Source organism: Parapedobacter composti (genome assembly GCF_900112315.1).
Classification (GTDB): Bacteria; Bacteroidota; Bacteroidia; order Sphingobacteriales; family Sphingobacteriaceae; genus Parapedobacter; species Parapedobacter composti.
Map to the genome: position 1 here is coordinate 1 of NZ_FOLL01000021.1, position 57,671 is coordinate 57,671.

Sequence of the window (57,671 nt, forward strand, 5' to 3'; positions counted from 1 at the left end):
CTGACGCAGACCATACCGGGGCCAGCTAACCGTTGGCCGGGATGCACCAACCGGTTGACCGGTGGGCTGCTGCCCCTAATCGTCCGGCTGTCCGTGACCATACACAGACAAACTCCAGCGTAACCTATCCGCACGTGCGCCCCATGCAGTAGGCACCAGCCCCCTGTATGCTGCCGGCAAATCCTTAAACAGTGGCCGGAGGCCTTTTCGGCTCCCATTCATTATTCGGGCGAATGTCAAATAGGCCAGCAGGGGTTCGGTTTTTGCTTTACTCCGGCAGCACAGCCCAGATGGTATTAGCGGCATCGTCGGTCACCAACATATATCCCTGACGCGTAAAGGTTACGCCCACCGGGCGCCCGTATACCGTTCCCTCCGCTGCATCGGCGATGAAGCCGGCGAGGAAGTCTTCCGGCATGCCGGATGGCTGGCCATTTTCAAAGGGGACATACAATACCTTATAACCCACAAACGCGGAACGGTTCCAGGAACCATGCTGGCCGATATAGGCCCCCGGCCGGAATCCGTTATGCCGACTGAAAGCTAATCCGAGCGAAGCGGTATGCGACCCCAGCGCATAATCGGGAGTGATGCTGAGCTGAACCGAGTCCGGATGCTTGCCCGCCCAGTTTGGATCCGGCTTCGGCCCCCAATAGGCATACGGCCATCCGTAGAAACCGCCCTCCTGCACCGCTGTGATGTAATCGGGCACCAATGCGTCACCAAGCTCGTCACGTTCGTTCACAGCGGTCCATAGCTTGCCGGTTTCCGGTTCCCAGTCCATCCCCACCGGGTTACGCAAGCCGGAAGCAAATATCCGCTCGCCGGTTCCATCGGGATTGACTTCCAGGATGCAGGCGCGGCGCACTTCATGTTCCATGCCGTTTTCGCCGACATTGCTTCCGGACCCTACTGATATGTAAATCTTTGATCCGTCGGCGTTAGCAATGATGTTTCGCGTCCAGTGGTTGTTATACCCGCCGGCAGGCAGCTCAACCAGCTTCTCCCCTTCAGCGACTATGCTTTGTGCCTTGGGATCATAGGGGAACCGCCACAGCGCATCGGTATTGGCGACATAGAAGTAATCGCCCAGTACCAGCATGCCGAAGGGCTGGTTCAGGCCATCAAGGTATACCCGCTGTAATTCGGGTTTCCCGTCGCCGTCCGCATCCCGAAAGAGGATAATCTGATGTGAGCTTACCTCCAGGTTTTTGTTGCGTGACCGGGCCTTTCCGCTCATCAGTTTCTTGATACGCTCCGCACCGCGCTTTACCGTGCGGGCTTCGGAAACGAAGATGTCGCCGTTGGGTGCCACATACGCCCACCGCGGACTGTTCAGCCCCGCAGCAAACTTCACTACACGATAGCCCGGGGCCGCAACGGGCATCCGGCCTTCGGGCCATCCGATGACCTTGGAAAGCTTCGTGGCAGAGGGGGTAGCCATCGGTGCGGGCAAACGGACGTCCTTACCATATTCAACCACCTGTTGTGCATAAAGCTGCCCATACATAAGTTCCATGGCGATCAATGCAGCCGATAACCGGCAGAAACGGGAAATATCGATTGTCTTCATAATTATTCCATTACCAGGATAATTAACAACCGAAGGGGGGCAATGTTTCGGGCTAAAGCAACATCGCCTTGAATATGGACTGTGCGTATTCGCCCCAGTTCTTCAGACTGGCTTTCAGTTCGGTTATCAGCTCGCTGTAGTTCACGGCTTTGCCTTTTCGGGGAGCTTCCATTTCCTTGGCGGAGACCGGACGATCTTCTACCTTGGTGGCAAAATAGGTCGTATTCTCATACGGCAAGGCCACGCCGAGGATCATACCGGGTAGCCCACTGAACGATTCCGGACCGCCGGATACGGGTATCTGATCGGTATAGAATGCAACTACATAGATGGAGTCGAGCACCAGTGCATTGGCCCGGCGGCACAGGTAGCCCGCTATTTCACGGGTTTCATTCGTAAAACGCCATTGGATACGCCGGGTGCTGTCAGTAATCAGGTAGGTCTGTTCATAAATACGCTTCTGGCTGATACTTTGCTCCGCTGCCAAGTCGGTCAAGATGATATTTCCCATATCGATGGAAGGGTCATCACCAAGAAAACCGACCGGTGTACCGTCGGACTCCTGCGGCCAGAACCGTGTTTTCGTACGGTCGAACGCCAGGTTATATTTAAAGGATTTGAACTGGGGATTGCTTTTTTTGTATTGCTCGAATATCTGCTCGGCAAACGAACTGTTGGTGCCCATCCGGCTTTGAATCTTAGCATACATGTTGACGCGCTTTTCGTATTCCACAACGCCACGCTCTACAAAGCGTGCGTATTGTGCCCGGGCGGGGTGGAACATCAACGCCAACAGCAGCAAACTGGTCAATAAGGTTAAAATCTTTCTCTTCATAGTGTTATTTTTGCACAGATACGCCGCCCATTTTATTGAAATCCCAAGTCAGGGAGAACATCAGGAACCGGGTGATGGTCGTATAGCTGTTTTGGATAAACATATTATTGTTGGCCGAACGGCTGAAACCACGGTTCTGGTTCAGCAAATCATTTACACCGACGGTGAAGCGGAGCGTTTCATCTTTCAGGAACTTCTTGCTGACCGAGGCATCGATGATAAACCGCTCGAACGCCTCATCGAACAGTTGTGTGGGGGCGCTGTAGGTATATCGGCCCTCGGATGTGATTTGAAACTTCAAAGGCAGGTAGATATTAAAGCCATAGTTTCCGTTCACCCCCCAGCCGTTGTTGTTGCGATCCCGTTGCAGCGATGACTGCCCAAAGGTAAAGCTGGGACCTGCATTGATGTTAAAATCGTATTTCTCCCGGACATATTGCCTGATGGTCAGACTTACCCCGTAGGATGTATTCTGGGTACGGTTCAGCTCGCCGTTCGTCAGGTTATAGAATATATTCCCGTTCGTGTTCAGTCCGCCGCCCACATCGAGGTTCCACTTCCGGATGTTCTTGCTGAAACTGCTGTAAAAATTGTAATTCAGGGGCGTTCTATCGTCAAGGTTTGCATACTGAAAGGTGCTGCGCCCCACGGAATCCGTGTAGGTGTTGCTCACGATGGGGTTCATCGTATTCGAGAAGCCCCCGGAAAGGAAAATATATTGGTTACCAATTACCTTATACGAATTGTACGACGCATTGAACCGGTTGGTAAACGAAGGCTTAAGACCGGGATTGCCCAGCACGATGTTCATCGGGTCGTCATTCACCCGCACCGGTTGTATTTGGTTAATGGACGGCTGGGTGTTGTTTCCGTTATAGGAAACACGAAACGATTTCTGCTGGGAAAAGCGATACTGCCAGCTCACTTGCGGATTGTGGTTGGTGAAGCTCCGCTCAAAACGGTTATCGGCATATCGGTCTGTTTGATCGAACCGCACGCGACTGACCCGCGTGCCGAAATTGAGTGTGGATTTACCCTGCCTGAGATTAAAGACCGCCCCAAGCTGGTTAGCGAGCTGATTCAGCCTGAAGTCATTGCTGAAAAGGGAATCCAGTTCGGTATGCTCTCCGGAGGGGCCCGCGGGATTGAAAGACTGTCTTAGCGATGTGCCGTTGTTGGCCGTAAGCCGGTAATTGAACACCAGTGAAAGCGTTTTCGTGATTGGCTCTGTATAGGTGATGTTTGAGTTGAAAACAGCATTCCGGCTATCATTGATCTTTAGCTGATCGACCACCAATACGCTATCTATCTCGCCATCCTGATAAAATGAGTTCTCCGAGAACAGGAATCCGTTGGATTTGCCTTGGTTGATGGTCTCATTGATTTCCCACGACACGGTGCGCCCTTGCTTACGCAACTTCTTAGTCCATAAAGCGGTGAGGTATGCACTGAACCCCTCCGTGTTGTTGGTGGTGCGGCGCATGGATTGGTTGAGCATACCACCAACGGCGTCCGTACCAACAGACTCGCTGAACTCACTGGTTTCACCGTTGCGGAGTGTGCCATCGACGGTCACTTTCAGCGTCGACGTCGAATCAAACCGGTTCTCGAAAATTGCACCGCCCCGTTGCCTGAATATCCGCCTGTCAAACGATTGATCGGATGTGGTATTGATGGTACCTGTGGGCAGGTTATTCTGACTGATGGTGTTGTTGGTGCCATTGACGCTGAGTTCGCCGATTTTATAGCTGCCATTGATAGACTGCCGCCCTTCGTTCCACTTGTTGCCATAGAAGGCCCCGCCATTCAATGCCGAGGGAATACCGCGTCCGTCATACCGCCCGCCCCACGACTCGATGTCGTCGCCCCCGCCGGTTGTCATAATCATGATCCCCCCGTCTTCCACGGTGATGGAGGTGCTACTGGAAGGTGCGTAACGGTCTGCGTCCTGCCAGTCAAGTCCCGTGCGGCCGGTATTCCCGACGGTACCGAACGCCGAAAAACGCTCGCTGCCGTTAAACCGGTTGACCATGGCTTGTCCCTGGTACATTTCATTGGTGCCGGCACCGGCATCTACTTTCCCGAAGCACCCCTTCTTCTTATCCTCCTTCAACTTGATATTGATGGTTTTCATCCGTTCGCCATCGTCGATTCCCGTGAATTCCGCCTGATCGCTCCGCCTGTCGTACAGCTGCACCTTATCCACCATGTCCCCCCGCAGGTTGCGCGTCACCAGCGTAGGGTCATCCCCGAAAAACTCTTCGCCGTCTACCAACACTTTGTTAACCGTCTGCCCCTGCGCAGTGATTTTGCCATCCTGATCGACCTGAATGCCGGGCAGTTGCTTCAGCAGGTCCTCCACCTTGGAATTCGGCTGGATAACAAAGCTTGCCGCATCGTATTCTGTTGTATCTCCCCGGATGGTAATGGCCTGTCTGCGGTTTACCAGCACCTCTTCCAATAGCTTGGCACGCAGCACCAACCCGAGGTTGCCGAAGTCGATAGACCGGGTTGCGCTGTCCAACTGAAAACGTTCCACATAATCGGCATAATCGGGGTACGTCACGAAAAGAATGTAGTCACCGGTGTCCAGGCCGCTCATGTGGAAAGTGCCTGATTCATCCGCGCGTGAAAACCGATAAAGCATGGAATCCTTGGCGTGCACCAGTACGACAGATGCTTTGGCAAGTTTAAGGCTGGATGCCGTGTCAACGACGCCCCCTTTTATCGAATAGTCTTCTTGGGCGGCGGCCGACAACCAGCTGAAACACGCCATCACCAGCGCAACGGATATTTTTCTCATAATCGGTTTATGCTACGGTACATAGGGTAACTTTTGGTTACGAATATAAAACCGAAAAAATAGTTCCAAGAAAATTTTGCGTTTTTTAACAATATCGCTTACTATACGGACGGTGCTACGTCGGCCCACTAAACGTTCAAAACCGGATTACGGTTGCATATCAATACAACTTTAGCTAAGTTTGCGGCATACCCATCACATAGTTATGCAAGAAATCAAGGCTTATATCGAAGCAAACAGGCAACGCTTCCTTGACGAATTATTTGAATTACTTCGCTTCCCATCGGTCAGCGCCGATCCGGCTTATGCGGGCGACGTGCAAAAGACTGCCGAATATGTGGCGCAAAAGCTGCGGGATGCAGGAGCAGAACAGGTGGAAATATATCCTACAGCCGGACATCCCATTGTTTACGGCGAGAAAATTATCGGCAGTGATAAGCCGACGGTATTGGTATACGGCCACTACGATGTACAACCGCCCGATCCGCTGGAACTGTGGGAAACGCCCCCATTCGAGCCGACGGTTCGCGACGGCAAAATATTCGCCAGGGGTGCCTGCGACGACAAAGGTCAGTTTTACATGCATGTCAAAGCATTGGAATTGATGCAGGCCACAGGCACTTTAGCCTGCAACATCAAATTCATGATTGAAGGCGAGGAAGAAGTTGGATCGGATAACCTGCCCGCGTTCATAAAAGCTAACAAAGAACGATTGGCTGCCGATGTGGTGCTGATATCCGATACGGCCATGATCAGCTTGGACACCCCCTCCCTGGAAACCGGGTTGCGCGGACTCTCCTACCTCGAAGTGGAAGTAACGGGGCCGAACCGCGATTTGCATTCCGGCGTGTACGGCGGTGCCGTAGCCAATCCGATAACCACCCTGGCCAAGATGATTGCTTCGCTGCACGATGAGAACAACCGCATTACGATACCGGGATTTTATGATAATGTGGCGGAACTCAGCGATGCGGAACGCCAGGCACTGAACCAAGCGCCGTTTGATGAAGCGGAATACAAAGCCGACCTTGGCCTGAATGCCCTATGGGGGGAAAATGGTTACACCACCATTGAGCGCACAGGTATCCGGCCCACATTGGAACTTAACGGAATATGGGGCGGCTATACCGGAAAAGGGGCCAAAACCGTACTGCCGTCAAAAGCATACGCCAAAATTTCCATGCGGTTGGTTCCTAATCAGGACTCCGATGAGATCACCGCGCTTTTCAAAAAACATTTTGAAAGCATCGCCCCGGATTATGTAACGGTGAAAGTGACGCCACACCACGGCGGACAACCGGCCGTAACGCCTACGGACAGCCCGGCCTATCGGGCAGCAGAAAGGGCCATAGAAGACGCTTTTGGTAAAAAACCCGTCCCTACCCGCGGCGGAGGCAGCATCCCTATCGTTTCATTGTTCGAGCAGGAACTTGGACTGAAGACCGTACTCATGGGCTTCGGACTCGATAGCGACAACCTGCATTCGCCGAACGAAAAATACGATATCGCCAATTACTTCAAGGGTATCGAGACCATCCCCTTGTTCCATAAGCATTTTGCGGAGTTGAGCTAATCGGCGCATCATGGTACGTTTGTTGAGAAAATTGCACAGTTTCCTGTACTTGGGGTCTGTTCTGTTTTTCTTTATCCTTTTTTTTCCGGCGCTGGCTTTTTTCTCAACAAACCCCGAACGGCACTTCCACCGTATTGCCCGCTGCAGGCGGATCATCGGCTTCCTGAGTTCGGCTGCCGTGGGCGTGTTTTACCGTTTCCGGTTCGAGGTGCCGATCGATTGGTCACGGCCATACATCATCTGCCCCAACCATACGTCTAACCTGGACATTACGGCCATGGTGCTGCTCTGCCCAGCGGATTTTTCGTTTATGGGAAAGGTGGAACTGCTGGACAATCCCGTTACAGGGCTGTTTTTCCGGACCATCGACATCCCGGTAAACCGGAAAAGTAAGCTGTCTGCGTTCAAGGCTTTCAAACGGGCGCACCAGAACCTGTTGCAGGGGCGCAGTGTGCTTATCTTCCCAGAAGGGCAAATCGGCGACGAATACCCGCCGAAGCTCTATGACTTCAAGAACGGCCCATTCAGACTGGCCATTGAAACCGATGTACCCGTCCTTCCCGTGGTTATCCAGAATGCGTGGGAAGTTTACTGGGATGAGGCCAAGCAGCACGGCAGCCGGCCCGGCATCATTGATGTGGACGTACTGGCTCCCGTCGGGACGCATAATTTGGGGCAGGACGATGCCGATACACTTCGCGACGAGATACATGCCCGGATAAAAAAAAGGTGGAGCCATACCGGTGCGGTGTAACATCCGGCCGGCGCCAGCGTCATACTAAAAACAGCGACATATGTCACAACAGCCACTTATTCAACTCACGGATATCGGACGAAAATATGTCATCGGTGCGGAAACCATCCATGCTTTGAAATCGGTGACCCTTCAGATATATAAGGGTGAATTCGTAGCCCTGATGGGTCCGTCGGGTTCGGGCAAATCCACCCTGATGAATATTCTGGGGTGCCTGGACACCCCTACCCGTGGCGAATACATCCTCAACGGCATCAGTGTGAGTGACATGACAGACGATGAACTTGCCGACGTGCGCAACAAGGAAATCGGCTTTGTATTCCAGACGTTTAACCTGTTGCCGCGGTCAACGTCGCTGGACAACGTGGCGCTTCCGCTGATCTATGCGGGTATCGGAAGGAAACAACGGGAAGAAATGGCCCAGAAAGCACTGGAAAGCGTGGGCCTGGGTAACCGGGTAGACCATAAACCCAATGAACTTTCCGGTGGTCAGCGCCAGCGGGTGGCCGTGGCGAGAGCGTTGATCAACAACCCTTCGATCATATTGGCCGATGAACCTACCGGTAACCTTGACACGAAAACCTCCATCGAAATCATGGGGCTGCTTGAAGAAATCCACTCCCGTGGCAACACCATCATTCTGGTTACGCACGAAGAAGACATCGCACAGCACGCCCACCGCATCGTCCGTATGCGGGACGGGCTGATTGAAGATGACTATCCCAACAAAGACGTCAAGAGCGTATCGCCAAGGCTCGCGGCACTACGGGAAAAAGGCACTGATTTTGAAAATATTTAACACTTGGCCTGCTCGCAAAACGGCAAGCCTGTGCGGTCCATTGGGGGCTCCCCCAAGCGGAAAAATCTGGCGTTTTTCCAAGAAAAACGCCTAATAAAACATATCAAAAAACTAATAATCAATAAGTTATCATATAGTCAAAAAATATTGACAAAAAATTTAAAAATCATAATAGAAATATTATATTTTTGCGCAAAATTGAAACTTAAATTGATAGGTTATGTACTGGACATTAGAGTTAGCCTCACATTTGGAAGATGCACCCTGGCCGGCAACAAAGGACGAGCTGATCGACTATGCCATCCGCTCAGGTGCACCTGTTGAAGTGATTGAAAACTTACAGGCCTTGGAAGACGACGGTGAGCCTTATGAAAATATAGAAGAGATATGGCCGGATTATCCCACCAAGGATGATTTCTTCTTTAACGAAGATGAATATTAACACATAGCCGCCCCGCACGATGAGTCCGGGGCGGTTCTGTTTTTGAATGCATTGCATGTCTGTATGAAAAAATCCCTCATCAAGCTGCTGCCTGCGCTACCGCCACTGACAACATTATCCTAACGTGCTTACTCATCCGGCAAAACGGGGCGCCCATGAACCATACCCTGCCATAACTGAAACCAGCATCGTAGACGGAGTGTCCATAGCATGCACTTACTGCATCGGGATGATGATGGGATTGCGGCAAAGCCGACTAATCCACCACCTGGCGGCGGCCCCGCTTCTTTTTGCCCCCCTGTATACGTTTGGGGCGTGCTGTCATTTCGACGGGCAAGCCCAACAGGTCGCGGACGGCCACCGATGCGCATACGCCGCCGAATGCAGCGGGAAGATAGGAAATGGTGCCATATGCTGAACGTTTGAAGTTGCTGCCGTCAGTCATCACCAACGAATCCTTACGCACTTCTTCCGTCGAAAAAACGGCTTTTACGGCAGCCGCGTTGGCCAGCCGCTTCAACCGTTTGCGCACGTACTGGGCAAACACACACTGGTAGGTTTCAGGAAGCCAGGTTACGCGTAGCTTAGTAGGGTCGAGCTTGCCTCCCGCCCCCATCGAACTGACTATCGGCATTCCGGAGTTCAATGCCGTCGAGAGCAGCGTCAGCTTGGGTGTAATGCTGTCTATGCAATCCATAATGTAATCGTACCGCTTTTCCAACAACTCCCTGCACTTCTGTGGCGTGAGGAACTCCTCCACCACACGCAGCTTAAGTTGCGGGTTGATGGCCAGCAGCCGATCTTCCATGATACGTGCTTTGCTTACGCCGTGGTTAGTAGCCAGCGCCGGCAATTGCCGGTTCCGGTTGGACGGGTCCACCACATCGCCATCAACGATGGTCATTTCTCCGACACCCGCCCGGCAGATGAATTCCGCCGCGAAGGAGCCAACACCGCCGAGACCCACCACCAATACATGTTTTTGCTGCAATGCCGCAATCCCCTCATCGCCCACCAGCAGGGCGGAACGCGACAGCCAGTTGATATCTGCCATTTAAATCAGTTGTAACGTTTTCCAGCCGGCAAAAATAATAGCTTTCAGCTCATCTACCGTAATATTCCGTAAAAAGGCTGCCCGTTCGTAGATGCGTTGGATGCTGGTTGGATTATCGTCAGTCTCCAGGAAAAAGGGTGGTCCGGTTTGCTGGAGGGCGACGGCCGCATTGCTGCCTTCCTGCATGATGGCTGCTCCAAACGACAGCAGGAACCCGTGCCGCTGCAACTGGCGCGCCAGTTCGGGCGATTTATGGAAGCCATGGATAATCATCGGTACCTGGGAAGCGTATTTCCGGCCATAAGGCAACAGCTCATCGAATGCCCGTACACAATGGATAATCAGCGGCTTGGCGCAGGCGACGGCCAACTCGGCCTGCTGCCGGAAGGCGCTATGCTGTACAGCCATGGCCGGCCCCCGCAGCCGATCGAAGCCGCACTCGCCGATGAGCTTCACTGCACCGGTTCCGGCATGCCGCTCAACCGCCTCCAGTTGCGCGTCCTTGTTTTCGGCGGTGAGATACCACGGGTGCAGACCGATGGAGCTCCATGCGCCGACAGTACTGCCGGTAGCACCGGGCAGCACATTCAGAATCTGCACCGATCCATCAGACCGGCGGCTATGCGTATGGATATCGAAGTATTCCATGTTCGTTCGCGCTGCGAAGGTACGTAAAGGAGCTGCTGCAAAAAAAGGAAAACTGCGGCTCACTATTGCATCTTTCAAAACAAAAACCCATATTTGCCACACGCAAAAAAAATGATTTTTCAAACAGGGCATATTACTTGGTGGTGGCACAGCAACTGATGCTGTGGCAACCTCTTATTGTAAGTAATTGTTACTGAAACATATAGCGGCTTGCCATACAACGGCAAGCTTTTTTTATGGATACTAAACAGCTATGAAGGAGATATTAGCGCACCTATTTGAGTTCAAGACCTTCACCCGGGGTGAGGCCTACGAGATCCTGACCAACATTGCTTCGGGTAAATACAATAATTCCCAGATAGCGGCCTTCATGACCGCCTATGGGATGCGAAGCATCCGCGTGGAAGAGCTGGAGGGGTTTCGCGACGCCATGTTCGACCTGTGCCTGCAACTGGATTTTCGGGGCTATGAACTGATTGACCTCTGCGGTACAGGAGGTGATGGCAAAAACACATTTAATATCTCCACGTTAGCCTCATTTGTGGTGGCTGGTGCGGGATATCCTGTAGCCAAACATGGTAACTACGGCGTGTCGTCGGGGTGCGGTTCCTCCAACGTGATGGAACACTTGGGCTATCGGTTTACCAACGACCGGAAGACGCTCCTCCGGCAACTGGAAACCGCCAATATCTGTTTCCTGCATGCGCCGTTGTTCCATCCGGCGATGAAGACCGTGGCGCCCATCCGTCGTGAACTGGGCATCAAAACGTTTTTCAACATGATTGGCCCGTTGGTGAACCCCACCAATCCGCGTTACCAGTCTGTAGGGGTATTCAGCTTGGAACTGGCCCGCATTTATGGGTACCTGTACCAACAGAGCAGCAAACGGTATACTATCCTCCATGCGCTGGATGGTTATGACGAGATTTCGCTGACGGGCGATTTCAAGACCATCAGCAACCACGGCGAACGCATCTGTACCCTCGGGCAACTGGGCTTCTTGCCCCAGCCTGCGGCAAGCATCCATGGGGGTGAAACCGTAGAGGAAGCGGCCGGAATTTTCATTGCCGTGCTCCAGGGCAACGGTACTGCGGAGCAAAACAATGTCGTGCTGGCGAATGCGGCCATTGCTATACAGACCATCCATCCGGAAAAATCATTCGGCGATTGCTACTACGAAGCGGAAACTTCGCTGCTGGGAAAAAGGGCCCTGGATTGCTTCGGGAAGTTGGTTGGTGGTGGGTGACCGGTGGTCGGTGATGGGTGGTCGGTGGTCGGTGGTCGGTGGTCGGTGATACGGAAAGATATAAAATGAACCTTAAAATAAAGATATGCGGTTTAAAGCATCCGGGCAACATCCGGGATGTGGTGGCGTTGCAGCCGGACTACATTGGTTTCATTTTCCATCCGGATTCCAAGCGCTTCGTGGGTGGTTTGGATGGGGCATGGGTAAGGCGCTTGGATGGCACCAAAAAAACCGGTGTTTTTGTCAACGCGGATGCCGGACAGGTGAATGCTGCTATCCTGCAGTACGGGCTCGCGGCGGTGCAACTGCACGGCCAGGAAACGCCCGCATACTGCGCGGCACTGAAAGGGCTGGGCGTGGAAATCATTAAGGCGTTCGGTATCGATGCGCAATTTGACTGGGCCGTGGTAGCAGACTATGAGACGGTGGCTGACTATTACCTTTTTGACACGAAAAGCCCACGGCACGGCGGCACGGGCGTCCGCTTCGACTGGGGGCTGCTCAGCGGGTATGGGCTCAACACGCCGTTCTTCCTGAGCGGTGGCATCGGCGCGGAAAATATCCGGGAGGCGCTACATATAGCTGACGACCGCCTTTATGCGCTGGACCTCAATTCGCGGTTTGAAACCGAACCGGGGGTCAAAGACATTGGATTACTGAAACAAACGTTACAATCGATCAACGATGAGTGAATACCAAGTAAACGATAAAGGTTACTACGGCAACTTCGGCGGCGCCTATGTGCCCGAGATGCTGTACCCCAATGTGGAGGAATTGCAACAGCAATACCTGCAGATCATCCAACGCAGCGACTTCCGCGAGGAATTTGACCAGCTGCTCAGGGATTATGTGGGCCGCCCGTCGCCCCTGTACTTCGCCAAGCGGCTTTCCGAACGTTACAATGCCAACATTTTCCTGAAGCGTGAAGACCTTAACCATACGGGTGCACACAAGATTAACAATACCATCGGCCAGATTCTGCTGGCCGAGCGATTGGGCAAGAAACGCATCATTGCCGAAACAGGCGCCGGACAGCACGGCGTGGCCACCGCCACGGTATGTGCACTGAAAGGGCTGCAATGCGTGGTATACATGGGTGCCATTGACATTGAACGGCAAGCACCGAATGTGGCGCGCATGAAAATGATGGGCGCAGAAGTGATTGCAGCTACCTCCGGCAGCCGCACACTCAAAGACGCCACCAATGAGGCGTTGCGCGACTGGATAAATAACCCCGTGGATACCCATTACATCATCGGATCGGTCGTTGGCCCCCACCCTTACCCCGATATGGTGGCAAGGTTCCAATCGGTTATCTCCGCAGAAACCCGTAAACAGCTGTTGGAGAAAACCGGGCGGGAAACACCAGACTATGCTTTGGCTTGCGTGGGCGGGGGCAGCAATGCCGCGGGCATGTTTTACCATTTCCTGGATGAACCATCGGTCAGCTTAGTGGCCGTGGAGGCCGCCGGGAAAGGTGTTCATTCCGGCGAATCTGCCGCCACCACAGTATTGGGCCGTGAGGGGGTCTTGCACGGAAGCCGATCCATCGTTATGCAAACGGACGACGGGCAGGTCGTTGAACCGTACTCCATTTCAGCAGGACTGGATTACCCGGGCATCGGCCCGCAGCATGCATGGCTGCATAAGACAGGCCGCGCAACCTATGCTTGTATCACCGACGATGAAGCCATGCGGGCGGGACTGCTGCTTACCCGCTTGGAAGGCATCATCCCCGCCATCGAGAGCGCACACGCGCTGGCGCAGCTGGAAAAAATGGTTTTCAAAGGTGGCGAGAACGTTGTGGTATGCCTTTCGGGGCGCGGTGATAAGGACTTGGACAACTACATGAAGTACTTTGGGTTTTGAAAATGAACAGAATCAACGAATTATTTGCCAGCAATGGCGACAGACGCATACTTTCTATTTATTTTACCGCGGGATACCCAGCGCTTGACAGCACGTTGGCTATCGCCGAAACGCTGGAAAAGGCCGGAGCGGATTTCCTGGAGATCGGATTCCCGTATTCCGATCCCGTAGCTGATGGCCCCGTCATCCAGCACAGCTCTGAAGTCGCCCTTCGTAACGGCATGACCCTCCAGCGGCTTTTCGAGCAACTTAGCAATCTCCGTAAACACGTGTCTATACCTGTGCTGCTGATGGGCTATGTTAATCCGGTACTGCAGTACGGCGTGGAACGTTTCTGCCAATCGTGCAGCGATGTTGGCGTAGATGGTGTCATTGTACCGGATTTGCCGATGTATGAATACGAAGAGCTTTACCGGCCCGTATTCGAAACGAATGGATTAAGCAATATATTTCTCGTGACGCCGCAAACTTCGGAAGCACGTATCCGTAAAATTGACGAATTATCGAACGGATTCATTTACCTGCTGTCTTCGTCTGCAACCACGGGCAAAAACCTCTCGGTTTCGGAGCGTACCGAAGCTTATTTTTCGCGTATTCAGGCCATGCAACTGAAAAACCCTGTGGTCATCGGTTTCGGTATTTCCGACCGCGGTACATTCTTGCGGGCTACGGACTATGCAGATGGTGCCATTGTGGGCAGCGCATTTGTAAAATTGCTGGGCGAAGCGGACTACATGGAACGTATTCCGGAATTCATCCGTCAGTTGAAGGATTGAGCGGAAAGGACATCAGTCCGGCCGCTCTTTCCGGATTTTACCGTCCGGCTCGAATTCAACCTTCAAATCTCCGTTACGGCTCTCCAGCTCCACGGCATAGCTCACCCTGTCTCCTACGGTTACCCGCTTCGCCTCTTCGATGCGGTACCCGGCGAATTCGCTGTTTATCCGCTGCTTAACAGCGTCCGGCAGGGCGTAAGAGGCAATTTCTTCTTCGTAGCGCAACACTTTCCCCTCCTGGCTGATAAACGCCTTGTGGTCGCGCCCCAGCAAACCGGTATTGAATTCCGCCTCATAGTGGCCGTCCCGCTTGCGCTCCCATGCCACCTGCCGCGCTTTGGGAAATTGCTGCTGGAAAGCATTCAGCACAATCGCGGGCACCTCGCGCCAATGCATATCCTGGGCTGCCGCGGACATGCCTGCCATGCAGAAAACGGCCAGACCAAAAAGAATCTTTTTCATGAGTGTTCGATTTGTAACCACAAAATAAAAACTCAAAACCGGAAAAATTTGGGAAACCGGCCACCTGCCGGCGGTTTGCATCATGAAGTTTTTTACCTATCTTTGTATCGATGATGGCCAAGATATTCAGCATATTACTTACCATCGTGTACGGCTTGTCAGCTACCGGTGCCTCCGTGCACCTCCACTACTGCTGCGGCAAAGCCCAGCAATTAGTGATACAGCTCCAGCATGAAGCCGGCCACCATGACTGCCCGCTCTGCACCGAGCATCAGCAACCGGTGGAAGCGACGGCCGGATGCTGCGATGAACAAAGTTGCGGCGATGCTGAACACGACGGCCACTGCCAGGACGTCAAAGTGGAGGCCGCCACGACAACCAAGGAACACCTGCCGAGCAACGACAAGAACCTTTTCAGCATTTATCCGGCAGAACTGCTGGTTTTTACGCTTATCCGCTTTGCAAATCAGCCGTTAGCCATCCATCAAGCCCCGAAAACAACAGCCAACGTCGGCTCTCCTCCCGCTGTTCCGCTGTTCATCCGGCACTGCACTTACCTCATCTGATGTTTCTTTATTGAATGATCGCGTAAAACACCGCTGTGCGTTACGCGGAAGATGTACGGCTATTCCGTATCGCATCGCTATTTTTTAGTTCAATAAAGATTAAACATCCATCAATGATGAATCAGTTAATAATGTCAAGGTTATTTACCCTTATGGCGGTATTGTTGTCCATGCCTGCGCTCGCCCGCCATGTTCCGGCAGAAGTGCGGGCACCCCAAGGCGACAGCACGGTGATATTGACCGTGGCAGGGAATTGCGGCATGTGCAAAAACCGCATCGAACAAGCGGCTAAAGAAGCCGGCGCTAAATCCGCTGCCTGGGATGCCGAAAGCCAGCAGCTCAGGATAACCATAACCGCCCCTACCTCCTTGGCCGGTATACGGAAAAACATCGCCGCCACCGGCCATGATGTGGACGGGCTGCCTGCCGATGGCAATGCTTACCAGGCGCTGCCGGGATGCTGCCAGTACAGCCGCACCGCCGGACAGCTCACCCATGCCCCGGTAGCGGAAGGGGCAGACAGTACGGCCATCTTTGAGGTTGCTGGAGTCTGCGGCATGTGCAAATCGCGCATAGAACAAGCCGCACAGGCCAAAGGGCTCGAAACTGCCCGTTGGGACGCCGGTACCCAAATGCTTTCCCTCCTTTTTGACCCGGCCGTTTACGATGTTGAAGCTGCCAAAAAGCGCATCCTGGCTGTTGGCCACGACGTTGCAGGCCATACAGCCGATGCTAACGCTTACCGGAAGCTGCCCGCATGTTGCCACTACCATGATGAAAACAATGTGCACCGAAAAGCCGGGGGCCATGACCATGGTACTGATACCGAAAACCACGATCACGAGCACACCGTTACCGGGGTAATCATGCGCGAAAGCAACCGTGGCGAGTTAAGTCCCATTGAATCGGCCAACATCCACTGGTTGGAAGCCCCTTCGGTAAGTGCCCGGTCGGATGCATCGGGTGTTTTCCGGATTCCGCATGAAGAGGGCTATAAGCGGCTCGTCGTCACCCATGCCGGTCATCAGGCGGATACGATTACTGTTACTGATCCACATGAGGTTGTCGTAGTTTCCGCGAAGGGCAACGTCCTCAGCGAAGTTGCCGTATCGGCCAGGCGAAGTTCAAACTACATTGCTGCCCTCAGCCCTTCCCGCCTGGAAGTACTCACCGCGCAGGAACTCTTCAAGGCGGCTTGTTGCGACCTTAGTGAGAGTTTCGAAACCAATGCTTCGGTCGACGTGGTGAACAGTGATGCGGTAACAGGCAGCAAGCAGATACAGATGCTGGGCCTCAGCGGCATCTACACCCAGCTTAGCGTGGAAAACCTGCCGGGGCCGCGCGGACTGGCCACGCCGCTGGGCCTCAACAGCATCTCGGGCGCCTGGATTGAGTCTATCCAGATCGGAAAAGGTATCGGTTCGGTCGTGAATGGATTTGAAAATATCGCCGGACAGATCAACGTCGAACTGAAAAAACCGGAAACATCCGAACGGTTGTATTTCAACGCTTACACCAATAACGCAGGGCGATCCGATATAAACCTCAACCTTGCTCACCGTTTTAACGAACGATGGACAGGCGGCCTGCTGTTACACGACAACTTCATGTATAATAAAAACATGAATTTCAGCAACAACGGTTTCCGGGATATTCCCGTGGGCAACCTGTTCTCTGGCATCAACCGGTGGAAATATGAAAACGGAAAGGGTTTCATGCTCCAGTTCGGGGTAAAGTTCCTTAACGACAAACGCACGGGGGGCCAAGTTGATTTTGACCCCGCCACAGACAAGCTAACCGAAAACCGCTATGGGTTGGGCTTCGACATCGAGCGCTATGAGGCGTTCGCAAAAATAGGCTATGTATTCCCACAGAATACGCACCGAAGTGTCGGGCTGCAGTTGTCCGGCACGGCCTACAAGCAAGAATCATATTTCGGTTTGCGCACCTATGATGCCGAACAACGCAATGCATATGCCAACCTGATTTACCAGGACATCATCGGCACCGTGGTGCATAAATACCGTACAGGATTGAGCCTTCAATATGACCGGTACGACGAGCGTTATGCGGTGTACCAATCGCCGGCACAGCGGTTTGCACGTACGGAGGCCGTACCGGGCGGATTCTTTGAATATACCTACAGCCCTTCCGACAAGTTTGATGCCGTGCTGGGCATACGGGGCGACTACAACAGCCTTTACGGCTGGTTTGCTACCCCCCGCGCCCATGTGCGTTATCAGCCGGTACCGGGCACGACGTTCCGGTTAAGCAGCGGCCGGGGCCAACGCACCGCCAACATCCTTGCTGAAAACACCGCCGCCCTGGCCAGTGCCAGGATGGTGCGCATCGCAGCAGCAGATCCGGCGGAAAACGCCTACGGCCTTCGACCGGAAATCGCCTGGAATACGGGGTTGAGCTTCGATCAGTCGTTCCGCCTGTTTCACAGGGAAGCGTCATTCAGCGCTGAGTTCTTCCGGAACGATTTTGTCAATCAGGTGGTGGTGGACTATGAAAATCCGCGCGAACTGGTTTTTTACAACCTTGACGGTCAGTCGTATTCCAACAGCGTGCAGACCGAGTTCCGCTTCATGCCATTGCCTCACCTGGAGGCACGGCTGGCCTACCGCTTCTTTGACGTGAAGACCACCTATGGCGGCGAACTGCTGCAACGGCCCCTGGTGGCCCGGCACCGCGGATTCCTCAATCTCGGATACCGGACACACAGCGGCGGCTGGCACTTCGACTATACGCTGAACCTTACTGGCCAAAAACGGCTGCCTTCTACGGCGGTCAACCCCGAGGCCTACCAAATGCCGGAATACTCCAGGAGCTTTGCTGTCATGAATGCGCAGGTGAGCAAGACGTTCGGCAAGACGCGCCCTTTTGACGTGTATATCGGCGGGGAAAATCTGACCAACTTTTTCCAACCGAACCCGGTATTGGCCGCCGACCAGCCGTTCAGTGATTTTTTTGACACTTCCTTGCTGTGGGGACCCATAACCGGACGGATGTTTTATGCCGGAATACGGTTCGGCATCAGGTGATGGGCACACCGGTTTCCCAAAATAAGACTGCCGCTCCCAAATCCCGATGTTTTGTCGTATAATTGTGCCGCTCCGGACAACCGGAGCGGCATAACTTTCTGAATGACTGACGATGAAATTACTGTTCTGTAATCTGTTGACCGTGGCCGCCGTGAGCGGCGCTTATGCACAATCCATAGACAGTACCGAAACGAGCAACCATCAACAAGACAGCCTGTACATCTGGAAGGTAGAAGAACAACAGGAACCATTGAAAATCCTGCACGCGGAACCGCTGTACATTGACCTTATCCGTGATCTGGGGGCCAGAAAAGGCGAAAAAGAGTGGAACGTCGGACTCGGACTTACAGACAACTACTCGCATGACGAATATCTGGCACTGGTGGAATACGAATTTGCACCCGTTGACCGACTGGGCTTGGAAGTGGAGTTGCCTTTTACGTTCTATTCGAAAAGTAACGGCCAAGGCGCTTCACCCGGCAGCCGGCTGAACAGCCTCAAACTTGCGGGCCAATACACATTCCTGGTTTCGGGGCGCCTTAAGACGTCGCTGGCCTTGGGGTATATCCATGAGTTTGAAATTTCGCCGTTTGCCGATTACGGAAAGGGCCGCTTTTTCACTGGCAATCTTTATAATCCCTTCCTTATCGCAGCCAAGCGATGGGGGCAAAATTTCCATACGCTGATTTACACCGGACCGGTCATTGAACGTCATTTTGGCCACAGCACGGGGCACACGTTATGGCAAATCAATTCGAATATCCACTACATGATCACCGGGACGCGCAATTTTATCGGGGTTGAGCTCAACAAAGAAGCATCCAGAAACGATTTCGACACGACCATACGCCCGCAGATGCGTGTGGGGATTGCTGACAATCTGCTGGTTGGCATCGTAACCGGAATCCCCTTGCATCGGGAGAACCAGCGGTTCAGTTCGTTTCTGCGGCTTATCTACGAGCCGGGGCATAAAACCCATTGACACGGATATTGTCCTTCGGCGCACGGGTGCTGACGCGCCGTAGATTTACGCCCTACGCCCGCAGCAACACCCCGGCAATCCGTTGAAGCTCCTGATAGACCCGCGCCGTGGGCAGCCCTACCACATTGGTGTAAGAACCTGTGACGGTTTCAATGGCCGCCATGCCAATCCACTCCTGGATGCCATAGGCCCCTGCCTTGTCGAAAGGCCGGTAATTGGTAATGTAGTGTTCAATTTCCCAGGTCGCCAGCGCACGGAAACGTACTTCCGTGGTTTCATGAAACACGTGGATTTGACCCTGCCAGGAAAATGCCACAGCGGTAATGACCTCATGCGCACGCCCTGACAGCCTGTGCAACATCCCCCGGGCTGCTGCCGCATCGGCAGGCTTGCCCAGGATTTGTCCATCAATGGTAACGATGGTATCGGCCGTGATGACCAGCGCATCGGGCCAGTCGCCCGAAAACTCCCTGGCTTTACGCTCAGCAATATAGCGCGCCGCATCCGCAGGGTGGAGATGCGGAGGGAATGATTCATCCACATCCTTGGAAGCTACTTCGAATGATAATCCCAATTGTGAAAGCAGTTCGCGGCGGCGCGGCGATTGGGAGGCCAAAACGATGCGAAATTTACCGGGATTCAAGATATCGGTTATAACGTTTTCCATAAATCTCTACTTACGCGTTCTTTGCCGACAGCCGACCAGGATGTTCGTCTCCATTCCAGGTACCCTGAAGCCGCATCACTTTTTCGATGACATCGCGCAAGGCCCCGTTTCCGCCGCTGCAGAACGACACGTACGCCGCCGCGGCTTTGACATCTTCCACAGCATCTGCCGGGCAGGTGGCGAGGCCAGCTGATTGGAGGCGCGCCAAATCCGGAACGTCGTAGCCCATATACAAGACATCGGCGGCATCCAGTCCAACTTGCGACAGCCATTCGTAGCAAGCCGCGGCATTGCCGTCCGCACCGGCGTGCAAAAAGCTGACCCCTATTCCTTTCAACCATTCCGGCGCTGATGCTGACGCATCCTGCGTGACCGCCGCGAGGGGGTATCCCTTATTTACCGCCAGCTGCATCGCGTAGCAATCTTTGACATGGAAAGACCGCAACGCCCCCCCGGTAGCTCCAAACTGCACAACGCCGCCGGTCAGCACGCCGTCGGCGGCAAACATAAACCCCTTAACGCGCTTGAATTTATCGAATATCATGCAATGAAGGTTCTTTTGACAATTTCTTAACAGAAGCTTTATCCACAGCTGCAGAAATGATATTATTTTTGCAGTGTAAAAATTAAACCCCGGATAATTCCGGGATTCAAAAAATGTCTTTTCATAATTTAGGTTTATAATTGGTTAGTAACAAACCCCGGTGCCCATCACCGGGGTTTTGTTTTGTTAATTTTTATCTCCCTTACTGGGGCTGCTGCCGGGTTTGGCAATGGAACCCCGCATATCGGTATCTGCCTGGATGTTTTGCATACGGTAGTAATCCATAACGCCGAGATTACCGTTCCGGAACGCTTCAGCCATCGCCAAAGGCACCTGCGCCTCTGCTTCGATAACTTTCGCACGGGCTTCCTGCGCTTTGGCGCGCATTTCTTGCTCCTGGGCAACGGCCATGGCCCGGCGTTCCTCTGCCCGCGCATTGGCCACCTTCAGGTCGGCCTCGGCTTGGTCCTCTTGCAATTTGGCCCCTACGTTTTCACCGATATTGACATCGGCAATGTCTATGGACAAAATCTCGAACGCTGTACCGCTGTCCAATCCCTTGGATAGCACTGTTTTGGAAATCCGATCCGGGCTCTCCAGCACCTCTTTATGGTTTGCAGAAGAACCGATAGTGGAAACAATGCCCTCCCCTACACGGGCCAGAATGGTTTCCTCACCGGCACCGCCCACCAATTGGTTGATATTGGCCCGCACCGTTACCCGCGCGCTCGCAATAAGCTGGATGCCGTCTTTGGCTACAGCTGCCACCGGCGGTGTATTGATCACCCGCGGATTGACGGATAGCTGCACCGCGTCAAACACATCCCGGCCCGCCAGGTCGATGGCCGTTGCCAGTTTGAAGTCTAACGGAATGTTCGCTTTATCGGCAGAAATGAGGGCCTTGATAACGTTGTTCACGTTTCCCCCCGCCAAAAAATGGGTTTCGATATCGTTCGATGTGATGTTCAGGCCGGCTTTAGTGGACGTAATCATCGCGTTGGTAACCAATGCCGGCGGAACTTTCCGCAAACGCATCAGCAGTAAATTCAGCAGGTTGATTCGAACACCGGATAGTTGCGCGGTAAACCAAAGATTTACAGGAAGTAGATAAAGCAAAATAAAAAAGGCTACGATAGCGCCTACAATAATCAAAATCGGGGTGAAACTCGGATCCATAGATTGTTAATTAAGTTTACTGTTGTTCATGGCTTAAAGGTATGATTTTTTTGTTATAATCACTACTTTTGGCCGCGGATTTATAGTGACATGTACAGACCAAAGTCAGGCATTGCCCTTCTGTTTACCATCGCGTGCTGCTTTGCGACTACGTCGGCCGCATGGGCGCAGCTTTTGGAATGGAATGTTAACCTTCACGGATTTGCAGACAACCGGGAATTTGCCAAATCCGGGAATTTCTCGCAAACTATTTTTGGGCTCCGCTTTTCTCCCGAAGCGGGCCTGCTGGTTGACAGTACGCACCGGTTCAGGGTGGGTGTCAATTTCATTCAGGAATTCGGTGCCCGCCAGAACGATCGGCAGTTCGAACCGGTAGTGTATTACAATTACCAACGGCGCGGTTTCCGGTTTTACATGGGCATGTTCCCACGGTTCGGGCTGCTGGACGATTATCCCCGTGCAATATTAAACGACACCTTACTGTATTATCGCCCCAATGTAGAGGGCATGTTGCTGCGTTACACCGGAAAATCGGTGCAGCAGCAGGTCTGGATAGACTGGACAAGCCGCCAAACGGCGATGGATCGCGAACAGTTCCTCGTGGGATTATCCGGCAAAGTAAACGTTGCTTCTTTTTATTTCTCTCATTATGCGATGATGTGGCACAACGCAAAAGCTGCTCAAGGCAACGAAGAACAAGCCATCCGCGATAACGGCGCGGTCATGGCCTCTGTGGGCTACAGCGCTTCCCAGGCAACGGGCTTACTGGATTCCGTAGACATCAATGCCGGAGGCATTCTGGCCTTCGACCGCTTGCGGGGGCACTATGACTTCCGGTTCCCGAAGGGGTTTATCGCCAACGCCTATCTGGCCCGCCGGCGCTTCTTCGTACAACATACCTTTTATGCGGGGGAGCCATTAGACATCCCCTACGGCGATCGGTTCTACATGGCGCCGCTATACAACCGGTTGGGATTAGGGTGGATTCCCATCCGGCACCGGCGGCTCGAGGGGCGGTTTATAGCCACCTTCCACTTTACCCGCGGCGCCATAGACAACCAGCAGCAATTTCTGCTCCGGTATATCATTGGCCGCAAGCATCCCGTAAAGGGATTCTGATGCTGTATACACGATGATTTTTTTGCATAAACCGACCTAAACCCATATTTTTAACGCGACCGGGCATTTTATATTAGCTTAATTGAATGAAACCTGCATAAATTGCCATAGACAAAAAGGATGAATAATTTATGCAAACTTCATCGCCGCTAAAAAGCAAGTTATTCTGATGAAAATTATACCTGTACTCGACGCGAATACCGAACGGTTATTTTTAACCATGCCATTACCATTGTACCGCCATGATCCAAATTACATCAGGCCACTTGACCGGGATGTCCTGGCGGTATTCAACCCTGATAAAAACCCGCGCTTCCAGCATGGCGAATGCGCCCGCTGGCTGCTTATGGATCCTTCTGGCTCCCCTATCGGGCGCATTGCGGCCTTCCATGAGCGGAAAGTAGAGGAAGATGGCGAACTACCCGTCGGCGGATGCGGATTTTTCGAATGCATAGATGATCAGGAAGCAGCCAACATACTGTTTGATACCGCGAAAGCGTGGCTCGCTGAACGTGGATTGACAGCGATGGACGGCCCCATCAATTTCGGCAACCGGGAGCGCTGGTGGGGGCTGCTCGTGGACGGGTTTCACCCTCCCTGCTATTGCTGCAATTACAATCCGCCTTATTATCAGCGCCTTTTTGAAAATTACGGTTTTCAGGTATATTTCAAGCAATACACCTACCGCCGGGAAATAGCGACCAAACTGTCCAGCAGAGTTGGCGAAAAGGCCATGCATACCTTACAGGGTGCAGGTTACACGTTCAGTCATGTCGACCACCGCCGATTGGACAAGGCAGCGGAAGATTTCCGTATCGTCTATAATGATGCGTGGGCGAAGTACAACTGGGCAAGCCCCATAAGCCCCGAAAATGCCCGTCAGTTGATGCGAAGCCTGAAAGCCATAATCGATCCGAAAATCATCTGGTTTGCCTACCACGAAGGCCGTCCCATAGGCTTTTGGGTGAGTATTCCCGATGTAAACCAGCTTATCGTCAAATACGTGAACGGGGAGCTAACCCTGGCCGGTAAACTCCGTTTTCTCTGGAACCGGTGGCGGAAAAACTGCAAGACCATGTTCGGCATCATTTTCGGCGTAGTGCCCGAACACCAACGCAAAGGTGTCGAATCTGCCATGGTTATGGCAGCCGCTAAGGTGCTGCAGGATCGCAGCGAAGTGCGCTATGAAGATCTGCAGATGAACTGGATCGGTGATTTCAACCCGAAGATGATGAACGTTGCCCGGTATGTTGGCGGCACTATTTACAAAACCCACCATACCTACCGCTATCTTTTTGACCGTTCCAGACCGTTTGAACGGCATCCTATCCTTTAATGTCAGCGAGGCGCATATGAAAAAACTGAAGTTCAGGAGGCAGGTGTTTTCCGGATTTATTGTCTCCATCGTCTTGATTGTTTCAACGGCCATTTTCTGCTACGAACGCTTCAACGATGCCACCCGGCACACCGCGACCTGGATGCAGCATAGTGTGGCAGCCATTGCAGCCATCGATAGCATAGACAGGCAAAACGACCGCATCGACATGAATCTGTTGGCTTATATGGCTGACGGCGACTCCAGTCACCTAAAAGGCATCAAGAACCGGCAGTTTAAGGTGAGCCTTCAACTCGGCATTCTGCAGGAACACCTTGAAGAACTCGGCTTTGGCCCCTCCGTTATTGCTGAAGCGCGCGCACTGCTCGAAAACCAGGGGCCTACGCAGCAAACCGACGACATACAGCTTACCAGCCAATACATCACCCAGCGGCTCACCCGGCTCAAGCACCAGCTTCTGGAGGGGCAGCAAGCTACCCTGGCAACGCAACACCGCAACATTGCCCGCACCAAAAACATTGCCGTTGCCGGATTAGCGCTGGCAGTCGGCTTTCTGCTGGCCATTGCGGGATATATCCTCAAGACCTTTAACGCACAAGCCAGGGCTGAACGCCTTGTCCGCAAGGCCCACGCCGACCTGAGCAGGATCAGCCAAGAAAAAGAAGCCGAAAACCAAACGCTTAAAGGGTTAGCCGCCCTAGACCACCAAACCCGAGGCGGCCTTAGCGAAGGAGAAATCGCGACCAATGCAATCCAATCGGTTTGCCAGCACCTCAACGCAAAAATCGGGATCATTTACCTCCGCAGTACGGTCGACGAAAACGTCTTTCTATGCCGGGGCACGTATGCCGCTACCGGAAATATCCCCGCTAAGATCATGAAGGGTAACGGCCTGATCGGTGAATGCATCGCCTCAGGGAAACAGCAGGTTATGGAAGACATTCCAGACAACTACCTTACCGTAACTTCCGCGCTGGGCGGTGACAAGCCACGGGCCATTGTAATGCAGCCCCTCCGCTACGAAGACGATGTGCTCGGCGTGATGGAAGTTGGCTTTTTCCGTAAACCGGACGGCGCGGTCACGCATTTTCTATCCCGTGCAGGAGGCATGCTGGCCGTTGCATTGAAAGTAGCCCGAACACATGCCGCATTGGCTCAGCTTTACGAAGAAACCCAGCAGCAGGCCGAAGAGCTGGAAGCCCAGCAGGAAGAGTTGCGCACCACCAATGAAGAACTGATGCAAAAGACACAGCTTCTGGAAGCGTCTGAAGAAGAACTGCGGGTGCAGCAGGAGGAACTCAGGCAGGCCAACCTGGAACTTGAAGAAAAAGCCAGATTGCTAAAAGAGCATAACTTATCTATCGAGCAGGCCCGGCAGTCCATTGTCATGAAAGCGAACGAACTGGAGCAATCCGGCAGATATAAGTCAGAGTTCCTCGCCAATATGAGCCACGAGTTGCGCACCCCCCTCAATAGCATCCTCATACTCGCCAAATTGCTGGAAGACAATAAAACGGGAAATTTGTTGCCCGATCAGGTTAAATATGCATCGGTCATCCACCATGCCGGAACCGATCTGCTCAACCTTATCAACAATGTGCTCGACTTAGCCAAGATAGAGTCCGGCCATGTTGAATTGACCCTTGAATCCGTCGAACTGTCCGGCATTTCGCAGGATATGCTTGAGCTGTTCAATAGCGTTGCCGAAAGTAAATCCCTCTGTTTCCGGGTAACCATCGAAGAAGGTACGCCCGCGGCGATTATCACCGATGAGCAGCGCCTGCGGCAGGTGTTGAAAAACCTGCTGTCCAACGCGTTCAAATTTACCGGAGAGGGTCATGTGGAACTGATAATAGGCCCTGCCGGGCCGGACACGATCGCCTTTTCCGTAACCGACACGGGTGTCGGCATTCCCGAAGAAAAACAAACATTGATTTTCGATGCTTTCAAACAAGCCGATGGTTCCACCAACCGGAAGTTCGGCGGCACAGGGCTGGGGTTATCGATATGCCGGGAACTGGCTTCTATGCTCGGCGGGACGATTGAAGTAGTCAGCGAAGAAGGCAAGGGCAGCACCTTTACCTTCCTGTTGCCATTAAGCCCGGCCGCGCAGGGGGCACCGATATCGGCGGCGGAAAAAGAAAGCCGTGTGAATGAGCTTCCTCCTGCAATTGCACGGCCCGACCAAACAAGCTCAAAACAGCTACTGATCATCGAAGATGACCAGCATTTCGCAGAAATACTCGAAGGGTATGCCCGCGAACGCGGGTTTAACACGCTGGTAGCCCATCAGGGAGATACCGGTTTGCAGCTGGCATTTGAACATGTACCGGATGCCATCATCCTTGACATCATGCTGCCGGTGATGGATGGATGGACCGTACTGAAAAAGCTGAGGAACAATCCCGATACCAAAGACATACCCGTGCATTTGATGTCGGCTACCCGCCCTGCCCCACAGGAAATCGAAAAAGTGGCCGTAGGCTTCCTCAAAAAGCCTGTAGACAAACAGTCGCTTGAAGATACCTTCAGCCAATTGCACAAGATGACCAACACGTTATTGAAGAAAGTATTACTTATCGAAGACCATAAAATCCAGAGCGACCACCTAAAAAAGGGACTAATCGAGATTGGTGTACACGTAACGCAAGCATTCACAAGTGCGGAAGTCACCCGTTTACTGGAATCGGGGGCGCAGTTCGACGCCTTCATTTTAGACATCAACCTGCCTGATAAATGCGGCCTGGACCTCCTTGATGAGATCAAAAGTAATCCGCGGTATGCCGAGACACCCGTCATCATCAACACAGCCACGCAACTCGACCCCGAAATGACGGCACGCATACAGCACCATACCCAAACAATGGTCGTAAAGTCTGATAAATCAAACAGCCGTGTCCTTGACGAAGTAAACCTGTTTATTCATAAAGTCAAAAATACCAGGCCATCCGCCCGCCTTTTGCACGGGCAGGATTTAACGGAACAGAAGGAATTGAGGTTAGACGCCACGCTGGAGGGCAAGCGCATTCTACTGGCAGACGATGATATGCGCAATGTATTTGCGCTTAGCACTGTATTTGCTTCACATAATCTTCAGGTAGAAGTTGCCTGCAATGGCAGGGAGGCACTGGACATGCTTGAGAAATACCCGGAGATTGATTTGGTACTTATGGACGTCATGATGCCGGAGATGGACGGCTACGAGGCGATCCAGAAAATAAGGAGCACGAAGCGGTTTGCCAAGCTGCCCATTATCGCGGTTACGGCAAAGTCCATGCTGGGCGACCGGCAGCGAGTACTGGAAGCCGGTGCCAACGACTACATTGCCAAGCCGGTGGATGTGAACAGGCTGCTGTCGCTGATACGGGTTTGGCTAAGTTAATACGCAATCGGTGATGAGCATATCGTTTGAAAGCCTTGAAGAACTCATTGAACTGATCAACCGCATCCACGGATTTGACCTGAGCGGATATTCCCGTGCATCGTTGAAACGGCGTATTTCACGTATTATGGATCTATACCAGCTTGATGTCTCCGGCGTCAAAGACAACCTTATCAATACCCCTGGCTTTTTCAACAACCTGCTCATGGAGGTGACGGTCAACGTCACCGAAATGTTCCGCGATCCGGCTTTCTACAAAGTATTACGGGAAGAGGTATTCCCCTATTTGGCTACATTTCCGCATATCAAGGTATGGAGTGCCGGCTGCTCCACCGGCGAAGAAGTGTATTCATTGGCTATCCTTCTGAAGAAACAAGGCTTATACGACCGTTCATTCATCTATGGCACGGATATCAATGCCAATGTATTGAAGAAAGCCAAACAAGGCATCATCGACCTTAAAAAGATGAAGGAGTATTCAGACAACTACCTGCAGACCGGATCCGGCGATTCGCTCTCTGAATACTACACGGCGAGATACGATGCGGCCATCATACACCACCATCTCCGCCGGAACGTGCTGTTTGCCATGCATAACCTCGTGTCTGACGGAATTTTCAACGAATTTCAATTGATTACCTGCCGGAACGTACTCATTTATTTCAACAAACAATTGCAAGATCATGTGTTCAATTTGCTGCATGGCAGCTTAAGCCTTTTCGGCTTCCTGTGCCTCGGCTCGAAAGAAACGCTGCGAACCGAAAACCTTAGGGAAAAATTCAGGTTGATCAATAAGAAACACAATATTTATCAAAAAATTGCTTAATTTAAGCTCCCATATCGTAAAGAAGCTCAGTCGTGCCGAAGTGCTGTTGCTGGCATGTTCTGCGGGTGGTTTCAAGATTTTATTTGACATCCTGAAAACACTGCCCGGTGATCTACCTGTGGGCGTCCTGGTTATTATCCACCGGAACGCCAAATACGAGACGAATATCGAAGCAAGCATGAAAGAGAAATGCCGTATTGCGATAAAGGTTGCCGAAGAAAAAGAACCCATTGAAGCTGCTACCGTATACTTTGCCCCGGCAGGGTATCATTTACTCGTGGAGCCCGATCGCAGTCTTTCATTGGACATCTCCGAACCGGTGAATTTCTGCAGGCCTTCCATTGATGTCACCATGCAATGTACGGCAGAAGTGTACGGCGCCGGCACGGCAGCGATATTGTTATCCGGCGCCAATCAAGACGGTGCCCTTGGCATGCAGGCCATCCGGAGCGCCGGCGGGCTATGCATTGTGCAGCGCCCCGAGGAGGCCGAAATCAGCACCATGCCCAAAGCCGCAGTGGCCCTCGGCGCGGCCGACCTTATCCTCGGCAACGGCGAACTCATCGAATTCGCCCAGCAATTGAACAACTACCTGACAAGCGGATCGCATCCATGGAAAAACTGAAGCTGATTATCGTAGACGATAAAGAGGAAAACGTACTGAGCTTAAAAGCCCTGCTGGCCGACATCGACAATCTCGAAATCTGGGGCAGCACATCGCCCAATGAAGCGTTACGCTACTGCTGGAACCAGGATGTGTCCATTGCCCTGGTGGATGTGCAGATGCCTGAGATCAACGGCTTCGAATTTGTCTCGCTGCTGCAAAGCAATCCGAAAACCTGGCAGATCATGGTTATCATGGTGACCGCGATTTCCAAGGAAGACAAATTCTTACTGAAAGGACTGCATAGCGGCGCTGTTGACTACCTCTATAAACCGCTGAATCCGGACATTACCGTTGCGAAAGTGAAGTCCTTTATGCAGCAGGTATACATCCAGCGCGAACTGAAACGGAAAAACGACGAGCTGGAACGTTCCCACAGCGAGTTAGTCAGGGCAAAACGGGAAGCAGACCTCGCCCGGAAATCGAAAGAGAACTTTTTGGCGAACATGAGCCATGAGATACGCACGCCAATCAACGGTATCGTAGGCATTACGACCATGCTCCGCAGCTCGCCACTGAACGAAGAACAAACCGAATGGCTGGACCGGCTCGAAAACGCTTCACAGCAACTGCTGCTTATCATCAACGACATCCTGGACCTATCAAAGATAGACTCGGGCAAGATGCGCCTGGACTACGCCAAGACGTCGCTACCCCGCATCCTTCAGGAACTTCAAAATCTCTTTGTCTACAAAGCAGAGCAAAAGGGCATCACCTTTACCATCGAGCATGACCCACATTTGCCGAAGTACATTCTGGCAGATTCCCTCCGGTTAACCCAAATATTGAGCAACCTGATTTCGAACGGCATCAAATTCACTGAAAAAGGCGGCGTCACCTTAACGATCAAGTTGCTTAAACGGGCGAAGCAGCGGGTATATATCCAGTTTTCAGTCAAGGATACGGGCATCGGCATCAGCAGCAATGCCATTGATAAAATTTTCCAGTCGTTCGAACAGGGTGAAGAGGGCATTACCAAGCGTTTTGGCGGCACCGGCCTGGGCTTAGCCATTGTGAAGCGGCTGGTAAACCTCCATCAAGGGCAGATCCATGCCAGCAGTGAAATGGGCAAAGGCAGCGAGTTTGTATTCCAGTGCTGGTTTGATGAGGAAGACACGGAGGCCAGCCCGATGTCGGAAAAGAAGCCCTATACGGGTATGGCCCCATTAAAGGATATCCGAGTTCTCCTTGCAGAAGACAATGAGTTGAACAGCTTCATGGTAACGCACATGCTTCATACGTGGGGAGTCGCGGTGGATGCGGTCAAAAATGGAAAGGAAGCGCTGGAAAAACTTGAACATACCGTATACAACCTTATCCTCATGGATGCGCACATGCCCGTGATGAGCGGGTTCGACGCCATCCGCAGCATCCGCAATGATCATCGGAAGCATATACGCGAATTGCCGGTTATCTCGATTTCAGCGTCGGTCTTACACCGCGAACAGCAGGAAGCCTATGCCGCAGGCGCCGATGCCGTGGTGGGCAAACCCTTTGATCCGTCTTCGCTTTATAAGCTGATTAAGACGCTTACCGAGACGAAAAGCCACGGCTAAATAACACTAAAATTACAATTTGATGATAAATGCACTTTTGTTCCTTTCTAAATTCAGCTACCTTTGAGGCACAAACAAACGGAGTTCTTTACTGTTAAGTATAGTTAAGTATACCTGATAATTAGATTTTTAAAACGTAATGAAACAATTATTTGTAGTTCCGGTGATTGCAGGCACCCTGTTTATTGCCGCCTGTGGCGGTAACCAAACCAAACAAGACACAGCTGACACGACCGAAACAACCGGCCAGCAAGCCCCTGCGTTGGACATACCGGGCCTGGATACTGTTGCCGTGAGCAATGAGCTCGTTCTGGAAGGCAATGACCTGATGAAGTTTGACAAGACTCTTTTGCGGGTAAAAGCAGGACAACCTGTGAAACTCACACTGAAAAACGTGGGCGAAATGCCTAAGGAATCCATGGGACACAACGTGGTCATCCTGCAGCCGGGTACCGATCTACCCGCGTTCGGCGGTGAAGCCATCAAGGCGGTTGACACCGAATACATTCCGGCAACCTTTGCATCGTCTATCGTGGCCCATACCAAACTGCTGGGTCCGGGTGAAACGGATGTGATTGAATTTACCCTGGAAGAAAAAGGTGTATATCCTTATGTTTGCAGTTTTCCGGGGCACTACGGTGTAATGAACGGCAAAATCGTAGCTGAATAATCAGCAGCCGCACGATATCAAGAAGGACAGCCGATCGGCTGTCTTTTTTTATGAATAGCCTTTCCGTCCAAGCGGATTTATCCGTACATTTGAAGCACGAACTGACAATATTTAACACATGCAATACGACGTAATCGTAATCGGTAGCGGGCCAGGCGGATATGTGGGCGCCATCCGTTGCGCACAACTGGGCCTGAAAACAGCCATCGTTGAAAAGTACAAAACTTTTGGGGGCACCTGCCTTAATGTGGGATGCATTCCCTCCAAGGCATTGCTGGACTCGTCTGAACATTACCACAATGCAGCCGTTCACTTCGGCACACATGGCATCAACCTGAGCAATCTGAGCATTGACATGAAGCAGTTGATGGCCCGCAAGGATGATGTCATCGCCCAGAACGTGGCCGGCATTGAATTCCTGTTCAAAAAAAATAAAATCGACAGCTTCACCGGTGTTGGTTCTTTTATTGATAAGAACACGATAAAAATCACCAATGAAGATGGCAAAACCGAACAGATTACCGGAAAAAACGTTATCATCGCCACGGGCTCGAAGCCCACGGCATTGCCGTTCCTGCCGGTAGACAAGAAACGCATCATTACGTCCACAGAGGCCCTGGAGCTGAAGGAGGTGCCCAACCACCTGATCGTTATCGGCGGCGGTGTTATCGGACTGGAACTGGGGTCGGTATATGCGCGCCTGGGTGCCAAGGTGTCTGTGGTGGAATATGAAAAATCGATCATCCCGACGATGGACGCGGCGCTGGGCAAAGAACTGCAACGGGTATTGAAAAAATCCCTTGGCATGGAATTCTTCCTCGGCCATAAGGTAACAGGTGCAACGGTTAAAGGCAAGAAAGTGACGGTAACGGCCGAAAATGCAAAAGGGGAAGCTGTCAAATGGGAAGGCGACTACTGCATCGTGGCCGTTGGCCGTACCGCATATACCGAAGGCCTGGGGCTGGAAAATATCGGCATAACGCCTGAAGAACGTGGCAAAAAAATACCGGTAAACGAACACCTGGAAACGCCCGTGTCCGGTGTATATGCCATTGGGGATGTTATTAAGGGCGCCATGCTTGCGCATAAAGCGGAAGATGAAGGCGTTTTCGTAGCCGAACGGATAGCCGGGCAAAAGCCACATATCGATTATAACCTTATCCCCGGTGTGGTATACACCTGGCCTGAAGTGGCCAGTGTGGGGAAAACCGAAGAACAGTTGAAATCAGAGGGACGGAAATACAAGACCGGATCATTCCCCTTCAAAGCCAGCGGCCGTGCCAAAGCCAGCGGTGACACCGACGGCTTCGTCAAGGTTCTGGCCGACGCCGCCACCGATGAGTTGCTTGGTGTACACATGATCGGCCCCCGTGCCGCAGATATGATTGCCGAGGCCGCCGTGGCCATGGAATACCGGGCATCTGCCGAAGATATCGCCCGGATATGCCACGCCCACCCGACGTTTACCGAGGCGTTCAAGGAAGCAGCGCTGGCCGCTACGGCCAACCGGGCCATACACATGTAGCCGGTATCCTGCCGTCCCCCCTGTTGTGAGGAGGGACGGCAGTTTTAAACCTCTCTATAAACCGTGTTATGCAGTGAAAAAGAACGATAAACTTTACTGATAATACGAACGATGAATTTCCACACACGCAAATGGGTCAAACCCGAAGACCTCAACCCCAACGGCACCCTCTTTGGCGGCACGTTGCTCCGCTGGATCGATGAAGAAGCTGTTATCTATGCTATCGTGCAGTTGGGCAACCCCCACGTTGTTACCAAGTTTATTTCGGAAATCAACTTTGTGAGTTCTGCCAAACAAGGCGACATCATTGAACTGGGCATCACCGCCACGCATTTTGGCCGCACCTCCATTACGCTTACCTGTCAGGTGCGCAATAAGATTACGCGGAGAAGCATCCTGACCATCGATAAGCTGGTATTTGTTAACCTCGATGAGCATGGCAACCCGACACCGCACGGCAAAACGGAAATCACTTACGCGTATGCGGGTAACCGGCCATAGGCTATTGCTCCCTGCGAAGTTGTTTTTCCACAAAAAAGGGAGCGAAAGGAATAAGTGACGCCACGAAAAACAGTACGACCCGGCGGAACTTCCATTTATACCTGTCTGCACACATCCACAGCAGGTATACATAGGCGATAAACAAAAGCCCGTGTGCCCAGCCGACATACGTTACCCCCAACACTGCCCACTCATAATCGGTGGTACGTTTCAACACCGAGAAGGCGACAAGCACCACCATGGAAATCCCCTCTATCAGGGCTACATTGCAAAATTGCTTCAATGTTCGTTTCGTATTGCTCATGATTACGGATTTGCGGACCAAAATAGGCAAATAAGGACACAATGGATATCGGCAACCAAGGGTTTGACTGAAATGTGACGTGATTTCAGCGGATGTGGACGCGCATCACGTGCGCCAGGCGTAGAACCAAGCCCCCCTGTGAAGCACCCTTCATTGCTGATGAAGAACAAATTTAATCCCGATGAAAATTTTATGTAAGTTTGTAGCCGCTGCATTTGCGGCTTGGCAAAACAATGTGCGAAAGGCACAACGGCGCGGCTTCATGCAAGCAGGCGCGAATTCACAAAAGGAGAATTATTTACTACGAATGAAATAATACGTTTATGAATTACGACATCATTGTAATCGGGAGCGGACCAGGCGGCTATGTTGCGGCTATCAGGGCTTCCCAGCTCGGTTTTAAAACCGCCATCGTGGAACGGGAATCCCTGGGCGGCATCTGCTTAAACTGGGGATGCATTCCCACCAAAGCGTTGCTGAAGAGCGCCCAGGTCTTCGAATACCTCAACCATGCCGAAGATTATGGTATCAAAGTAAACGGTGGTGAAGCCGATTTCGGCGCCATCATCAAACGCAGCCGCGGCGTGGCCGAGGGCATGAGCAAGGGCATCCAGTTCTTGATGAAAAAGAATAAGATTGACGTGATCATGGGCACCGCCAAAATCAAGAAAGGCGGAAAAGTGGAAGTGAAGGATGCTGAAGGAGCTACGAAGGAATATACTGCCAAACACACGATACTGGCTACAGGCGCACGCTCACGTGAACTGCCCAGCCTGAAGCAAGACGGTAAACGCATTATCGGCTACCGCCAAGCGATGAGCCTGGAAAAACAACCCGAATCACTTGTGGTGGTCGGATCAGGCGCCATCGGTGTAGAGTTTGCATATTTTTACAACGCCATAGGTACCAAAGTGACCATCGTTGAATACCTGGATCGCATTGTTCCCGTGGAAGATGAAGAAATATCCAAACAATTGGAGCGCAGCCTTAAAAAGGCCGGCATCACCATCCTTACCGGTGCCGAAGTACAATCCGTGGACACTTCAGGAAAGCTGAACAAAGTACAGATCAAAACGGCCAAAGGGACTGAAACCATCGAAGCCGAAACGGTATTATCCGCTGTGGGCATCACGCCGAACATCGAAAACATCGGACTGGAGGAAGTAGGCGTCAAGACAGACAAAGGCCGCGTGGTGGTAGACGATTTCTACCGGACCAATATTCAGGGTGTATACGCCATCGGTGATATCGTGAAAGGACAGGCACTTGCCCATGTCGCTTCTGCTGAAGGCATCACCTGCGTGGAAAAAATCAAGGGCCTGGAAGTTTCCCCGATTGACTACAACAACATCCCGGGTTGCACATACTGCTCGCCCGAAATCGCATCCGTGGGTTACACCGAAAAAGCGGCCAAGGAAGCAGGATATGAAATAAAGGTAGGTAAATTTCCTTTTTCCGCTTCGGGCAAAGCCAGCGCCGCCGGAGCAAAAGACGGCTTTGTGAAAGTTATTTTTGACGCGAAATACGGCGAATTCCTTGGCGCGCATATGATTGGTGCCAATGTAACGGAAATGATTGCCGAAGTGGTGGTAGCACGCAAACTCGAAACCACCGGCCATGAAATCATCAAAACCGTGCATCCGCACCCAACCATGAGTGAAGCCGTCATGGAAGCTGCCGCTGACGCTTACGGCGAAGTGATTCATCTGTAAAATGATAAATAGTCTTTAAGATAGACCGCGGGCGATTGCCCGCGGTTTTTCTTTAAATCAACCACCAACCAATAAAACTTAACAAAAAAGTAATGCGTAAACCGCGCAACGAAATTTCCCTAAACCGGAACAATCCTTATATTTGCAGGGTATGACCATTCCTAAAAAGCCATGAATATAACTTTCACCAGCATTCCCAGTGTCATCGAGCGGCATGATAAGCCCATGACCCAACTCACGTCCGCACTGGACAAACGTATCCAGCTTTTCGAAGGGAGCGCAGGTTTCTTGGTTGGCGACCTCGCCCTCAGCCAAGGCGTAGCCCCCTACCGTAACATCAACAGTTCTCCGGCAGACCTTGATTACCAACTGCTGGCCAAGGCCGGCCTATTGCTGGCGTCAGGTGCCAGATCCGGCGAACTGGTGCTGACCACAGGGTTTCCCTCGGCAGTATACGAACTGTTCAAACAACAGGCCGAGAAGTTTTTCGCTGTGCGCGATGTGATGATTGAATACAACAGTGATACGCTGAATGCCGGGGGACGCAGCCGCGTGCAACTGACGATTTCGCACCTCGAAGTTATCCCGGAAATAATGGGATGCATCAACGCCATCCGCAAGGGTACCATTTCAGACGAAGGCAATTTCTTCATCGTGAGCCTGGGCTACGGAACCTGTGAAACCGCGTTGAGCACCGCAGACGGCCCCATCGCACGTACATGCGTGAGTGTACCTGGCCTGCGCCATGCCGTGAATACCCTCCATGATGAGCTGAGCGCCAATTATTACCTCTCCATGAAAAACGAGCACATGATCAATCAGAGTTTTCAGCGGGGCGATATTGTCATCGGGCGTAAACGACTGAACCTGTTGAATGCACGGAGCTCGCATCTGACAAGCTATTACAACGAAATCCTGTCTCCGGCAATGCGGAAGGCCTTTACGGACACGGATTTCGAAAAAGCAAACCGCATGTACCTGGTGGGCGGGGGTGCGCTTTACCCGGAATTGGTGAACCACTTCAAGGAGGAATTTGATGGTGTGCTTGATATCATCGTACCTGAAGGCGCAGATAACTGTGCGTCCATCGGGTACTACCTGCGTTCGGCCTTATGGTGCGGCCCGAACCACATCGAACGCGCGGTAGGGCTTGACATCGGTAACGCATACACGGTTATTTCGTCCCATGCGGCAGATAAATCCCGCGTTGAACCCAAAAAGCAGGAGTCCGAAGTAGTATCGGCTTTCCTGAGCGAGTAAGCAGGGAAAAGCCGTATGTTTATCCTTGGCTAATCAGCCGCGATTTAAACACCACGTGTACAGGCTTTGACCGCTCTTTGGCGTCGATCAACTCAAACAACAAAGATGCCGCTTTCTTTCCCTGCTCGCCGGGAAACTGTTCAATAGAGGCCATGGGCGGGTTTTCCATGTATTTCCACAACGGATAATTCGCGTAACTGATAAAATGGATATCCTGATTAAGCGCCAGCCCTTTCTGGCGCACGGCTTTCATCACATCCAGGGCTACGTAATCATTAAAGGACACCACGGCAGAAGGCCTATGGGGCAGTGAAAGCAATTGCAAGATAGCCGCCTCGTTGCCTTCCGGCGTTAAATCGGTATTGACGATATACTCGTCCTTGACCGGGATACCATGCTGATTCAGCCCCTTGATATATGCTTTCTTTCGCTCAGCACTCGCCGGAAGCAGCGCCGGCCCATTGATCAGGGCGATAGCATGATGGCCGCAGGACACGAAGACGTCAATGGCTTCCAGCATCCCCGATTCCAGATCACTTACCACCTTGTTGACATCTCCCAAATCCGGCACGCAATCAAAAAACACTATCGGGATACCTGCCCCCTCCAACAGCTCAATAAAGCGATAGTCTTGCGTGTTTTTTCCGATGGACATCAAGACACCGTCTACACGATGGGTCTTCAATGTCTGCAGAATGCGCAGTTCCCGGTCGGGGTCGTCAAGCGACTGCCCCATGATAACGGTATAGCGCTTTTCATTGGCAACGTTCTCGATTTCGCTGATAGCCGCAGAAAAAAAAGGCTCCGACAGACTGGGCAATACCACGCCCACGGTAAACGTTTTCCGTTGCTTGAAGAAAATCGCTGTTTGGTTGGGTTCGTAGTTCAGCTCGGCAGCCAGCCGCTTTACCCGCTCGGTCGTAACCAACCCGATACTCGGATGGTCGTTCAGCGCCCTGGAAACCGTAGACGGTGATAGCTTGAGCCGCCTGGCAATCTCCTTAATCGTTGCGGGTTTGCTTTCCTTCATCGGATGTTATATTAATGATCAAACATGGCTAACTCGCTTTCTTCTTTCAAGTGCCCGTTCCCCCTTGGTGCGGAGCGCCGGCTAATGGGGGCAGGCCGGAAATAAAGCGCCGCAAAGAAAGCGCAAGATAGTCAATTTATTTTGCTTTTCTGAATCTGAAAAGTTTTAAGCATCTTCGCTAAACCTTTTGGAAGGCATTTATGTTTATCGTAAAGGGATTATAACGCATACAAAACACGTTGAACAGATTCGGCCGGATAGCAATTAAAACACTCCTTTGGATCATCGGGAGCATCATCGGACTCGTGTTGCTCATTTTCGTCTTGATCCGCATTCCTGCTGTTCAAAATTATATCGTCAAACAAGTAACCACCTACCTTGAAAACAAAATAAACACACCCGTGCGTATCGGGTATGTCAGTTTGGATTTGCCGAAGATGCTCGTTCTGGAAGGTATTTATTTCGAAGATCAGTCCGGAGACACGCTGGTTGCGGGTGAAAAACTCCGCGTAGACATCAGCATGCTTAAATTGCTGCGGAACACCGTGGAAATCCAACGGATAGACCTGCAGGGTATCACCGCCAAGATAGATCGCACCCTACCAGACAGTGCCTTCAATTTCGATTACATCATCAAGGCGTTCGTAAGCGAACAGCAGGAACCCCCGCCGCCGGACAGCAGTGCTCCCCTGAAATTCAACATCGACCGGGTAAACCTTGACCGCATCCGTTTCCTTTACCACGACGAAGTCGTCGGTATGGGGGCCTCGATAAACCTTAACCATCTTGACACGCGGATTGAAACGTTTGATCTACAAGGCAATATGCGATTCAGTCTGCCGCGGATTAACTTAAATGGACTGCAAGCATCAATCCGGCAATGGGCTGTGGCGCAACCCGAAGAAGCACCCGACGCAGAAGACTTCGGCTTAACGGACACCGCCGAAACCTCATTATTGCCCGATTTGGATTTCAAGACACTCAACCTGACAGCCATAGACTTTGCCTATGCCGATGAAGCCAGCGCTACGGATATGCGGTTTAAGATAGACAAGCTGCTGGCGAGGCTAAACAAACTTGATCTCAACGGCGAGGTTGTGGATATCCGGGAGATTGACCTGGATGGATCTGATTCGCGCATCTTTTTCGGCCAGACAGCGCCACCTGCCACCCCCACCGTGGATACCATGTCCGGTGAGCCGGTCAACTGGCGTGTGCGGGCGGCCGCTATCCGGATAGCCAATACGGCTTTCGCGTATGAAGATGCCAACCAGCCGCGCATCGCCAAGGGGTTTGACTACGGCAACATCGGCATCACCGGACTGGAAGGAAAATTATCCAACCTCTATTATTCTGCCGACACCATCCGCGGCAACCTGGAGGGACTAAAAGCCAACGACCACAGCGGCTTTTCGCTAAACCGGCTGCAAGCCAACTTTGTGTATACCAACCAAGGGGCTGAATTGAAGGATCTGTATGCAGAAACGCCCCATACGCTCATCCGCGACTACATCAAGGTTTCCTACCCATCGCTGGAAACCATTACCGAACAGTTGGGCAGCATACAGGTATCCGCCGATATAAAGAGAAGCCATCTGGGCATGGAAGATGTCAGGTACTTCGTGCCTGATCTGGATACCATGGAAATCATGAAACCGCTCTGGCCGCACACATTCCATATCCACGCCGTGGTTAACGGCCGTTTAGCCGACCTCCGGATCCCTAACCTGGAATTACGCACATTGGACAGAACCCGGCTTGCCGCCCGCGCACACATCAGGGGCTTGCCCGACATGGATAAGCTGGCCATTGATCTGGACTTACAGGAGCTGGCTACCGGGAAAACAGACCTCGATCGGTTAATATCCCCCACCCTGCTTCCGGACAGCCTCAATTTTCCGGCGGACATCCGGCTTGCCGGCACGTTCAACGGCGGACTCAACGGCTTCCGTACCGACATGCAACTGAACACTTCCATGGGTAATGCCAATGTGGATGCCGATTATCGCATAAACGGCCGCGATACCATATACGACGCCCGGGTGAGCATCATGGAGGTTGATGTGGGGCAGTTGATGAAGATGGATTCCGTGCTGGGTAAGGTATCCTTTGCCGCACATGCCAAGGGCAGCGGACTGGATCCGGCAACCGCTGTGGCCGACATCGATGGTAAACTGATACGCTTGGAAGCCATGGGGTATGCATACACCGATATCGGCATGAACATTGCCGCCAAGAGCGGCGACATCACGGCCACCGTAGCAAGTGATGATCCGAACATTGACTTCAACCTGGACGGTCATGCCGACATGCGCGGCCGATACCCTAAGGTAAACGTAAACCTGATGATCGACAGTGTCAACCTTAAAAACCTGGGGCTGATGGAGGATGAACTGCGTTATCATGGCCGTTTGGTGGCTGATTTGGAAACGGCTGACATCGACTACCTGAACGGTACCGTTGACATCGTTAACTCTTCGATTGCCTTTAACGATGAACGGTTTACGCTGGATACCGTGCGGTTCCGCGCCGTGGCCCGGGACACCGCTACCTTACTGCAATTGCAATCTGAATTCTTGAATGCCCACATCGTGGGCAGTTTCAAACTCAGCGAACTCAATGCTTCCATACAGGATATCATCGACGTGTACTACCAACCGGATTCCGTAGCCCAGGTGTATACGTATTCGCCACAGCGGTTTGACTTCAGCGCCGTGTTCACCCGGTCGCGCCTTATCCGCGGATTGCTGCCCGATCTGACCGAAATGGAAGACGTTACCATAGACGGTTCGTTTAACAGTGAAGACCAGTTGCTGCTGGTTAAGGGAACCGCCCCACGCATTGTTTACGCCGGAACGACCGTGAACAACGTGGGCATCGATATCAACACATACGACAGTACCCTGTATTATAATGCGCTCATTGACAGAATCGGGATGGGGAACGTGGAATTGATCAACACGTTGCTCAGTGGCACAGTCGTCAAAAACCAACTGGATTTCGGTTTATGGATTAAAGATAAGGCCGACAAAGAGCGCTATCACCTGGGGATGGCACTTCGCGTAGACGCAGGTAATTTTCTGTTCAGCCTGCTCGAAGACGGACTTATGCTGAATTATGAGCAATGGCAAGTCCACCCCGAAAACACCATATCATTCGGCAAAGACGGTATCAGCACCCGCCAATTCGTGCTGAACAACAATGGCCAGGAAATGTCCCTGCAGTCGCGCGACTCAACGCTGAACGCCCCCATTGACTTATCATTCAAGAACTTCAGGATAGAAACCTTCAGCAAGATGCTGGAGAGCGAGCTCCTTAATATGGGCGGAGGCATTAACGGAACGGCTACCGTTTCACGGCTGGAGACATCGCCGGTATTCGTTTCTGACATCACCATTGATCGCTTTTACTTCGGTAATGACACCGTAGGCAATATTGCCCTAAAGGTAAACAATGAACGGGAGAATGTCTTTGCTGCCGACATCCGCATTACCGGCAACGGCAACGAAGTTAGCCTCGTCGGCGACTATATCAGTCCCCCCAACGAGACCGCCCAACTGGATTTTGAACTGAACCTTTCACCGCTTTCGATGCACACCCTGGAAGCGTTCAGCCTGGGCTACCTCCGCAATACCGCCGGTGCCATCAACGGCAAGCTCGACATCACCGGAACAACCAGTGCCCCACGTATCAACGGCGCGCTTGACTTTGACAACGCTTCCCTCAACGTTGCCATGCTCAATGCCACATTCAACATCGACAAGCAGCGTATCGCATTTAATGACAAGGGCCTTCGTTTCAATCAATTCCGGTTGCAAGACGGAAAAGGAAACACGGCGATACTCAGTGGCACCATAAATACGACCACGTATACCGACTTTGCTTTCGGGCTCACCCTTGTTGCGAATGATTTCCAAGTGCTCAACTCGACACAGCAAGACAACGACATGTACTACGGGCAACTGTTTGTTTCCAGCAACCTCCGCATCCGGGGTAATATGGACAGCCCCGACGTAAGCGGTACGCTGCAGGTTAACGAAGCGACCAACGTGACCTTTGTATTGCCCAACGACGATCCGGGCATGGTGGATCGCCAAGGCATCGTCCGCTTCGTCAACCGGAGTGACACGGCCCGTGCGAATGTTTTTGCCAAGGTCGACTCGCTTACCCATACCGAATTGGCAGGCATCAACCTCTCCGTAAATATAGTGACCGATAAGGAAGCGGTTTTCACGGTTGTCATCGATCCCGGCAGCGAGGATGCCCTCACCATACAAGGAGAAGCAGAACTGAACGCTGGCATGAATCCTGCCGGAGACATTACGCTTACGGGCACCTATACCGTTGAGACGGGGAATTACTCCTTCTCTTTCGGTCCGGTGAAACGGGTATTCCAGTTCAGGCAGGGCAGCACCCTCACGTGGTCCGGCGATCCGATGGATGCCCGCATGGACATCACGGCCGTATACAAGTTGAAAGCACCTACACTTGAACTGGTGCAGAACCAAATCGGCGCGGAGCAGCCGAACCTGTATAAGCAACGGGTGCCTTTTGACGTAAACCTCCACATCACCGAACAACTCTTCCAGCCGAGGTTACGTTTTGATATCGATCTGGATGAAGATAACGCGATGATATCACAAGACGTGGCGAGCAAGGTCAACACCGGACTTACCCAATTGCGCGAGAACGAGTCGGAAATGAATAAGCAGGTTTTTGCCCTAATCGTACTGGGCCGCTTCATGGCAGCCAATCCATTTGAAAGCTTATCCGGCGGCGGCGGTGCGGAAGCCATCGCACGGAACAGTGTGAGCTCTCTGCTCAGCGCCCAGCTTAACCGCCTGGCCGGCGACCTGATAAAAGGGGTGGAACTGGATTTCAACCTCCAGTCTGAAGAAGACTATACCACGGGCTCCGGACAGAACCGCACCGACCTCAATGTAGGTGTTTCCAAAATGCTGTTCGACGACAGGCTGCGGGTGACCGTCGGTTCGAACTTCGAGCTGGAAGGCAACGCCCGGCCCGGTGAACAGACCACCAATATTGCGGGCGACATTTCGGTAGATTACCAGCTTACTGAAGATGGACGGTATTTCCTGCGGGCCTACCGCAAGAACCAGTACCAAGTGACCCTGCAAGGGCAGTTTGTGGAAACGGGAGTTGGCTTTATTGTCAATATGGACTATGATGAATTCCGGGAAATTTTCCGGCGTGCCAACCGCCAGGCCGATGAATTCAACACAGACAGCCGGCGGTTCAGGCAGCGGTGGGATGTGGAACGCATGAAAACCGACAGCGTGTACCGCGACAGCGTGCGGAAAGTAATCTTGGACAGCTTGGAAACACACGATCCTGAATTCCGGAAAAGGATGCAGCAAAGGCGGCGCCAACAGGATAAGCAAGCCGATAACGTGCAAGCCGACCGCAAGGACGACCAAACACCACCTGCCGATACCGCACGGAGAAACGGTGCTGTATACTATGGACGAAAAGAAGCCAACGCCGAGGAAGAAAGGAGTACCGATGAACAATAAGCCCCGGGTCATCTATTATATCATAACAATAGCGGTCATTTTCTGTCTTACCTCCTGCAGCAACCTCAAATACCTGCCAGAAGGCGAAAACCTGTATGTCAAGGGTGAAGTTGCCATCAATACCGACACCATACCGGAACGGTACATCGAGCCGTTGACAGAAAACCTTGAAGCGTTGCTCCGCCCCAAGCCCAACACCACCATTTTGGGTATGCGGCCGCAACTTTACCTCTATAATATCGCCGGGGAGCCCAAAAGCGATAAGGGCTTCCGGAATTGGCTGAAAAACAAGGTAGGTGAACCTCCGGTATTGTTAAGCGACGTAAACCGCGAATACAATGAGAACTTACTTCGAAACCGCCTCGAAAACGTGGGGTTTTTCCAGGCTGAAGTGACATCAGACACCACCGTTGATAACCGGAAAGCTACGGTAACATACACTGCCACACCCCACATCATCTACCGGATTAAATCGGTGACTTTTGATGTGGACAGCAGTGCATTGGGCAAGGCCATCAAGTCAACGCAGCCCGGATCGCTGTTACAGGTAGGGAGGCCTTACAACCTGGACAATATCATTGCCGAAAGGGAGCGGATTGACAATGAGCTGAAAAACAAGGGATATTACTATTTCAATCCTGATCACCTCATTATCGAAGTGGATAGCACCTCAGGTAACCATCAGGTCGATCTATATCTCAAAGCAAAAGAAGAAACTCCCCAAAAGGCCCAGAAGCCCTATACCATCAACAATATTTATATCTATCCCGATTACACGCTCACCTCGGGCGGCTACCAGCGGGCCAGCCCCAAGAATGCAGAGCTTTACCGCGGACAGTACTATTTTGTCGATCCTGATCGGACGTTCCGCAGGTTTTCGCTGGCCCGGTTGATGTTTTTCCAGCCGGGCGAACTATACACCCGCGAAGACCATAACCGGACCATCAGCCAATTAGTGGGCATGGGCAATTTCCGGTTTGTGCGGAATGAGTTTGTGGATGCCGATTCCAATAAACTGGATGTGCACTATTACCTCACCCCTATGCCCAAAAAAGCGCTGCGGACGGAGCTTCTCGGCAAAACGGCGGCCGTATACTATGGCTCGGAACTCAATGTGAATTGGCAACACCGCAACGCTTTCCGGAGCGGGGAATTACTCACCTTTACCGTTTACGGTGGCTTTGAAACCCAAACCGGGGGCAATGTAAACCTCAATTCAAGTTTTTACCGCTATGGTCTGGAAGCCAGCTTGTCGTTCCCGCGGTTAATCGCCCCATTCGACTGGCAACCTACGCGAAGATACACGCCCCATACCGTCTTCAGAACGGGATATGAATTCCTAAACAGGCGGACCGCTTATAGCTTAAACTCCATGCGGTTTTCCTTTGGATATCTCTGGAAAGAAAACATTGAGAAGGAACATGATTTGAAAGTACTGGAAGTGGCTTACGTACAGCCCCGCAATATCACCGATTCTTATCAGGCCATGTTAGATACCATACCGCCCCTGCGGCATGCCATTGAACCCACGTTTACTTTTGGTCCGATCTATAATTTTACGTATACGAACACCATGCGTACTGAGCGCAAACATACCGTATATTTCAGGGGCGGATTGGACCTTTCCGCCAACCTATACGGTATAATTCGCGGAGCCAACGCGCGGGAGGGTCGGCAATACCAAATTTTCAACGCCAATTTTTCCCAGTACATCAAATTGGATTTGGATTTCAGGCATTACATGAAGCTAACCCAAAACGCCACGCTTGCCTCTCGCGCCATGGCCGGGTTCGGTTATTCGTATGGCAATTCAACCATACTGCCGTATGTAAAGCAATTTTTCATGGGTGGCCCCAATGGTTTGCGGGCTTTCCGGGCCAGGACGTTAGGCCCCGGCTCCTATACTCCCGAATTCTATGGAGAAGATAACTTTTTTGCTGATCAGACCGGCGATATTAAGCTGGAATTCAACACCGAATACCGCGCCAAGCTGGCCAGTATCGTCCATTGGGCGCTGTTTGTTGATGCAGGGAACATTTGGTTGCAAAATCCCGACCCCAATAAACCTGGTGCACAATTCAGCCGCAACTTCATCAGGGAAATCGCAGTAGGTGCTGGCGCAGGCCTGCGGTTCGACCTTTCGTTTTTGGTGTTACGTACGGATTTGGCCATGCCATTGCGAATCCCCTATCGTCCGGCAGGAGAACGTTGGGTATTCGATGAAATCAATTTCCGGGATTCTGACTGGCGCCGGCGCAACCTCGTGTTCAGCTTGGCTATCGGATATCCGTTTTAATTTATTAACTTAGCTACGTTCGACGAATACAGTGTTAAACTAAATAACGTAAAATTTATGAAGATAACTGTCGTAGGTGCCGGTGCGGTAGGCGCCACTACTGCTGACAACATTGTCCGCAAGGAACTCGCAGAAGAAGTTGTTTTACTGGACATCAAGGAAGGCCTGGCCGAAGGTAAAGCCCAAGACATGTCACAAACGGCTGCTTTGCTGGGTTTTGACTCAAAAATCATTGGGGTAACCAACGACTACGCCCAAACCGCCGGTTCGGCCGTAGCTGTGATTACCTCGGGCATACCGCGCAAGCCCGGCATGACCCGGGAAGAGCTTATCGGCACCAATGCCAATATTGTGCGGAACGTTGCGGAAAACCTGTTGAAACATTCCCCGGAAGTCATTCTAGTGGTGGTTTCCAATCCGATGGATACCATGACCTATCTGGCACTCAAGGCGACCGGACTTCCCAAACACCGGATTATCGGCATGGGTGGGACGCTGGATTCTTCCCGCTTTAGATACCAACTGAGCCTGCGTCTCGGCGCTTCGCCGGCCGATCTCAACGCCATCGTCATCGGCGGACATGGCGACACCACGATGATACCGCTCATCAAACACGCTACCTGGAACAGCGTGCCTGTCACCCAGTTTCTATCGGCCGAAGAACAGCAGCAAATCGTTGCTGATACCATGGTTGGGGGGGCAACACTCACCAAACTCATCGGTACATCAGCCTGGTACGCCCCAGGGGCGTCCAGCGCAGCGGTGGTAGAAAGCATTATACGCGATCAGAAAAAACTCTTCACGGCCTCCGTTTACCTGGAAGGCGAATATGGGCAGCACGACATCAACCTGGGTGTACCGGTTGTCCTCGGCAAAACCGGCTGGGAACGCATCCTTGATTTGCCGCTCGATGAAGAAGAAAAAGCGGCATTTGCCAAGAGTGCCGATGCCGTACGTAACATGAATAATGTATTGAAGGAGATAGGGGCACTGTAACTGATGGTATACGTTCCCCTTACCTTGCTCAACTTGCAAGACGATGGCTTCCACTTATTGCTGGAAGTCATTGTTTTTGGTAAGTCATTCAAAGCCGTACTGGACACCGGAGCCTCCAAAACCGTATTTGACAAGGGTATCGTGGAAGCTTACCTCCACGAAGACATGGTGCTGCAGCATACCGATATGGTATCAACCGGGTTGGGCACAACATCCATGCAAAGCTTCATCCTGCGTGTTCCGGACCTCCAAATCGGCGCACTTCAACTGACTGGCTATGACGTGGCCGTACTGGACCTTTCCACCATAAACTATGCCTATCAGCAACTCGATATTGAACCGGTGATAGGCGTAGTTGGAGGTGATATCCTTACCAGGTATGGCGGGGTCATCAATTACAGCAGGCGCACATTGGCATTGCGGAAACGTCCGATGGTTGACTTATCCGGCTAAGGCGTGAGCTGCTCAAAGTAAAATATCCCTTAGTCCCCCGGTTCAAATTCCATCCAGAAAATAACTGGATCATCAGTTCTCCTGGATCTTTACCCGTATGCGCGAAATAGTGCATTCTGGTTACAAGACTAAGATCCCCATCTCCATCCATATCAATCAAGGACAAGGCGCGCACTCGGAAAAACTACGCTTTGGGTGGCCAATTCAGTCTGCGATCGGTCATTGGCCGAAATATTCTTTTTAAAAACCAACATTAGGAGAACAGCAAAGGGCAAGAAGTGCCACTTTGCTGTTTTAAAGTTATTAATCTATCCGGCGTCAATCCGCGGGTACATGTGCCATCAGCTTCTCGATGCTTTCCGCTATGCGGCCATACGGATATTTGTGGCTCACGAAATAATGCCCTGCATCCGTTTCCGGATCCCAAGTGCCATAGCCATCTTCGCGAACAGTGAGCCTTCCTGGGCCATTCACATAGAAATATTTTGACGGCTCCCGCACGGCGCACAGGACGGCCGTCTGATCCCACGATTGCCGGTTCGTTTCCCCTTCTTTCGTATAGGTTTTCAGATTATAAGCGTAAGCCTGGGCTGCAGGGCTATCATCCGGCCCTTCCTGTGCCAGCCTGCCGCCTGTACGTATTCTGTCGCCGATTTCAAAACCGCTGAACAAGATCGGCTTCGGCCATTTACGAAGTGCATTTACGGATGCTGCCGCATGCTTATCCAGGTTAAACTCAAAACCTTCGGGGAAAGAACCCGCCATAGCCACCCATTGCTTCGCCTTGGCTTTTACCAGATCGACGCCATTCAGTTCAGAATGCTCATCGGCCGGTGATTCCAACAGGTCGCTGATATTTGACAGAAACCCAACGGTGACAATGGTTACGCTGTTGTCCGGCTGAGCCGCTAATACCTTCCGGTATACGCTGACTGCGCTGGGATAAGTTTTTGATTGCAGTTCCGGCGCGAACCGATTTACAAGGGTATCATTCCAGCCGTTCGGCGCGGTGAAATCAGGTGCTGCAGCCGACGGGATTCCGATCGGCAGGCTGTCACGTTTGAAATACCGGTTAAACACCTCGATCGTCGGCGCAATAAGTGGGTGGCCATCGCTGGATACCGTGGCCAAAATTTCACATTCGCCACTATCAGCTAACGCATGCAAAATGGTAATCGCGCCCACATCATCGTAGTCTGGCCCCATATCCGTGTCGAAAATGATCTTCGGAATACTTGCAGGTGTGCCATCCGGCAATTGACGCTCATTGGAGCAGCCGCCCAGGGCTACAAACCCCAGGGCGACGGCAACGGCTTTATAATTTAGTTGGTTCATAATAATTAGCAATATGATTATATAAAACATTTCAATTCCTTCCATGAAGATATCGCACCAAAGATTATTGCGGCGTCCCCCCTGCCTCCAATGGCCAGCCCGGATTCTGGTAAATCGGCGACTCCTGCAGATTGCCATCTGATGTATTGATAAAATGCTGAATCGCTATCGGCGCAAGGTAATGTGCCATATGCCAACGATAGCCGTTATAGGCAATGTTGTTTGGCGAAATCCGGTATGGTTGGAGATACTTTCCAAACGAAGGGTGAGACACATTAACCCCTGGGGCTAATATGGAAATACCATTGGCATCTCTGTAGCAGTCCCATTCGGGATACAAAACGCTGTACAAATCGATTCCCTCAACATGATAAGGATCATGGATCAGCTGATCCATTGACCTCCAACGCTTAATGTCCATCATCCGTAGTCCTTCAGCCATCAATTCACACCGCCGCTCCCTGCGGATGTTAAACAGCAAAGGGTCAACCAACTGACCGGACGAATAGGCGCCCCAGTCGGTTTTGCCCTCCTCAGCCATGTTGGTCAATCCCGTGGTGTAAAGGTAATCCTCGTTGATTTTGGCCCGTTGGCGAATCTTTTTCCAGTAATTGTCGGCGATACCGTCCAAGCTACCGTTTTTTTCATAACACGCCTCGATGTAATTTAGATAAGCCTCCGATGCCCGGAACACAATGGAGCCAATCGTACTCTCCAAAAATTGTGTGTGTTTTCCGTTAAAATTCAAGCCCTTGCGGATGGCGTAGCCCGTTGTATACTTCTCATCGCCCGTGGTGGCAATCAGGTTGGGGCAAGGCTCGTATTCATATCCGTGGGACCCGGGCGGTGTATGCAGATTGCGATCGCCCGGCTTCTTTACAAACAGCTGGGCACGCGTATCCCTGTTTTTGGTAATGTGAGTTAGCTCTTCGTCCCCCCAATAAGACGTGTTTTCGTCCATTTTAGCCGGCGACGCATAAATCGGCTTTCCATCCTGCATAATAAACGCATTGATCATGCTTCGGGTAGTCCCGACACCAGAATTGGCCCGCGAAGCATCTGACCCTACGCTGTTGGTTACCATGCCCACACTATATTTCCTCCACAACAGCACTTCGCTGTACCCTTCCATGTTTTCGTCACTGAACATATTAAAATACGGATTGACGGGATCGGTGGGATGATGTTGGTAGGTCCCTGTATTTTCGACCAGCGGTACCGCATCAGCCACCACGCTGGCAGCAACCATGGCCTCTGAGAGGAAAAAGTCGATTTCTCCGTCGATCGAACCGGATGGAAACTGATACGCCGAATTATAATCTTTGACTGCCCCCGGCCAACCGGTACCGCCGGGTACAAATGCGGTGCCCCTGAAATACTTGAGCCAAGTACCCTCGAATAGTGCAACCCGCGACTTAAAAAGGTACGCAGCGAGCTTGTTTAACCGGTTTTTCCCGCCATTAGGCGGTACGTCGTTCAACAGATCAATGGCACGATCTAAATCCTCGAGGATAAACCGGGCCACCTCGTTCCGCGGACGCCGTTTGCTCGCTTCGGTCAACGCACCATGCTCATCAGGCAAAATTTCGGTAATGATCGGAAAATCACCCAGGGCCTGCAGTTTCTGAAAATAAGCGAAAGCTCTCATGAAATATACTTCTCCCAGGTAATGGTTAATGGCACCCGGATTTCCAGCAATCTCATTACGCGCTACCTTGGGCACAACCTGCTGAAGAAAATAGTTGCAGCGATAAAGCAAGGCAAAATCCCAATCGCCACCGGTTTGTTCGACACGCGATTGGCCCGGTGCATACATCGGACTCGGATACATACCGGCCATATTATCGGTATGGTTATCAAACGTAAATGTCCCATAGCCCCATTGATCATGCGTAGGCAGCATATCGTATAAACCGATAGCATAGCTTGCCAGATTCGCCTCATTGGAAAGATACTGTTCGGGCGTCACTTCAGCAAGCGGCTCCCTATCCAGAAATTTATTGCATCCGGCAAACAGCAAACTCCATATAATAATGATGGTTTTAAGCGTTCTCTTCATAACGTTCACATTTAAAAATTAGCATTTAACCCGAACGACCACACTTTTGCCAACGGGTACACATTACCCCCCGTCGACCCGAACACCGTTTCGGGATCGAATATTTTGGTCAGCCTGGTAAACGTGGCCAGGTTTTCACCCGAAAGGGAAATACGGAAGTTCTTAATCCCAATCTTACTGGTAAGTTGGTTAGGGAAGGTATACCCGATCTGGGCATTTTTCAGGCGCAGGTAAGAAGCGTCTTGCAAATACCGGGTTTGAGCTTGTTGATTCTTTCCTGTACCGAACAATGCCCTGGGATAATAGGCATCCAAGTTAAGTCCCAATGCATGCTCTGGATCATCGCGGAAATAATCCAGGTGTTCGTCAAATACCGTTGAAAACCATGGTCCCTGCGCGCCGTCGATTCCCCAAAAATAGTAGCTGGACTGGAACATGTCGCGCTTCAGCACGCCCTGGAAAAATAACCGGACGTCTATACCTTTCCAGTCAGCCGTCAAATCGGCACCGAACGAATAACGTGGCGATTCATTACCGATGATGCGCAAATCGCCCGAATCATCGGCCGTATTGGCCCCCCAATCGATTTTCCCGTCGCCATTGACATCCACATACATGATGTCTCCGGCATCCCAATAGCCCCCCAATGCCCCTTGCCCGCCATTGGGCAGCGCTGCCAGGTGCTCATCCATTTCCTGTTTGGTACGGGCGATCCCTTTGGTGGTGTATCCCCATATTTCACCCATCTCCTGCCCCACACGGTAACGGCTCAGGCTGTTAGTAGGGTTTGAATACCGGGTGATAACAGTACGGGAATCCGAAAGCAGGAGTCTCGCGCCATAACCTAACCCACGTTGCGTACGGTCGCGCCAGGCCAATTCCAGCTCAAAACCATTTGTTCTCAAGTCAGTGTTATTCGTTACCGGCACCGGAGTACCCAAAATGACCGGCAGCTCCGGAGCAGGGCCAACCATATTGCGCGTATTCCGTTGGTAAACATCTGCCGAAAAGTTCAGCCTGCCGCCGAACATTTCCATGTCGAGCCCTCCGTTATAGGTGACGATGTCTTCCCATGTCAGCGAAGTGCTGATAAGCCCCGGTGCGTGCGCTACCGTAGGCTGCAATCCATTAATCAGCCAAGGCCCAGATGCTACTGCGATGTTCATCACGGTATAGGTGGGGTAGATGTTCCACGTATTCTGATTACCAAGGCTACCATACGATGCCCGCAGTTTCAGCGCGCCGATGTGCTTTCGGGCCGGCTCAAAGAACGCTTCATTGGCAATATTCCACCCTGCCGAAAAAGAGGGAAATAATCCCCAACGCGCATCTGACCGGAACCTCGATGTGCCATCATACCTGAGGTTTGCCTCAAACAGGTATTTCTCGTCATAGTTGTAGTTGAGCCGACCGAAAATACCGACGGTGGCCCAATCGCTGTATGCGCCCCATATCGAAGGAGGGATAGGCATGCCATCAGCGCCGAGACCAGTCGTCGTGTTCAACGCAGGAAGACCCGGCACCATCAATCCCACACGGCTTCCTCCGAAATCGCGGTAGCGGTTGTCCTCAGCCTGCGCGCCCACCATAAACTTGGTATAATGCTTTTCTGCAAATGTGCGCTCATAGTCGGCGTACGCATTGATGTTGAGGTAGTTGTTTTTAACAACCGATTCCTGCGCGGAGGTATTCGGATTCCAGAAGTTTCCCCTGCTTACACCATCAACCGCTATCTGGTGAACGGTCAACACATGCTGGTGATACAAGTAAGTGTTTGTGCGATAGTTCACTTCTCCGACCATGCGCATACCTTCGGTTGGGCGGACAACAAGCTGCAACTGCTGATAGAGCCAATCTTCCTCGTGCCGCGCGCGCCCGCCCCTATCCATATTCAGCACATGGTCGTCAAAAAGGTGGCCATTCGGATCGTACAGGGGCTTGGTCGGCCAGGCTTGCCTGGCCAGATCCCAGAAAAGCCCATCGGAAAGATGCCTTGGCCGCTCAAAATTTTCGCGGATGAAACGGACATTGTAACTCACGGATAACTTATCCGACACGTCGGCCCCCACCTTCCCGGTCGCCGTAAACCGTCCGTATGAGTCGCTCCCATAATTGAGCAGTCCACTCTGGTTCAGGTAATTGGACGACAAATAGTAATTTATTTTATTCATTCCGCCGGATAGACTGACATTATGCTCTTGCGATGGCGCGTTTTTCCGGAAAAAAACGTCATAATAGTTGATGTTGTCGTTACCGAAATCGTAGCCATCGCCCCATAGCCGGGGATTGCCGGGGTTTGGCACCGTCGTAGCCGTTATCCTCCCTTCCATATAATCCAAGATACGCTGCATCCGTTCGGGATTGAACCGGTCGCCCCACCCAGCGGCTACTGACGCGTCATTGAACATCGTGGCAAAACGGTAAGAATTGGCCATATTCGGCATGCTAATCGGTGAACTGTACCGGAAGCTGTTGTTATAGTTGATAGCAGGGCTTCCAGCCTTCCCTTTTTTCGTGGTAATCAAAATAACGCCGAACGGTGCCCTTGACCCGTAAATAGATGATGCGGCGGCATCTTTCAATACCGATATCGACTCGATGTCCTGCGGATTGACCGTTTTCAAATCGGCTTCCATACCGTCGATAAGCACCAGAGCCCCGCCGCTGCTTCCTTCGCCGATTGTCGCGACCCCCCGGATGTTAATGTTTGCACGGCGATCGAGCGATCCCCCATTGGCGTTATCGATGTTAAGCCCGGGCACCAGCCCCTGTAATGCTTGGGTTACGTTCTGCACAGGCCGGTTTTGCAGGGCCTCGTTATCCAATACGCCCACAGATCCCGTTAAGTTGACCTTCTTCTGTTGTCCAAAACCGACGATAACCACTTCATCGAGGGAACTGGTTGACAATTGAAGCACGACCGCTATGTCCCTATCCGCACTGACCACGTAGGTCTGTGTTTCAAACCCTAAGGAAGAAAATTGTAACGTATCTCCGGCAGAGGCTGGGATGGAAAAACGACCATGCTCATCGGTCTGTGCCGTTGCACTCTTTTCACCATTTTTTACCGTAACACCGCTAAGCGCGTTTCCTTCATTGTCCTTCACTGAACCAGTAATGTGTTCCTGCATTGATGCCATGTGTACCATACGTCCCCCGCCGGGAGGGGCGGGCTTGGCGACTACGCAGTTAGCCAGCTGTGCCACCAGCACCATCAGCAAGACAAGACGCTGATCAGTGAGGCCTGTAATCATCTTGTTGGTTAAAATTTTCATATCATTCGACTATAATTAGTTCATTTGTTAAGCATTCATACGGTCAGATTCCTGATGCAATAACTAGCCCCAATCCCGTCACAAACAGCACGAACATTATTGCTACCAGTACATTTACGGTGTTAGAGCCGCCCTTGAATTCTTTCCAGATAAGCACGCCCCATAATGCTGCGACCAGCGTAGCACCTTGCCCCAAGCCATAAGAGATGGCCGGGCCCGCCTTTCCGGCAGCAATGAGATTGAACAGATTTCCTACACCCCAGATACAGCCACCGAGAATCCCTACGAGATGAACTCCAAAACGCCCCTTAACGTAGTCTATGTACCGGACAGGAGTTCCCTCCAACGGCCGCCGCATCAATACCGTGTTGAACAGCAGGTTGCTCACCACAATGCCCCCAGCGAACACCACGAAAGCCGTATAGGGCGTCATCTTTCCCGGTGCCGGCGACACAAAATCTTCCAGATCCATGCCTGCAGCGATAAACGGGTAAAAGGTGGACATCAACACACCAGCAACAACGGATACGCCTATCCATTTGCCCACGCCTATCTTGCCCGAGCTGCCAGCGTGCCTGCTGTAAGCGACGGCATTGAGGACAATCGCTAAGGTCACCAAAGCAACACCGCAAAAGAGCAACACAGGATCGCCCTTGCTAAGCATTAAGTAGTTGATCAGCACACCAATAACCAACGCCAGGCCTATCCCCACCGGAAATGCCACGGCCATGCCCGCCCCCGCAATGGCCGCTGTGAGCAGGATATTGGCAAGGTTGAATACCACCCCGCCAATGAATGCGCTACGGATATTGGCAGCGTCGGCTTGGGCAAGGTCGTCTAAAAATGGTCTACCCGATTCACCGATACTTCCCATCGTAAAGGCGCCGATGAGTGCCAAGAGAAATATGCCCCACACATAATCCCAATAGAACAGCTCAAAACGCCATCGATGCTGCACCAGCTTCTGCGTGTTGGCCCAAGACCCCCAGCAAAGCATCGTGATGATGCAGAACAGGACCGCCAACCCATAATTTTCTACGATAAACATAATTTGATTTTTAAATTGGTTTCTACCTTCGTAACTATCGTTGTGCCATGCTGCTCAACAACACTTCGTTGCGGAATGGGATAGACGATTGTGCGCCCATCCGTGTAACCGCAATGGAGGCCGCCCTGCAGGCGAAAGCAGTTGCTTCCGTCAGCCCCTTACCTTCCGCAACAGCCACAGCCAGCGCGCCATTGAACACATCCCCTGCCGCCGTGGAGTCTACCGTTTCGACTACTGGCGCGGGAATATGAGAAAACACTCCGTCCTCCAGTAACACCGCACCACCCTTACCTAAGGTCACAATGACGTGTTTTACACCTTGGCTATGGATTACATCGGCGGCCTGTCGTGCACTTGGGATATCGGTGATCCGTACGCCCGATAACATTTCCGCTTCATGGATGTTCGGTGTGATAATATCAACCAAGTGAAACATGTTCGGTACTGCATGGTTGGCAGGTGCCGGATTCAGAATTACTTGCATGCCCCGCTGCCGCGCATGACGGGACGCAAACTCAACAGTATGCATGGGTATCTCCAACTGCACGAGCAGGATTTTTGCGTCAGCGTAGGTGCCTAACACCTTCTCTACATCTTCAGGTTCCAGGTGTGCATTGGCGCCCGGAGCCACCACAATGCTGTTTTCTCCCCGGTCGTCTACGGTGATCAGTGCAATGCCGGACGGGCTATCACTGTCAGATAATATGCCATTGGTATCCACCCCCTCTTCATCGAACAGTTGTGACGACTGTTTACCGAAAATATCATCGCCAATCTTGCCGATGAAGGTGACGTTTCCACCTAAACGGGCAACAGCGACTGCCTGATTGGCTCCTTTGCCACCCGGATTCATTAAAAAAGAACCACCTAATACAGTTTCGCCGGGTTGGGGAATGTGGCTTGTTTTTACCACCATATCCATGTTCATACTTCCTACCACGATAATCCGATTGCTCATATAACTGGCTAAAAAATGGAAATTGGTCTATAATTCATGTCAAAAGTAATTGGAAAGCACTACAAAAATTGACCATTTATTTGTGTTTCTATGAATTTTAAAACGAATATTATTAAAACTAAAAATAGGTTATGCTTTAAAATCAATAATTTAACAAACTATTTTTATCTTAGTACCTAACCAGTGATAACTATCATGCTCACATTGGAATTAGAAAAACTTATCAACTCATTATCCGGCCCAGAAAAAAAAACATTTAAACTCCATTGCGCTAAACTTCAAGGGCCGAAAGACTATTTAACCCTGTTTGATTTAGCTACTGAACAAGCCAGCGGAGACAATCAGCCCCTTAAGCAACGATTTAAAGAGCGATACCCCACAAAATCCTTCGAGAATACCTCAAACTATTTATACAAAGTACTTACAGACGTACTGGTTCAGATACGGATTGAGCAAGACACATGGTACCAGCAACACCAGAGCCTGATGAAAGCGAGGTTGTGTTTCGAGCGTTCTATCCCTGATAGGGCCCGCAAAGAGTTACAAAAAGCGTTTAAACTGGCATCGGGAAATCAAAACCACGCTATGGCGTACCAAGCAGCCCGGATGGAGCTTACTGCACTCACAGACATGGGCTTTCCGGGCGTCACAGAGCAGCAGCTTGTGGACAAACAGATGAAGGCTAAACATCTCCTACAACTACTGCGGCAGTTGCACGAGCATTTCGCGTTGTACGAACTGCTAAGCCACCGGCTTACCAAGGGTGCATTCAATGTAGATGGGAAGCAGGACAAATGGGTAAATGACCTTGTCTTAAGCGAATTGAGTCTAACCACCCGCGGCAGCAGGCACCAATTTGAACCCCAAAAGCTGCATCTCCTATTCCAATCCTTCTTTTTCATCCATACTGGCGATTACCGTTCAGCCCTCCGTATATTCAACGACCTAAACCGGTTAATCGAAACCAACGAGTCCATGTGGGATTATCCACCTTATGACTATCTGTCAGCGTTGGATGGTATATTGGATAGCTTGAGAAGCATTGGCTACTATCAAGAGATGGTGCTTTTTATTGATAAAGTAGCAATGCTGGCAAAAAGGGCATATCCAGATCACTTCAAAAGCCTAGCGGTACTCACTTTTCAAGTGTATAAACTGAATATGCATCTTGGTTTGGGGAGCTACGATACAGCCGTTCAGTGGATTACTGCGAACAATGGAGAACGGCACCAACTGTCAATCATGAACAGCCATGAAAAACAATTGGAATACGCATACTTTGAAGGACTTACCTATTTCGTTACCAAACAATGGCACAAGGCCAACCGGTGCCTTCGCCGCCTCCTTACTAACGACAGGCAAGACGCTAGGTTTCCGGTGTATCGGGCTGGTCGGCTACTCTACGTTCTGTTGCGCTACGAGCAGGATGAGATGGCCTACCTCGAATACGAGATACGATCGTATAAACGAGCTTTTGGCAAGCTGGGAAAAGCCTATAAAGTCGAAAAATTGATATTCAATACCATATCAATGGATCCCAAGCGCCGGGGTAACGCATGGAAAGCCTCCACACGAAAAAAGATAGCTGCTCAAGTGCACGACATTCGCAAAGAAAAAAAGGAGCTACAGCTCCTTAAATTCTTCCGTTATGATAACTGGGTGCTCAGTAAGTACGAATAGCGTTATCAATTCCCTATGACAAAAAACTCCACGCGCCTGTTCCACTGGTGTTCCTCTTCGGTACATTTTACGCCTTTGGCACAGTGATTGGCCAACTTTGTAAATCCGTAGCCTTTTGCCACCAAGCGATCCCTGGAAATACCCTTTTGCACCAAGTACTCCACCGCAGAGTCGGCCCGCCGCTGAGTCAGCTTCATGTTGTAGTCGTGGCTTCCCCTCGAATCGGCGTGTGCGCTGAGTTCAATCCGGGCGGATGGATCACTGTTCAGGAATGCAGCAATCTTATCCAGCTCAAGCGCCGCGTCTGGACGGATATCGGCCTTGTCGAAATCAAAA

The 57,671-nt window shown here is 51.7% G+C and carries 44 protein-coding genes (1 of these 44 running past the window's edge); 27 read left to right on the top strand and 17 right to left on the bottom strand.

Going from position 1 to position 57,671, the window contains the following annotated elements:
- Positions 1–268: 268 nt before the first annotated feature.
- Genes BM030_RS17115 through BM030_RS17125 form a run of 3 tightly spaced genes read right to left on the bottom strand, consistent with a single transcriptional unit; the run spans position 269 to position 5,211 of the window.
- Positions 269–1,573, bottom strand: coding sequence for a PQQ-dependent sugar dehydrogenase (locus BM030_RS17115; RefSeq protein ID WP_211657648.1), 1,305 nt, complete (start codon positions 1,571–1,573; stop codon positions 269–271).
- Positions 1,574–1,625: 52 nt separating this feature from the next.
- Entirely contained in the window at positions 1,626–2,408 is a 783-nt protein-coding gene (locus tag BM030_RS17120; RefSeq protein ID WP_090974835.1) for a GLPGLI family protein, read from the bottom strand.
- A 4-nt stretch (positions 2,409–2,412) separates the two neighbouring features.
- Complete coding sequence (locus BM030_RS17125) at positions 2,413–5,211, bottom strand: outer membrane beta-barrel family protein (protein ID WP_090974836.1); 2,799 nt, start codon at positions 5,209–5,211, stop codon at positions 2,413–2,415.
- A 205-nt stretch (positions 5,212–5,416) separates the two neighbouring features.
- Between BM030_RS17125 and BM030_RS17130 the strand changes: the two genes are divergently transcribed.
- The 4 genes from BM030_RS17130 to BM030_RS17145 all read left to right on the top strand — a co-directional run bounded on the left by BM030_RS17130 (position 5,417) and on the right by BM030_RS17145 (position 8,779).
- The gene (locus tag BM030_RS17130; protein ID WP_090974837.1) at positions 5,417–6,784 is read left to right on the top strand and encodes a dipeptidase; all 1,368 of its coding nucleotides are present in this window, start codon (positions 5,417–5,419) and stop codon (positions 6,782–6,784) included.
- A gap of 10 nt (positions 6,785–6,794) precedes the next feature.
- Positions 6,795–7,538: a lysophospholipid acyltransferase family protein gene (locus tag BM030_RS17135; protein WP_090974838.1), complete on the top strand. Its 744-nt coding sequence runs from the start codon at positions 6,795–6,797 to the stop codon at positions 7,536–7,538.
- A gap of 40 nt (positions 7,539–7,578) precedes the next feature.
- On the top strand, positions 7,579–8,337 hold the full coding sequence (locus BM030_RS17140; protein ID WP_090974839.1) for an ABC transporter ATP-binding protein: 759 nt from the start codon (positions 7,579–7,581) through the stop codon (positions 8,335–8,337).
- Positions 8,338–8,557: 220 nt separating this feature from the next.
- Positions 8,558–8,779 (top strand): DUF2795 domain-containing protein, encoded by a 222-nt coding sequence (locus BM030_RS17145; RefSeq protein ID WP_002996718.1) that lies wholly within the window; start codon positions 8,558–8,560, stop codon positions 8,777–8,779.
- 256 nt (positions 8,780–9,035) lie between these two features.
- Here BM030_RS17145 and BM030_RS17150 read toward each other — a convergent pair whose 3' ends face one another.
- Positions 9,036–9,833, bottom strand: a complete 798-nt coding sequence (locus tag BM030_RS17150) for a tRNA threonylcarbamoyladenosine dehydratase (protein WP_090974840.1) — start codon at positions 9,831–9,833, stop codon at positions 9,036–9,038.
- Positions 9,834–10,481, bottom strand: coding sequence for a TatD family hydrolase (locus BM030_RS17155; protein WP_170845799.1), 648 nt, complete (start codon positions 10,479–10,481; stop codon positions 9,834–9,836).
- A gap of 253 nt (positions 10,482–10,734) precedes the next feature.
- On the opposite strand from BM030_RS17155, the gene trpD reads away from it, so the two are divergent.
- From trpD to trpA, 4 genes are all read left to right on the top strand, one after another.
- Entirely contained in the window at positions 10,735–11,727 is a 993-nt protein-coding gene (gene trpD, locus BM030_RS17160) for an anthranilate phosphoribosyltransferase (RefSeq protein ID WP_090974842.1), read from the top strand.
- Between the two features lie 65 nt (positions 11,728–11,792).
- Positions 11,793–12,419: a phosphoribosylanthranilate isomerase gene (locus BM030_RS17165; protein WP_090974876.1), complete on the top strand. Its 627-nt coding sequence runs from the start codon at positions 11,793–11,795 to the stop codon at positions 12,417–12,419.
- Positions 12,412–13,596: a tryptophan synthase subunit beta gene (trpB, locus tag BM030_RS17170; RefSeq protein WP_090974843.1), complete on the top strand. Its 1,185-nt coding sequence runs from the start codon at positions 12,412–12,414 to the stop codon at positions 13,594–13,596. Before BM030_RS17165 ends, trpB begins: the two co-directional genes overlap by 8 nt.
- A gap of 2 nt (positions 13,597–13,598) precedes the next feature.
- Positions 13,599–14,372, top strand: coding sequence for a tryptophan synthase subunit alpha (gene trpA, locus BM030_RS17175; RefSeq protein ID WP_090974844.1), 774 nt, complete (start codon positions 13,599–13,601; stop codon positions 14,370–14,372).
- 12 nt (positions 14,373–14,384) lie between these two features.
- Here the strand turns inward: trpA and BM030_RS17180 are convergent, their stop codons facing one another.
- On the bottom strand, positions 14,385–14,834 hold the full coding sequence (locus BM030_RS17180; RefSeq protein WP_170845800.1) for a PepSY-like domain-containing protein: 450 nt from the start codon (positions 14,832–14,834) through the stop codon (positions 14,385–14,387).
- Between the two features lie 110 nt (positions 14,835–14,944).
- On the opposite strand from BM030_RS17180, the gene BM030_RS17185 reads away from it, so the two are divergent.
- The 3 genes from BM030_RS17185 to BM030_RS17195 all read left to right on the top strand — a co-directional run bounded on the left by BM030_RS17185 (position 14,945) and on the right by BM030_RS17195 (position 19,429).
- Positions 14,945–15,400, top strand: a complete 456-nt coding sequence (locus tag BM030_RS17185; protein ID WP_090974846.1) for an HYC_CC_PP family protein — start codon at positions 14,945–14,947, stop codon at positions 15,398–15,400.
- A 113-nt stretch (positions 15,401–15,513) separates the two neighbouring features.
- Positions 15,514–18,447, top strand: a complete 2,934-nt coding sequence (locus BM030_RS17190) for a TonB-dependent receptor (RefSeq protein WP_090974847.1) — start codon at positions 15,514–15,516, stop codon at positions 18,445–18,447.
- A gap of 112 nt (positions 18,448–18,559) precedes the next feature.
- Positions 18,560–19,429 (top strand): HAEPLYID family protein, encoded by an 870-nt coding sequence (locus BM030_RS17195; RefSeq protein ID WP_170845801.1) that lies wholly within the window; start codon positions 18,560–18,562, stop codon positions 19,427–19,429.
- Between the two features lie 52 nt (positions 19,430–19,481).
- Here the strand turns inward: BM030_RS17195 and BM030_RS17200 are convergent, their stop codons facing one another.
- The 3 genes from BM030_RS17200 to floA form a co-directional block, all read right to left on the bottom strand.
- Positions 19,482–20,096, bottom strand: coding sequence for a Maf family protein (locus BM030_RS17200; protein ID WP_090974848.1), 615 nt, complete (start codon positions 20,094–20,096; stop codon positions 19,482–19,484).
- A 10-nt stretch (positions 20,097–20,106) separates the two neighbouring features.
- The gene (locus tag BM030_RS17205; protein ID WP_090974849.1) at positions 20,107–20,640 is read right to left on the bottom strand and encodes a KdsC family phosphatase; all 534 of its coding nucleotides are present in this window, start codon (positions 20,638–20,640) and stop codon (positions 20,107–20,109) included.
- Positions 20,641–20,826: 186 nt separating this feature from the next.
- The gene (gene floA / locus BM030_RS17210; protein WP_090974850.1) at positions 20,827–21,816 is read right to left on the bottom strand and encodes a flotillin-like protein FloA; all 990 of its coding nucleotides are present in this window, start codon (positions 21,814–21,816) and stop codon (positions 20,827–20,829) included.
- 90 nt (positions 21,817–21,906) lie between these two features.
- Here floA and BM030_RS17215 point away from each other — a divergent pair, with 90 nt between their 5' ends.
- The 9 genes from BM030_RS17215 to BM030_RS17255 all read left to right on the top strand — a co-directional run bounded on the left by BM030_RS17215 (position 21,907) and on the right by BM030_RS17255 (position 33,395).
- A complete protein-coding gene (locus tag BM030_RS17215; RefSeq protein WP_090974851.1) occupies positions 21,907–22,935 on the top strand; it encodes a hypothetical protein in 1,029 nt (342 codons plus the stop codon).
- Positions 22,936–23,104: 169 nt separating this feature from the next.
- Positions 23,105–24,271: a hypothetical protein gene (locus BM030_RS17220; RefSeq protein ID WP_090974852.1), complete on the top strand. Its 1,167-nt coding sequence runs from the start codon at positions 23,105–23,107 to the stop codon at positions 24,269–24,271.
- 16 nt (positions 24,272–24,287) lie between these two features.
- Entirely contained in the window at positions 24,288–27,653 is a 3,366-nt protein-coding gene (locus BM030_RS17225; RefSeq protein ID WP_170845802.1) for a response regulator, read from the top strand.
- 13 nt (positions 27,654–27,666) lie between these two features.
- A complete protein-coding gene (locus BM030_RS17230) occupies positions 27,667–28,479 on the top strand; it encodes a CheR family methyltransferase (RefSeq protein ID WP_090974854.1) in 813 nt (270 codons plus the stop codon).
- Positions 28,472–29,104, top strand: a complete 633-nt coding sequence (locus tag BM030_RS17235; RefSeq protein WP_170845803.1) for a chemotaxis protein CheB — start codon at positions 28,472–28,474, stop codon at positions 29,102–29,104. Before BM030_RS17230 ends, BM030_RS17235 begins: the two co-directional genes overlap by 8 nt.
- Positions 29,092–30,699 (top strand): response regulator, encoded by a 1,608-nt coding sequence (locus BM030_RS17240; RefSeq protein ID WP_090974856.1) that lies wholly within the window; start codon positions 29,092–29,094, stop codon positions 30,697–30,699. The genes BM030_RS17235 and BM030_RS17240 overlap by 13 nt, the downstream gene beginning before the upstream one ends.
- A gap of 139 nt (positions 30,700–30,838) precedes the next feature.
- Positions 30,839–31,369 carry a plastocyanin/azurin family copper-binding protein gene (locus tag BM030_RS17245; protein WP_090974857.1) on the top strand — a complete coding sequence of 177 codons (531 nt, stop codon included), beginning with the start codon at positions 30,839–30,841 and terminating at the stop codon, positions 31,367–31,369.
- 118 nt (positions 31,370–31,487) lie between these two features.
- Positions 31,488–32,894, top strand: coding sequence for a dihydrolipoyl dehydrogenase (gene lpdA, locus BM030_RS17250; RefSeq protein ID WP_090974858.1), 1,407 nt, complete (start codon positions 31,488–31,490; stop codon positions 32,892–32,894).
- Between the two features lie 111 nt (positions 32,895–33,005).
- Complete coding sequence (locus tag BM030_RS17255) at positions 33,006–33,395, top strand: acyl-CoA thioesterase (protein ID WP_090974859.1); 390 nt, start codon at positions 33,006–33,008, stop codon at positions 33,393–33,395.
- A 1-nt stretch (position 33,396) separates the two neighbouring features.
- Here BM030_RS17255 and BM030_RS17260 read toward each other — a convergent pair whose 3' ends face one another.
- Complete coding sequence (locus BM030_RS17260) at positions 33,397–33,699, bottom strand: DUF3817 domain-containing protein (RefSeq protein ID WP_244519034.1); 303 nt, start codon at positions 33,697–33,699, stop codon at positions 33,397–33,399.
- A 323-nt stretch (positions 33,700–34,022) separates the two neighbouring features.
- Between BM030_RS17260 and lpdA (BM030_RS17265) the strand changes: the two genes are divergently transcribed.
- Together lpdA (BM030_RS17265) and BM030_RS17270 are read left to right on the top strand one after the other, a co-directional pair.
- On the top strand, positions 34,023–35,411 hold the full coding sequence (gene lpdA / locus BM030_RS17265) for a dihydrolipoyl dehydrogenase (protein WP_090974860.1): 1,389 nt from the start codon (positions 34,023–34,025) through the stop codon (positions 35,409–35,411).
- Positions 35,412–35,582: 171 nt separating this feature from the next.
- Positions 35,583–36,671 (top strand): ParM/StbA family protein, encoded by a 1,089-nt coding sequence (locus BM030_RS17270; protein WP_090974861.1) that lies wholly within the window; start codon positions 35,583–35,585, stop codon positions 36,669–36,671.
- 19 nt (positions 36,672–36,690) lie between these two features.
- On the opposite strand, the gene BM030_RS17275 is transcribed toward BM030_RS17270, so the two are convergent.
- Positions 36,691–37,701: a LacI family DNA-binding transcriptional regulator gene (locus BM030_RS17275; protein ID WP_090974862.1), complete on the bottom strand. Its 1,011-nt coding sequence runs from the start codon at positions 37,699–37,701 to the stop codon at positions 36,691–36,693.
- A gap of 239 nt (positions 37,702–37,940) precedes the next feature.
- Between BM030_RS17275 and BM030_RS17280 the strand changes: the two genes are divergently transcribed.
- Genes BM030_RS17280 through BM030_RS17295 form a run of 4 tightly spaced genes read left to right on the top strand, consistent with a single transcriptional unit; the run spans position 37,941 to position 46,980 of the window.
- A complete protein-coding gene (locus BM030_RS17280; protein ID WP_090974863.1) occupies positions 37,941–43,235 on the top strand; it encodes a translocation/assembly module TamB domain-containing protein in 5,295 nt (1,764 codons plus the stop codon).
- Entirely contained in the window at positions 43,183–45,531 is a 2,349-nt protein-coding gene (tamL, locus tag BM030_RS17285) for a translocation and assembly module lipoprotein TamL (protein ID WP_244519035.1), read from the top strand. The genes BM030_RS17280 and tamL overlap by 53 nt, the downstream gene beginning before the upstream one ends.
- Positions 45,532–45,588: 57 nt before the next feature.
- Complete coding sequence (gene mdh, locus BM030_RS17290) at positions 45,589–46,527, top strand: malate dehydrogenase (RefSeq protein WP_090974865.1); 939 nt, start codon at positions 45,589–45,591, stop codon at positions 46,525–46,527.
- A gap of 3 nt (positions 46,528–46,530) precedes the next feature.
- The gene (locus BM030_RS17295) at positions 46,531–46,980 is read left to right on the top strand and encodes an aspartyl protease family protein (RefSeq protein ID WP_090974866.1); all 450 of its coding nucleotides are present in this window, start codon (positions 46,531–46,533) and stop codon (positions 46,978–46,980) included.
- 318 nt (positions 46,981–47,298) lie between these two features.
- Here the strand turns inward: BM030_RS17295 and BM030_RS17300 are convergent, their stop codons facing one another.
- The 5 genes from BM030_RS17300 to rbsK all read right to left on the bottom strand — a co-directional run bounded on the left by BM030_RS17300 (position 47,299) and on the right by rbsK (position 55,655).
- Positions 47,299–48,315: a nucleoside hydrolase gene (locus BM030_RS17300; RefSeq protein ID WP_170845804.1), complete on the bottom strand. Its 1,017-nt coding sequence runs from the start codon at positions 48,313–48,315 to the stop codon at positions 47,299–47,301.
- Between the two features lie 64 nt (positions 48,316–48,379).
- The gene (locus BM030_RS17305; protein ID WP_090974868.1) at positions 48,380–50,374 is read right to left on the bottom strand and encodes a RagB/SusD family nutrient uptake outer membrane protein; all 1,995 of its coding nucleotides are present in this window, start codon (positions 50,372–50,374) and stop codon (positions 48,380–48,382) included.
- Positions 50,375–50,385: 11 nt separating this feature from the next.
- Positions 50,386–53,649, bottom strand: a complete 3,264-nt coding sequence (locus BM030_RS17310; protein ID WP_211657649.1) for a SusC/RagA family TonB-linked outer membrane protein — start codon at positions 53,647–53,649, stop codon at positions 50,386–50,388.
- Positions 53,650–53,692: 43 nt separating this feature from the next.
- Complete coding sequence (locus BM030_RS17315; RefSeq protein WP_090974869.1) at positions 53,693–54,697, bottom strand: GRP family sugar transporter; 1,005 nt, start codon at positions 54,695–54,697, stop codon at positions 53,693–53,695.
- 34 nt (positions 54,698–54,731) lie between these two features.
- The gene (gene rbsK / locus BM030_RS17320) at positions 54,732–55,655 is read right to left on the bottom strand and encodes a ribokinase (RefSeq protein ID WP_090974870.1); all 924 of its coding nucleotides are present in this window, start codon (positions 55,653–55,655) and stop codon (positions 54,732–54,734) included.
- 195 nt (positions 55,656–55,850) lie between these two features.
- On the opposite strand from rbsK, the gene BM030_RS17325 reads away from it, so the two are divergent.
- Positions 55,851–57,335, top strand: a complete 1,485-nt coding sequence (locus tag BM030_RS17325) for a hypothetical protein (protein WP_090974871.1) — start codon at positions 55,851–55,853, stop codon at positions 57,333–57,335.
- Between the two features lie 5 nt (positions 57,336–57,340).
- Here BM030_RS17325 and BM030_RS17330 read toward each other — a convergent pair whose 3' ends face one another.
- Positions 57,341–57,671 carry the final stretch of an OmpA family protein gene (locus BM030_RS17330; protein WP_090974872.1) on the bottom strand. Its footprint extends 1,598 nt past the window's final position, so only the last 331 of its 1,929 coding nucleotides appear in the window; the start codon falls outside the window, past its right edge — the gene reads right to left on this strand; it ends in the stop codon at positions 57,341–57,343.

Coding starts and splice junctions, on each gene's coding strand:
- tamL (WP_244519035.1), top strand. CDS start 43,183: ATGGACGAAAAGAAGCCAACGCCGAGGAAGAAAGGAGTACCGATGAAC.
- BM030_RS17185 (WP_090974846.1), top strand. CDS start 14,945: ATGATGGCCAAGATATTCAGCATATTACTTACCATCGTGTACGGCTTG.
- trpB (WP_090974843.1), top strand. CDS start 12,412: ATGAGTGAATACCAAGTAAACGATAAAGGTTACTACGGCAACTTCGGC.
- BM030_RS17120 (WP_090974835.1), bottom strand. CDS start 2,408: ATGAAGAGAAAGATTTTAACCTTATTGACCAGTTTGCTGCTGTTGGCG.
- BM030_RS17215 (WP_090974851.1), top strand. CDS start 21,907: ATGTACAGACCAAAGTCAGGCATTGCCCTTCTGTTTACCATCGCGTGC.
- BM030_RS17180 (WP_170845800.1), bottom strand. CDS start 14,834: ATGAAAAAGATTCTTTTTGGTCTGGCCGTTTTCTGCATGGCAGGCATG.
- BM030_RS17245 (WP_090974857.1), top strand. CDS start 30,839: ATGAAACAATTATTTGTAGTTCCGGTGATTGCAGGCACCCTGTTTATT.
- BM030_RS17165 (WP_090974876.1), top strand. CDS start 11,793: ATGAACCTTAAAATAAAGATATGCGGTTTAAAGCATCCGGGCAACATC.
- BM030_RS17275 (WP_090974862.1), bottom strand. CDS start 37,701: ATGAAGGAAAGCAAACCCGCAACGATTAAGGAGATTGCCAGGCGGCTC.
- BM030_RS17305 (WP_090974868.1), bottom strand. CDS start 50,374: ATGAAGAGAACGCTTAAAACCATCATTATTATATGGAGTTTGCTGTTT.
- BM030_RS17125 (WP_090974836.1), bottom strand. CDS start 5,211: ATGAGAAAAATATCCGTTGCGCTGGTGATGGCGTGTTTCAGCTGGTTG.
- BM030_RS17205 (WP_090974849.1), bottom strand. CDS start 20,640: ATGATATTCGATAAATTCAAGCGCGTTAAGGGGTTTATGTTTGCCGCC.
- BM030_RS17150 (WP_090974840.1), bottom strand. CDS start 9,833: ATGGCAGATATCAACTGGCTGTCGCGTTCCGCCCTGCTGGTGGGCGAT.
- rbsK (WP_090974870.1), bottom strand. CDS start 55,655: ATGAGCAATCGGATTATCGTGGTAGGAAGTATGAACATGGATATGGTG.
- lpdA (WP_090974860.1), top strand. CDS start 34,023: ATGAATTACGACATCATTGTAATCGGGAGCGGACCAGGCGGCTATGTT.
- mdh (WP_090974865.1), top strand. CDS start 45,589: ATGAAGATAACTGTCGTAGGTGCCGGTGCGGTAGGCGCCACTACTGCT.
- BM030_RS17310 (WP_211657649.1), bottom strand. CDS start 53,649: ATGAAAATTTTAACCAACAAGATGATTACAGGCCTCACTGATCAGCGT.
- BM030_RS17230 (WP_090974854.1), top strand. CDS start 27,667: ATGAGCATATCGTTTGAAAGCCTTGAAGAACTCATTGAACTGATCAAC.
- BM030_RS17255 (WP_090974859.1), top strand. CDS start 33,006: ATGAATTTCCACACACGCAAATGGGTCAAACCCGAAGACCTCAACCCC.
- BM030_RS17190 (WP_090974847.1), top strand. CDS start 15,514: ATGATGAATCAGTTAATAATGTCAAGGTTATTTACCCTTATGGCGGTA.
- lpdA (WP_090974858.1), top strand. CDS start 31,488: ATGCAATACGACGTAATCGTAATCGGTAGCGGGCCAGGCGGATATGTG.
- BM030_RS17240 (WP_090974856.1), top strand. CDS start 29,092: ATGGAAAAACTGAAGCTGATTATCGTAGACGATAAAGAGGAAAACGTA.
- BM030_RS17155 (WP_170845799.1), bottom strand. CDS start 10,481: ATGGAATACTTCGATATCCATACGCATAGCCGCCGGTCTGATGGATCG.
- BM030_RS17260 (WP_244519034.1), bottom strand. CDS start 33,699: ATGAGCAATACGAAACGAACATTGAAGCAATTTTGCAATGTAGCCCTG.
- trpA (WP_090974844.1), top strand. CDS start 13,599: ATGAACAGAATCAACGAATTATTTGCCAGCAATGGCGACAGACGCATA.
- BM030_RS17295 (WP_090974866.1), top strand. CDS start 46,531: ATGGTATACGTTCCCCTTACCTTGCTCAACTTGCAAGACGATGGCTTC.
- BM030_RS17130 (WP_090974837.1), top strand. CDS start 5,417: ATGCAAGAAATCAAGGCTTATATCGAAGCAAACAGGCAACGCTTCCTT.
- BM030_RS17315 (WP_090974869.1), bottom strand. CDS start 54,697: ATGTTTATCGTAGAAAATTATGGGTTGGCGGTCCTGTTCTGCATCATC.
- BM030_RS17225 (WP_170845802.1), top strand. CDS start 24,288: ATGAAAAAACTGAAGTTCAGGAGGCAGGTGTTTTCCGGATTTATTGTC.
- BM030_RS17200 (WP_090974848.1), bottom strand. CDS start 20,096: ATGGAAAACGTTATAACCGATATCTTGAATCCCGGTAAATTTCGCATC.
- BM030_RS17135 (WP_090974838.1), top strand. CDS start 6,795: ATGGTACGTTTGTTGAGAAAATTGCACAGTTTCCTGTACTTGGGGTCT.
- BM030_RS17220 (WP_090974852.1), top strand. CDS start 23,105: ATGAAAATTATACCTGTACTCGACGCGAATACCGAACGGTTATTTTTA.
- BM030_RS17300 (WP_170845804.1), bottom strand. CDS start 48,315: ATGAACCAACTAAATTATAAAGCCGTTGCCGTCGCCCTGGGGTTTGTA.
- BM030_RS17325 (WP_090974871.1), top strand. CDS start 55,851: ATGCTCACATTGGAATTAGAAAAACTTATCAACTCATTATCCGGCCCA.
- floA (WP_090974850.1), bottom strand. CDS start 21,816: ATGGATCCGAGTTTCACCCCGATTTTGATTATTGTAGGCGCTATCGTA.
- BM030_RS17195 (WP_170845801.1), top strand. CDS start 18,560: ATGAAATTACTGTTCTGTAATCTGTTGACCGTGGCCGCCGTGAGCGGC.
- BM030_RS17270 (WP_090974861.1), top strand. CDS start 35,583: ATGAATATAACTTTCACCAGCATTCCCAGTGTCATCGAGCGGCATGAT.
- BM030_RS17145 (WP_002996718.1), top strand. CDS start 8,558: ATGTACTGGACATTAGAGTTAGCCTCACATTTGGAAGATGCACCCTGG.
- BM030_RS17115 (WP_211657648.1), bottom strand. CDS start 1,573: ATGAAGACAATCGATATTTCCCGTTTCTGCCGGTTATCGGCTGCATTG.
- BM030_RS17140 (WP_090974839.1), top strand. CDS start 7,579: ATGTCACAACAGCCACTTATTCAACTCACGGATATCGGACGAAAATAT.
- trpD (WP_090974842.1), top strand. CDS start 10,735: ATGAAGGAGATATTAGCGCACCTATTTGAGTTCAAGACCTTCACCCGG.